Annotated in this window: 53 protein-coding genes and 2 pseudogenes (2 of these 55 running past the window's edge); 45 read left to right on the top strand and 10 right to left on the bottom strand. The window is 59.5% G+C overall.

What is annotated here, in order from left to right:
- The 4 genes from ABNT42_RS05575 to ABNT42_RS05560 form a co-directional block, all read left to right on the top strand.
- On the top strand, positions 1-672 hold the 3' portion of the coding sequence (locus ABNT42_RS05575) for a ribose-phosphate pyrophosphokinase (RefSeq protein WP_155436342.1). Its footprint begins 279 nt before the window's first position; the window shows 672 of its 951 coding nt (coding positions 280-951); its start codon lies beyond the left edge, outside the window; the stop codon is at positions 670-672.
- A gap of 187 nt (positions 673-859) precedes the next feature.
- On the top strand, positions 860-1,459 hold the full coding sequence (locus ABNT42_RS05570) for a 50S ribosomal protein L25/general stress protein Ctc (RefSeq protein WP_348695109.1): 600 nt from the start codon (positions 860-862) through the stop codon (positions 1,457-1,459).
- Between the two features lie 119 nt (positions 1,460-1,578).
- The gene (gene pth / locus ABNT42_RS05565; RefSeq protein ID WP_348695106.1) at positions 1,579-2,163 is read left to right on the top strand and encodes an aminoacyl-tRNA hydrolase; all 585 of its coding nucleotides are present in this window, start codon (positions 1,579-1,581) and stop codon (positions 2,161-2,163) included.
- Between the two features lie 50 nt (positions 2,164-2,213).
- Positions 2,214-3,509: an amidohydrolase gene (locus tag ABNT42_RS05560; RefSeq protein ID WP_348695103.1), complete on the top strand. Its 1,296-nt coding sequence runs from the start codon at positions 2,214-2,216 to the stop codon at positions 3,507-3,509.
- Between the two features lie 43 nt (positions 3,510-3,552).
- Here the strand turns inward: ABNT42_RS05560 and ABNT42_RS05555 are convergent, their stop codons facing one another.
- From ABNT42_RS05555 to ABNT42_RS05545, 3 genes and pseudogenes are all read right to left on the bottom strand, one after another.
- Positions 3,553-5,394, bottom strand: a complete 1,842-nt coding sequence (locus ABNT42_RS05555; RefSeq protein WP_348695101.1) for a DUF885 domain-containing protein — start codon at positions 5,392-5,394, stop codon at positions 3,553-3,555.
- 121 nt (positions 5,395-5,515) lie between these two features.
- A pseudogene (locus ABNT42_RS05550) lies at positions 5,516-5,608 on the bottom strand (PEP-CTERM sorting domain-containing protein); the annotation flags it as partial.
- A gap of 90 nt (positions 5,609-5,698) precedes the next feature.
- Positions 5,699-6,763 (bottom strand): annotated as a pseudogene (locus ABNT42_RS05545) (NF038122 family metalloprotease); the annotation flags it as partial.
- Between the two features lie 535 nt (positions 6,764-7,298).
- On the opposite strand from ABNT42_RS05545, the gene ychF reads away from it, so the two are divergent.
- The 6 genes from ychF to ABNT42_RS05515 all read left to right on the top strand — a co-directional run bounded on the left by ychF (position 7,299) and on the right by ABNT42_RS05515 (position 15,609).
- Positions 7,299-8,390 carry a redox-regulated ATPase YchF gene (ychF, locus tag ABNT42_RS05540; protein ID WP_348695098.1) on the top strand — a complete coding sequence of 364 codons (1,092 nt, stop codon included), beginning with the start codon at positions 7,299-7,301 and terminating at the stop codon, positions 8,388-8,390.
- Positions 8,391-8,757: 367 nt separating this feature from the next.
- The gene (locus tag ABNT42_RS05535; RefSeq protein WP_348695095.1) at positions 8,758-10,761 is read left to right on the top strand and encodes a methyl-accepting chemotaxis protein; all 2,004 of its coding nucleotides are present in this window, start codon (positions 8,758-8,760) and stop codon (positions 10,759-10,761) included.
- A gap of 68 nt (positions 10,762-10,829) precedes the next feature.
- Positions 10,830-11,633 carry a transporter substrate-binding domain-containing protein gene (locus ABNT42_RS05530; protein ID WP_348695092.1) on the top strand — a complete coding sequence of 268 codons (804 nt, stop codon included), beginning with the start codon at positions 10,830-10,832 and terminating at the stop codon, positions 11,631-11,633.
- A 120-nt stretch (positions 11,634-11,753) separates the two neighbouring features.
- Entirely contained in the window at positions 11,754-13,409 is a 1,656-nt protein-coding gene (locus ABNT42_RS05525) for an NYN domain-containing protein (RefSeq protein ID WP_348695089.1), read from the top strand.
- 8 nt (positions 13,410-13,417) lie between these two features.
- Positions 13,418-14,263: an MOSC N-terminal beta barrel domain-containing protein gene (locus tag ABNT42_RS05520; protein ID WP_348695086.1), complete on the top strand. Its 846-nt coding sequence runs from the start codon at positions 13,418-13,420 to the stop codon at positions 14,261-14,263.
- A gap of 143 nt (positions 14,264-14,406) precedes the next feature.
- Positions 14,407-15,609: a DUF484 family protein gene (locus tag ABNT42_RS05515; RefSeq protein WP_348695083.1), complete on the top strand. Its 1,203-nt coding sequence runs from the start codon at positions 14,407-14,409 to the stop codon at positions 15,607-15,609.
- Here ABNT42_RS05515 and ABNT42_RS05510 read toward each other — a convergent pair.
- Entirely contained in the window at positions 15,606-17,588 is a 1,983-nt protein-coding gene (locus tag ABNT42_RS05510) for a cation:proton antiporter (protein ID WP_348695081.1), read from the bottom strand. The genes ABNT42_RS05515 and ABNT42_RS05510 overlap by 4 nt on opposite strands.
- Before the next feature lie 139 nt (positions 17,589-17,727).
- Here ABNT42_RS05510 and ABNT42_RS05505 point away from each other — a divergent pair, with 139 nt between their 5' ends.
- The 9 genes from ABNT42_RS05505 (at position 17,728) to ABNT42_RS05465 (ending at position 24,809) form a co-directional block, all read left to right on the top strand.
- Positions 17,728-18,726 (top strand): KpsF/GutQ family sugar-phosphate isomerase, encoded by a 999-nt coding sequence (locus ABNT42_RS05505; protein WP_348695078.1) that lies wholly within the window; start codon positions 17,728-17,730, stop codon positions 18,724-18,726.
- On the top strand, positions 18,726-19,253 hold the full coding sequence (locus tag ABNT42_RS05500; protein ID WP_348695076.1) for an HAD family hydrolase: 528 nt from the start codon (positions 18,726-18,728) through the stop codon (positions 19,251-19,253). Before ABNT42_RS05505 ends, ABNT42_RS05500 begins: the two co-directional genes overlap by 1 nt.
- A 12-nt stretch (positions 19,254-19,265) precedes the next feature.
- Positions 19,266-19,859, top strand: a complete 594-nt coding sequence (gene lptC / locus ABNT42_RS05495; RefSeq protein ID WP_348695073.1) for an LPS export ABC transporter periplasmic protein LptC — start codon at positions 19,266-19,268, stop codon at positions 19,857-19,859.
- A 29-nt stretch (positions 19,860-19,888) separates the two neighbouring features.
- Positions 19,889-20,482, top strand: a complete 594-nt coding sequence (gene lptA, locus ABNT42_RS05490) for a lipopolysaccharide transport periplasmic protein LptA (protein ID WP_348695258.1) — start codon at positions 19,889-19,891, stop codon at positions 20,480-20,482.
- A 2-nt stretch (positions 20,483-20,484) separates the two neighbouring features.
- A complete protein-coding gene (lptB, locus tag ABNT42_RS05485; protein WP_155436327.1) occupies positions 20,485-21,237 on the top strand; it encodes an LPS export ABC transporter ATP-binding protein in 753 nt (250 codons plus the stop codon).
- A gap of 14 nt (positions 21,238-21,251) precedes the next feature.
- Positions 21,252-22,730: an RNA polymerase factor sigma-54 gene (locus tag ABNT42_RS05480; RefSeq protein WP_348695070.1), complete on the top strand. Its 1,479-nt coding sequence runs from the start codon at positions 21,252-21,254 to the stop codon at positions 22,728-22,730.
- Between the two features lie 74 nt (positions 22,731-22,804).
- Positions 22,805-23,161 carry a ribosome-associated translation inhibitor RaiA gene (raiA, locus tag ABNT42_RS05475; RefSeq protein ID WP_348695068.1) on the top strand — a complete coding sequence of 119 codons (357 nt, stop codon included), beginning with the start codon at positions 22,805-22,807 and terminating at the stop codon, positions 23,159-23,161.
- 117 nt (positions 23,162-23,278) lie between these two features.
- A complete protein-coding gene (locus ABNT42_RS05470; protein WP_348695067.1) occupies positions 23,279-24,364 on the top strand; it encodes an enoyl-CoA hydratase/isomerase family protein in 1,086 nt (361 codons plus the stop codon).
- A gap of 79 nt (positions 24,365-24,443) precedes the next feature.
- Positions 24,444-24,809 (top strand): hypothetical protein, encoded by a 366-nt coding sequence (locus ABNT42_RS05465; RefSeq protein WP_348695064.1) that lies wholly within the window; start codon positions 24,444-24,446, stop codon positions 24,807-24,809.
- A 206-nt stretch (positions 24,810-25,015) separates the two neighbouring features.
- Here the strand turns inward: ABNT42_RS05465 and rapZ are convergent, their stop codons facing one another.
- The 5 genes from rapZ to ilvA form a co-directional block, all read right to left on the bottom strand.
- Entirely contained in the window at positions 25,016-25,879 is an 864-nt protein-coding gene (gene rapZ, locus ABNT42_RS05460) for an RNase adapter RapZ (protein WP_348695062.1), read from the bottom strand.
- Between the two features lie 79 nt (positions 25,880-25,958).
- Positions 25,959-26,894 carry an HPr(Ser) kinase/phosphatase gene (hprK, locus tag ABNT42_RS05455; protein ID WP_155436322.1) on the bottom strand — a complete coding sequence of 312 codons (936 nt, stop codon included), beginning with the start codon at positions 26,892-26,894 and terminating at the stop codon, positions 25,959-25,961.
- A 67-nt stretch (positions 26,895-26,961) separates the two neighbouring features.
- Entirely contained in the window at positions 26,962-27,444 is a 483-nt protein-coding gene (locus tag ABNT42_RS05450) for a PTS sugar transporter subunit IIA (RefSeq protein ID WP_348695059.1), read from the bottom strand.
- A gap of 187 nt (positions 27,445-27,631) precedes the next feature.
- Positions 27,632-28,465 (bottom strand): NADPH-dependent 7-cyano-7-deazaguanine reductase QueF, encoded by an 834-nt coding sequence (gene queF / locus ABNT42_RS05445; protein ID WP_348695057.1) that lies wholly within the window; start codon positions 28,463-28,465, stop codon positions 27,632-27,634.
- A 62-nt stretch (positions 28,466-28,527) separates the two neighbouring features.
- On the bottom strand, positions 28,528-30,063 hold the full coding sequence (ilvA, locus tag ABNT42_RS05440; protein WP_348695055.1) for a threonine ammonia-lyase, biosynthetic: 1,536 nt from the start codon (positions 30,061-30,063) through the stop codon (positions 28,528-28,530).
- Between the two features lie 191 nt (positions 30,064-30,254).
- On the opposite strand from ilvA, the gene ABNT42_RS05435 reads away from it, so the two are divergent.
- The 24 genes from ABNT42_RS05435 to ABNT42_RS05320 all read left to right on the top strand — a co-directional run bounded on the left by ABNT42_RS05435 (position 30,255) and on the right by ABNT42_RS05320 (position 54,917).
- Positions 30,255-30,746 carry a YqaA family protein gene (locus tag ABNT42_RS05435; RefSeq protein ID WP_348695052.1) on the top strand — a complete coding sequence of 164 codons (492 nt, stop codon included), beginning with the start codon at positions 30,255-30,257 and terminating at the stop codon, positions 30,744-30,746.
- Positions 30,747-30,978: 232 nt separating this feature from the next.
- A complete protein-coding gene (locus ABNT42_RS05430) occupies positions 30,979-34,995 on the top strand; it encodes an FAD/FMN-binding oxidoreductase (RefSeq protein ID WP_348695050.1) in 4,017 nt (1,338 codons plus the stop codon).
- Positions 34,995-35,432 carry an HIT family protein gene (locus ABNT42_RS05425; RefSeq protein WP_348695048.1) on the top strand — a complete coding sequence of 146 codons (438 nt, stop codon included), beginning with the start codon at positions 34,995-34,997 and terminating at the stop codon, positions 35,430-35,432. The genes ABNT42_RS05430 and ABNT42_RS05425 overlap by 1 nt, the downstream gene beginning before the upstream one ends.
- Positions 35,429-35,854 (top strand): DUF971 domain-containing protein, encoded by a 426-nt coding sequence (locus ABNT42_RS05420; RefSeq protein ID WP_348695045.1) that lies wholly within the window; start codon positions 35,429-35,431, stop codon positions 35,852-35,854. Before ABNT42_RS05425 ends, ABNT42_RS05420 begins: the two co-directional genes overlap by 4 nt.
- A gap of 91 nt (positions 35,855-35,945) precedes the next feature.
- Positions 35,946-36,680 carry a bifunctional demethylmenaquinone methyltransferase/2-methoxy-6-polyprenyl-1,4-benzoquinol methylase UbiE gene (gene ubiE, locus ABNT42_RS05415; protein ID WP_155436314.1) on the top strand — a complete coding sequence of 245 codons (735 nt, stop codon included), beginning with the start codon at positions 35,946-35,948 and terminating at the stop codon, positions 36,678-36,680.
- A gap of 15 nt (positions 36,681-36,695) precedes the next feature.
- The gene (locus ABNT42_RS05410; protein ID WP_348695041.1) at positions 36,696-37,646 is read left to right on the top strand and encodes a Tim44-like domain-containing protein; all 951 of its coding nucleotides are present in this window, start codon (positions 36,696-36,698) and stop codon (positions 37,644-37,646) included.
- 117 nt (positions 37,647-37,763) lie between these two features.
- Positions 37,764-38,360 carry an SCP2 sterol-binding domain-containing protein gene (locus tag ABNT42_RS05405; protein WP_348695038.1) on the top strand — a complete coding sequence of 199 codons (597 nt, stop codon included), beginning with the start codon at positions 37,764-37,766 and terminating at the stop codon, positions 38,358-38,360.
- The gene (gene ubiB, locus ABNT42_RS05400) at positions 38,357-39,925 is read left to right on the top strand and encodes a ubiquinone biosynthesis regulatory protein kinase UbiB (protein ID WP_348695255.1); all 1,569 of its coding nucleotides are present in this window, start codon (positions 38,357-38,359) and stop codon (positions 39,923-39,925) included. Before ABNT42_RS05405 ends, ubiB begins: the two co-directional genes overlap by 4 nt.
- Before the next feature lie 10 nt (positions 39,926-39,935).
- Positions 39,936-40,535, top strand: coding sequence for a methyltransferase domain-containing protein (locus ABNT42_RS05395; RefSeq protein ID WP_348695252.1), 600 nt, complete (start codon positions 39,936-39,938; stop codon positions 40,533-40,535).
- A 73-nt stretch (positions 40,536-40,608) separates the two neighbouring features.
- Positions 40,609-40,929 (top strand): FmdB family zinc ribbon protein, encoded by a 321-nt coding sequence (locus tag ABNT42_RS05390; RefSeq protein ID WP_348695035.1) that lies wholly within the window; start codon positions 40,609-40,611, stop codon positions 40,927-40,929.
- Positions 40,930-40,970: 41 nt separating this feature from the next.
- Complete coding sequence (locus ABNT42_RS05385; RefSeq protein WP_348695033.1) at positions 40,971-41,591, top strand: DUF502 domain-containing protein; 621 nt, start codon at positions 40,971-40,973, stop codon at positions 41,589-41,591.
- A 94-nt stretch (positions 41,592-41,685) separates the two neighbouring features.
- On the top strand, positions 41,686-43,485 hold the full coding sequence (gene aspS / locus ABNT42_RS05380) for an aspartate--tRNA ligase (protein WP_348695249.1): 1,800 nt from the start codon (positions 41,686-41,688) through the stop codon (positions 43,483-43,485).
- A 54-nt stretch (positions 43,486-43,539) separates the two neighbouring features.
- On the top strand, positions 43,540-44,004 hold the full coding sequence (gene nudB, locus ABNT42_RS05375) for a dihydroneopterin triphosphate diphosphatase (protein WP_348695031.1): 465 nt from the start codon (positions 43,540-43,542) through the stop codon (positions 44,002-44,004).
- Positions 44,005-44,254: 250 nt separating this feature from the next.
- Complete coding sequence (locus tag ABNT42_RS05370) at positions 44,255-44,494, top strand: DUF4160 domain-containing protein (protein WP_348695028.1); 240 nt, start codon at positions 44,255-44,257, stop codon at positions 44,492-44,494.
- Positions 44,472-44,720, top strand: coding sequence for a DUF2442 domain-containing protein (locus ABNT42_RS05365; protein WP_348695025.1), 249 nt, complete (start codon positions 44,472-44,474; stop codon positions 44,718-44,720). The genes ABNT42_RS05370 and ABNT42_RS05365 overlap by 23 nt, the downstream gene beginning before the upstream one ends.
- 82 nt (positions 44,721-44,802) lie before the next feature.
- Positions 44,803-45,618 (top strand): endonuclease/exonuclease/phosphatase family protein, encoded by an 816-nt coding sequence (locus tag ABNT42_RS05360; RefSeq protein WP_348695022.1) that lies wholly within the window; start codon positions 44,803-44,805, stop codon positions 45,616-45,618.
- A gap of 3 nt (positions 45,619-45,621) precedes the next feature.
- Complete coding sequence (gene clsB / locus ABNT42_RS05355) at positions 45,622-46,785, top strand: cardiolipin synthase ClsB (RefSeq protein WP_348695019.1); 1,164 nt, start codon at positions 45,622-45,624, stop codon at positions 46,783-46,785.
- Positions 46,782-47,159 (top strand): RNA-binding S4 domain-containing protein, encoded by a 378-nt coding sequence (locus ABNT42_RS05350; RefSeq protein WP_348695016.1) that lies wholly within the window; start codon positions 46,782-46,784, stop codon positions 47,157-47,159. The genes clsB and ABNT42_RS05350 overlap by 4 nt, the downstream gene beginning before the upstream one ends.
- Positions 47,160-47,363: 204 nt before the next feature.
- Positions 47,364-47,984, top strand: coding sequence for a TetR/AcrR family transcriptional regulator (locus ABNT42_RS05345; protein ID WP_348695013.1), 621 nt, complete (start codon positions 47,364-47,366; stop codon positions 47,982-47,984).
- A 76-nt stretch (positions 47,985-48,060) separates the two neighbouring features.
- Positions 48,061-49,851 (top strand): acyl-CoA dehydrogenase C-terminal domain-containing protein, encoded by a 1,791-nt coding sequence (locus ABNT42_RS05340; protein WP_348695010.1) that lies wholly within the window; start codon positions 48,061-48,063, stop codon positions 49,849-49,851.
- An 18-nt stretch (positions 49,852-49,869) separates the two neighbouring features.
- Positions 49,870-52,269 carry a 3-hydroxyacyl-CoA dehydrogenase/enoyl-CoA hydratase family protein gene (locus ABNT42_RS05335; RefSeq protein ID WP_348695007.1) on the top strand — a complete coding sequence of 800 codons (2,400 nt, stop codon included), beginning with the start codon at positions 49,870-49,872 and terminating at the stop codon, positions 52,267-52,269.
- 77 nt (positions 52,270-52,346) lie between these two features.
- Positions 52,347-52,796, top strand: a complete 450-nt coding sequence (locus ABNT42_RS05330; protein ID WP_161036101.1) for a YiiD C-terminal domain-containing protein — start codon at positions 52,347-52,349, stop codon at positions 52,794-52,796.
- Positions 52,797-52,837: 41 nt separating this feature from the next.
- Positions 52,838-54,034: an acetyl-CoA C-acyltransferase gene (locus ABNT42_RS05325; protein ID WP_348695005.1), complete on the top strand. Its 1,197-nt coding sequence runs from the start codon at positions 52,838-52,840 to the stop codon at positions 54,032-54,034.
- A gap of 103 nt (positions 54,035-54,137) precedes the next feature.
- Positions 54,138-54,917, top strand: a complete 780-nt coding sequence (locus tag ABNT42_RS05320; RefSeq protein ID WP_348695002.1) for an enoyl-CoA hydratase — start codon at positions 54,138-54,140, stop codon at positions 54,915-54,917.
- A gap of 18 nt (positions 54,918-54,935) precedes the next feature.
- Here ABNT42_RS05320 and ABNT42_RS05315 read toward each other — a convergent pair whose 3' ends face one another.
- Positions 54,936-55,706: a transporter substrate-binding domain-containing protein gene (locus tag ABNT42_RS05315; protein WP_348694999.1), complete on the bottom strand. Its 771-nt coding sequence runs from the start codon at positions 55,704-55,706 to the stop codon at positions 54,936-54,938.
- Between the two features lie 160 nt (positions 55,707-55,866).
- Between ABNT42_RS05315 and pnuC the strand changes: the two genes are divergently transcribed.
- Entirely contained in the window at positions 55,867-56,439 is a 573-nt protein-coding gene (pnuC, locus tag ABNT42_RS05310) for a nicotinamide riboside transporter PnuC (protein ID WP_348694996.1), read from the top strand.
- A gap of 70 nt (positions 56,440-56,509) precedes the next feature.
- A protein-coding gene (locus tag ABNT42_RS05305) for a methyl-accepting chemotaxis protein (protein ID WP_348694994.1) crosses the window boundary here: on the top strand, positions 56,510-57,065 show its beginning. It continues 992 nt past the right edge of the window; only the first 556 of its 1,548 coding nucleotides appear in the window; the start codon lies at positions 56,510-56,512; its stop codon lies off the right edge, out of view.

Genomic DNA, 57,065 nt, shown 5'->3' with positions numbered 1-57,065 from the left:
TTCGGCTATGCCCGTCAAGACCGTCGCCCCCGTTCGGCACGTGTGGCGATCTCGGCTAAAGTCGTGGCCAACATGCTGGAAGAAGCCGGCGTCGAGCGCGTCCTGATCATGGATCTGCACGCTGACCAGATTCAGGGCTTCTTCGATATTCCGGTCGATAACATCTATGCATCGCCAGTGCTGCTGGGCGACCTGCAGAAGAAAAACTACCAGGACCTGCTGGTAGTATCGCCGGACGTCGGCGGCGTAGTGCGCGCACGTGCACTGGCCAAGCGTCTGGGTTGCGATCTGGCCATCATCGACAAGCGCCGTCCTAAAGCCAACGTTTCCGAAGTGATGAACATCATCGGTGAAGTGGAAGGCCGTAACTGCGTGATCATGGATGACATGGTCGATACCGCTGGTACGCTGGTCAAAGCGGCAGAAGTGCTGAAAGAGCGCGGCGCCAAGAAAGTCATCGCGTATTGCACCCACCCTGTGCTGTCCGGTCCTGCGATCGAACGTATCACCACCTCCTCGCTGGACGAGCTGGTTGTGACCGACACGATTCCGCTGTCCGAAGCTGCCAAGGCCTGCGACAAGATCCGTCAACTGACCTGCGCACCACTGCTGGCAGAGACCTTCAAACGTATCGTCAAGGGTGATTCCGTGATCTCCCTGTTCATCGACTAAGTTCGACGATACGTGATGCCGCAGCCTGTGCTGCGGTGTTGCTAAAAGATTTACGCGGCGCACCGGCTTTTGCCGTTGCGCCGTTGTTGTTCCGGTTGCATGGGTCGCAAGACCCATATTCTGAAGCACCCTGGTCGCGGGGGCTTCCTAACACGGGGCGCGAGCCCTGTTATTTTTGGAGTATCACATGAAAGTAGTAGCATTCAAACGCGAATTGCAAGGTTCCGGAGCGAGCCGCCGCCTGCGCAATTCGGGCCAGACCCCAGGTATCGTTTACGGCGGTACCGAGCCAGCAATCACCATCTCGCTGGACCACAACGCCCTGTACCACGCTCTGAAAAAAGAAGCGTTCCACTCGTCGATCCTGGATCTGGAAATCGACGGCGTTTCCCAGCAAGTTCTGCTGCGCGACTTCCAAGTTCACGCATTCAAACAACTGGTTCTGCACGCTGACTTCCAGCGCGTAGACCAGAACAAAAAAATGCACACCAAAGTGGCTCTGCACTTCGTGAACGCTGAAGTTTCGCCAGCTGTTAAGCTGCACGGCGCAACCATCAGCCACGTTGCTAACGAAATCGACGTATCGTGCCTGCCAAAAGACCTGCCAGAGTTCATCACCGTTGACCTGGCAAACATCGACGTTGGCCACTCGCTGCACGTAGGCGATCTGGTTCTGCCAGCTGGCGTTACCGCTGTTACCCACGGCGCCAACCTGACCATCGCTACCGCTTCGGTACCTGCTGGTCACGTATCGGCTGAAGCCGCTGCTGCTGACGAGAAGAAGTAATCACTGATGCCGCCCGCGGGCGGTAGCTAGTGCAGCCCCCGCTGGTCTGATCGCACTCTGGTGCGCCTGCCAGCGGGGGTTTTTTTATGCCCGACCCTATTTTTGCCGCGCAAAATTCTATGCCTATCCGTCTCATCGTTGGTCTCGGCAACCCCGGCGCCGAATACGAACAAACCCGCCACAATGCCGGCTTCTGGCTGGTCGATAATCTGGCCAACAGCCTGCCCGGCACCCGATTGCAGCGCGAAACGCGCTACAACGCGCTGATGGCGCGCACCAGCGTGGCCGGTCAGGAAGTGTATCTGCTGGAGCCGCAGACCTATATGAACCGTTCCGGCCAGTCGGTCGGTGCGCTGTGCCGCTTCTTCAAGATCACACCCGATCAGGTGCTGGTGGTACATGATGAACTCGATCTGATGCCCGGCATCGCGCGGCTCAAAAAGGGCGGTTCGGCCGGTGGCCACAATGGTCTGAAAGACATCACGGCGGCACTCGGTACGCAGGACTACTGGCGGCTGCGGCTAGGCATCGGCCATCCGCGCACGCTGGGCCTGCAGCAGCCGGTGGCAGACTTTGTACTGCACCGTCCGCGTCGCGACGAGCAGGATCTGATCGAACAGGCCATCGATAAATCGCTGCTGGTGATGAACCAGATCGTCGAAGGCAAATTCGAAGCGGCCACCATGAAGTTGCATACGGCCTGAGTTGACGGTGGTATGCTGGCATTTTGATCACGCCAGCTAGGAAACCACCAATGAAATATCTGCCGCTCGCTGCTCTGTTGTTGACCGTTGGCGCGCACAGCGCCCCTGCACTCGATGCCGCTGCCGTGGCGGCGCAGGTCAATGCCATGTATCCCAAGCTCGATGTGATCTACAAGGATCTGCATGCGCATCCGGAGATCGCGTTTCAGGAGCAGCGCACGGCTGCCAAGCTGGCGGCGGAAATGCGTAGCCTCGGTTTCGAAGTAACGGAAAAAGTCGGCAAGACGGGCGTGGTGGCCATGTACCGCAATGGCCCCGGCCCGCTGGTGCTGGTGCGTACCGAAATGGACGGCCTGCCGATGGAAGAAAAATCCGGCTTCCCGTTTTCCAGTAAAGCCCATGCGCTGCTTGATGGTAAAGACACCATGGTGGCGCACAGCTGCGGCCATGATGTGCACATGACGGCATGGCTGGGTGCCGCGCGCACGCTGGTAGCGATGAAATCGCAGTGGAAGGGCACGCTGATGTTTATCGGCCAGCCGGCCGAAGAAATCGTCAGCGGTGCCAAAGCCATGCTCGATGATGGCCTGTTCCGCCGCTTCGGCAAACCCGATTACGCGTTTGCCCTGCATAGCTGGCCGCATGCCTATGGCACTATCGGCTATAACAGCGGCCCTGTCTCGTCCAATTCGGACGCGATCGAAATCACTTTCAAAGGCCGTGGCGGCCATGGCTCGGCACCGGACAAGGCGCTCGATCCCGTTACCATTGCGGCCCGTTTCGTGGTCGATGTGCAGACCGTGGTGAGCCGCGAAAAAGATCCCAAGGAATTCGGTGTGGTGACGATCGGCGCGATCAACGGCGGCACGGTGGGGAATATCATTCCCGATTCCGTACGTGTGCGCGGCACTATCCGTTCCTATAGCCCCGAAGTGCGGGCCAAGCTGCTGGCCGGTGTACGCCGCATTGCTAACGCATCGGCAGCCATGGCTGATGCACCGGCACCGGATGTTGAGCTGATTGCTGGTGGCGCTGCCATCGATAATAGTGCGGCACTGGTGGCACGTACCGCGCCCGTGTTCGAGCAGGCTTTCGGTGCAGCCAATGTGGTGCGTCGTCCGGCCATGACGGCTAGTGAAGACTTCTCCGAGTTCGTCAATCAGGGGGTGCCCGGCATGTTCTTCTTCACTGGCGTGTACGATGCGGCGGCCGTGGCGGAAGCCGAAAAGCCGGGCGGCAAACCGCTGGCGTTCAATCATTCGCCTTATTACGCACCGGTGCCGGAACCATCGATCAAAACCGCTGCACAGGCGATGGTGCTGGCGGTCATGAACGTGATGCAGTGAGCTTGAACCTAGCCGCCGGAATCAGCGGCTAGTTCATTAGCGCTTAGCGCGTGGCCGCGATCCAGCGGTTGACGCGCGCTTCCAGTATCGGCAGCGGCAGGGTGCCGTCGCCGATTACCACCGCGTGGAATTGCGGGAAGCTGAACTTGTCGCCCAGCGCATCCTGCGCACGCTTGCGCAGTTCCTGTATCTTCAGCGCGCCGATCTTGTAGCTAAGCGCCTGTGCCGGCCAGACCATATAGCGTTCGATCTGGTTTTTGGCGCGTGCTTCCGGCCAGCCCAGCGTCTCCACCAGATAGGCGATGGCCTGTTCACGGCTCCAGCCTTTGGCGTGCATGCCGGTGTCGACCACGAGCCGCGCTGCGCGCAGCATTTCCGCATTCAGGTGGCCGAAGTAGGCGACGGGATCTTCATACAGACCCATTTCGCGTCCCAGCGTTTCCGAATACAGCGCCCAGCCCTCGGTGTAGGCTGCGCTGTTCTGGTTCTCCGTGCTGAACTTGCGGAAGTCGGGGATATCGAGTTCCTTCAGCAGTGCCGCATGCAAGTGGTGACCGGGCACGCCTTCGTGCAGCAGTAGGCTGACCATGCCGACGCGGCTGTACTGCTTGGCATCGTTCACTACGGGCCAGAACACGCCCGGATGGGAACCGTCGCCAGCTGGCGGGGTGTAGTGGTCGGATGCGGTGGCGCGGGTCAGTTCCGGTTCCAGATGCAGTTCCAGCTGGGCTTTCGGAATCAGGCTGAAATAAGCCGGCAGTTTTGCCTGCACCTGTGCGTAGATGCTGCGATAGCCGTCGAGTACCTGTTCTTCCGTGCTGAAGGTGCGGTACTGATCCTGCGTCGCTACCCATTGCGACAGTAGATTAGCCGGTCCGGTGTAGCCCAGTTTGGGCGCCACTTCGGCCATCTGCTGCTGGATGCGCGCTACTTCTTTCAGACCCAGCGCATGGATGGCCTCCGCCTGCAGGGGCAGGTTGGTGCTGTCTTTGATGCGGGCGGCATACCATGCGGCGCCGTTCGGCAGGGCGCTCCAGCCGGTGCTAGCGCGGCTGGCTGGCAGGTATTCCGATTCGAGGAACTGTACGAGGCGGTTGAGTGCCGGTGCTATGCCTTTCTCCACTGCATTGCGGTAGGCGGCTGCCAGCTGTTTCTGCTCGGCGGCACTGAAGCTGGCAGGCAGGCGTTTGGCGGGGCTGTAGTAGATGCTGGCTTCTGTGCTGCTGGCGCGTAGCGCACGCATTTGCGGCAGCAGTGCCTGGGTGATGGCGGCCGGCTGCACCACGCCGCTACGGATGCCGGCGCGCATATTCGCTATCGCCTGATCTATCCACGCCGGCAACTGGTTCAGACGGCTCAGATAGGCGCGCTGCTGCGCCACGGTATTGAGTGGTTGCGAACCGTTGCCATCGGCGTAGTTAGCCAGTGTGCTAGGAACGTTATCGAAATGGTTGAGCGGCAGCAGGTGTTCGGGGAAGGATTCCAGCTGCATGGCGTTATTCAGTTCGTAGGTCAACAGCTCGAAGGTCAGCTGATCCTGCGGGTTGAGCTGATTGCGCTTGAGTGCCATCAACTGCTTCTGCATGGCGCGGTACAGATTGAACTGCTGAGCGCGCACTTTGGGCGAGATGGCCAGCCCTAGCTGGTCGTCATAGCGGCTGTCGCCGTTGGCGGTAGCGAACAGCAGCGGGTCGAAGCGGCAGCGCGCGCGGTGGAAGTCGGCGGCGATGCGCGCCAGTTGCTGCTGGGCGTTGCTGGCTTTGGCACTTTCGCTATGTTTGGCGCGTGCTGCCGCGCTGGCGGGCAGGCTGGCGCCGGTACTGAATAGCGCGGTCGCGAGCAGGGTGGCGGTGAGGGCAGAGCGGGGACGGCGGACGATGGTCATACAGTTTCCTCGGCAAAATGAGCTAGCCGGGAAAGTCTAGCAGTTCAAGGGCGGATGCAACAGGGGCGGACCCCGTTGCCGGTGGTCCGCCCCTGTGCGGTGCTAGCGAGCTAGCGCCGGATTAGGCTTGTTTAGCTTTGCGACGACGTGCAGCGAAGCCGGTGATGCCCAGACCTGCCAGCAGCATGGCATAGGTTTCTGGCTCAGGTACTGCTTGGGCCAGACCGTCCATGGCGTAGATTTCAGCGGTCGATTTAGCGTAGGTTGGATTGGCCAGAATGTTCTGGTTCAGGTTCCAGCCCATGGCATCGAAGGCTGCCAGGTCGTTCTGGGTGACGCTACCGCCGGCGCAGGCAGCAATGGTCGGGTCCATCACGCCGATCTGACGGGTGCTCAGATAGCAGCCACCGCTCAGGTCCAGTACGGCACGGTTGTCGGCCCAGTGCGAAGCTTGCTGGCCATCGCCGTTGTAGCTGCCGGTCGAGAAGAATGCGGCTTCCTGGTTCACGTCTGGCAGATTGAAGACACTGGCGCCGCCGTCGATCGAGAAGAAGGCAGTCTTGGCAGCGCCCCACTGCAGATAACGGCCACCTGCATCGACGCCTGCGCCGTAGCGGAACAGGTCCAGCGTGCTGCCGATGGCGAAGTTATCGATATTGGTGGTGCCGAAGGCGCCACTATTGAAGGCTGCGGCATACGGACCTTTACCGCCCAGCAGGTCGAAGCTGTCAACGCCGCTGACGAAGCCGAGAGCGTGGCCCAGTTCGTGTACAGCGACTGCGGTGAAGTCATATTTGCCAGCCGAGATGCCGTCGGTAGGGTTGAAGTCAAAGCCGAAGTTGGAGCTGAAGGTGATGCTGGCATCGGTCTGGCGTGCAGCGTAGCTAGGGCTCGAGTAGTCCGTGGCCATGCCCATGGCTTTCAGCACGGCGGTGTTGACGTCCAGATACTGGTTAATGCCATTGCTGCCGTTCGAAATACGGCTGCCTGCGGTGATATTAATACCGCTTTGCGTTGCAGCGTTGGCGTAAGCATTGACGCGCATGGCGAGATCGGTGCCATTGGCCAGCGTAGGCAGGTGCGCTAAAGCGATCTGATCCAGTGCGCTATTGCCAGTGGCGTGCAGGCCGGCGTAAACATCGGCTACCGAGGCGACATTCGAGTTGCTGCCGGTGCTGCCCAGAATGCCAGCGCCCAGTGCTGCAAATTTAATGTCGATACGGATATCTACATTGTTGGTCAGCGTCTTGTTCCAGTAGTTAGCGGCTTTCTGGAAGGCGAACAGTGCTTCGGCGCCATGTGGTGCGGTGGCGAAGCTATTGGTGCTGTCGATCAGAATGATATTTGCTGCGGATGCAGGCACAGCCATAGCAGCTGCAACGGCAGCAGCGGCGACGCTTTTAACCAGGTTTTTCTTCATTTTCACATCTCTCCATGTAAGCGGTATATATGTTCTAGAGCTCTTGTGGCCCATTACTGGTGCGGGATCGGTCACCGGCCGGCATCGCTGAGGACGCCTAAAAATCGTAACATAAGCCTAATTTTGCTTGTTTTAAGATCACGCAATTAGCATAAATAAATTTTGGAAAAACAACAGTTTGAGTTGCCTCAAAGAATTATTTAACAATTGGCGATTCCGCTTCTGACAATTGCCGAGGCCGCATGCCTGTTTGCGTGATGGGCACGCTTCAGTTCGGGCAGGATGATTTTGGAGAAGGCCTGTCCGGAGAGGTACAATAGAGCTCTTTTTTCGGCAAAATGCACTGAAACCAGCCTGATTGCACGGCCGGTCGGTGGCTTTTGTCCTCATTGCGTAGTGATGGTGGTGGTTAATCGCAACCCGGTATGGTGCCGGCCTAGCGCCGCACGTATCCGCCTAACTCGTTGAACTTTAAGGATTATTCATGAGTCTCAAATGCGGCATCGTGGGTCTGCCCAACGTCGGTAAGTCCACTCTCTTCAATGCACTGACCAAGGCTGGCATTCCGGCTGAAAACTATCCCTTCTGCACCATCGAACCTAACGTGGGCGTGGTGGAAGTGCCGGATCCCCGTATGGCGGCGCTGGCCGAGATCGTCAAGCCGGAGCGCATGGTCAATGCCATCGTGGAATTCGTCGACATCGCCGGTCTGGTAGCCGGTGCATCGCAGGGCGAAGGTCTGGGTAACCAGTTCCTGTCGCACATCCGCGAAACCGACGCCATCGTCAACGTGGTGCGCTGCTTCGAAGACGACAACGTGATTCACGTGGCCGGTAAAGTCAGCCCGCTGGACGATATCGAAGTGATCCAGACGGAACTGGCGCTGGCCGATCTGGGGACGGTAGAAAAAGCTCTGCACCGCGAGAACAAGAAAGCGCGCTCTGGCGACAAGGATGCAGCCAAGCTGGTCGCTCTGCTGGAACGCCTGATGCCGCATCTGAACGACGCCAAGCCAGTGCGCGCGCTGGGTCTGGATGCCGACGAAATGCTGCTGATTAAGCCGCTGTGCCTGATTACCGCCAAGCCGGCCATGTATGTGGCCAACGTGTCGGAAAGCGGCTTTAGCAACAACCCGCTGCTGGACCAGCTGAGCGCCTACGCCGCTAGCCAGAACGCGCCTATCGTGGCCATCTGCGCTGCCATCGAAGCGGAAATTGCCGATCTGGAAGATGCCGACAAAGCTGCCTTCCTGGCCGATCTAGGTATGGAAGAACCGGGTCTGGACCGTCTGATCCGTGCTGCCTACAAACTGCTGGGCCTGCAGACTTATTTCACCGCCGGTGTGAAAGAAGTGCGTGCCTGGACCATCCATATCGGTGATACCGCACCTCAAGCTGCAGGTGTGATCCACACCGACTTCGAGCGGGGCTTCATTCGTGCCCAGACTATCGCTTTTGACGATTTCATCCAGTTCAAGGGTGAGGGCGGCGCCAAGGAAGCCGGCAAGATGCGTGCTGAAGGCAAGGAATACGTGGTAAAAGACGGCGATGTGCTGAATTTCCTGTTCAACGTGTAAGTCAAATTCCGACTTTTGCATCGTTCTGAAACCCCGCTGTAGCGGGGTTTTTTATTGCCCGTACAGCAATCTTAAAAGCTGATTTATATCAAAAAACGACAGAATAATTTGTTTTAAGAAGATATTCCGCTATTTTTTTAATTGCACCAATCGATTGTATATATTTCCCGAAAGCACTTAGGTATTATTTGAAGAGCGACTGTTCCAGGGCCCTGTAACGCGTATCGATGCAGGGCTGACCTTCCCCGCCCCGAACTGGTGGTTGCATTCCGCCTCATTGCGGTTTTCCGGTTGTACAGCCAAAAGCTTGTGCAATTGTCCATGGTGCCCCATCCTGCACCTTTACCTGTTCGTAGAATGTCTCGCAATGCTGGCTACTTTTTTTGCTCCCGGTAAGCGCCTGATGCGTCAGTTGCGCATGCCTACCAAATTTTCCCTGATCGTTGTTGCGTTGCTGGTGCCGCTGCTGATGCTGCTGTTCCTATATGTGAGCAATGCTAATCAGGATATCGATTTCGCTCTCAAGGAAAAGACAGGCGTACGTTATCACCGTCAGGTGAATGTGCTGATGAATACCAGCTTGCAGCACCGCGGGCAGGCACTGCTGAAACTGCTGGACACGGAAAATCCTGCCGAAATGCAGGCGGCCGCCGAGCAGGTACGGGCTCAGTTTGCCAGCATGCAGAAAGATCTGGAGGGTGATGACCCCTTCCAGTTGCTGCCGCTGCTGAAGGAAGCCGAGGGCTTGTGGGGGCAGGCACTGGCAGGCACCTATACGGAAACCGCGCAGATCACGGCCAAGTACGCGCCGCTCAACCGCGCCCTGACCGCCATGCGTCGACGGATTTCCGACGGCTCGCAACTGGCACTCGATCCGGATGAGGACTCGTATTACCTGATGCTGTCTGGCACGGACAGAATGCCTTTGATTACCGAACAACTTGCCCCATTGCGCGGACTGGTGACCTATGTGGCGGCCAAGCCTGACCAGGCGCAGGCGACGCTGGTAAGGATAGCCGGCTACCTGGCGCTGCTGCGTAGCGAAATCGACGATGTACGAGACGAACTGGTGCGTGCTGGTAAGGCTAATCCGGCTGCACTGGTCAAGGTTGATCAGGCGCCGCTGGCTGCTGCGGATGCCTATCTGAAACAGATCAGCGATACGATAGTGACTTCCGTTAGCGCAGTCCCTTTCAAGATCTACGGTGACGGCACCAAGGCCATCAATGCGAATATCCAGTTGACCAATCAAGTACTGGAAGGGCTGGATGCGGCGCTGGACGGGCGTGTCATGCGTCTGCGCATGATGCGTAACACCATGCTGGCCGGTGTGATTCTGGCGCTGTCGGTAGCGGCCTATGCGCTGGTGAGCTTCTATCTGGCCAGCCTGAGTGGCCTGAACGCCATCACCCGCCGCGTCGAGCGCATGGGTAATGGTGATCTGAGCGATAGCACAGCCGCCAGTGGCAAAGATGAAGTGACGGCCGCCATCAATATGGTGCGTGGTAGTGTCGGCAAGCTGCACCAGATCGTGGCCGGGGTGCGGGTGTCGGCCGAGTCCATCAGTCTGGCCGCATCGGAAATTGCGGCCGGCAATAACGATCTGGCCCAGCGCGGTGCCCGTATCGCCGGTACGGTGCAGGAAGCGTCGTCGAATATGGATGCACTGGATCAGGCTGTGGCGCACAATCTGACCAACGCCAAGATGGCCGATGAGCTGGCGCTATCGGCCTTCAAGGTGGCCAGCAGCGGCGAGCAGACCGTGTCGAATGCCGTGGCCATGATGGAAAAAATCACCCAGTCCTCGCGCAAGATCGGCGAGATCACGCAGGTGATCGAAGGCATTGCTTTCCAGACCAATATTCTGGCGCTGAATGCTGCCGTAGAAGCGGCCCGTGCCGGTGAGCAGGGCCGTGGTTTTGCCGTGGTGGCATCGGAAGTCCGTAATCTGGCCCAGCGTAGTAGCAGTGCTGCCAAAGAAATCGGCGATCTGATCCGCACGTCCATCGGCGACGTCGATGAAGGTGCGCGCTTCGTGAATGCGGCCGGCAGCACCATGAGCGACATCGTGCAGTCGGTGCAGCGGGTGAATGTCATCATGGACCAGATTACCCAGGACTCCAATAAGCAGGCGCAGCAGATTAATGAAATGGCCGCTTCGGTACGCGAGGTCGATGCTAGCACGCAGGAAAATGCTGCCATGGTGGAAGAAATTGCCGCCGCTGTGATGTCGCTGGAGGAGCGTGCGACGTTCCTGTCGGATTCCGTGCAGGTGTTCCAGCTGGGTACGAAAGTGCCGGTGCATGGCACCGCCCAGCCCCGGCTGAAACTGGCCCGCCGTTCCGGCCGCGCACTGGACGCGGCCGCCTAAACGGGCACAGTGTTGCAGCGGCGCACGCCCGTGCGCCGCTGGCGAAAGAGCGTGGTAGTATTGCCAGCATGACAAAGGTATCCATCCGGAGCTGGCTGGTCGGTCTGGCGCTATGCCTGCCATGGCAGCTGGCACTGGCTGTCCAGACCATTCCTCTGTACGTCTACTATCCGGGGCCGACCTTCGCAGTTGGCATGCCCGGTAATCTCAGTGAAAAAATGGCCGAATGGCTGACCCAGCGTTCGGCCGGACGTTACCAGTTCATCGCTACCCAGTTACCCCGCCGCCGTCTGCAGCTGATGCTGAGCCAGCCCCAGTGGCAGGGCGTGGTGGCATGGGCCAATCCGCGCTGGTTTGGTAGCGAAGGGCGGCGCCAGAGCTGGAGCCGCTACTATATGGTCGATGCGAATATGGTGGCATCGCTGCGTAGCGCACCGTTCGAATATCAGGACGATGCCTCGTTACATGGTCAGCGCATCGGCACGGTGGAAGGATTCTCCTACAAGGATTTCGATGCGTTGCTGGCCGCGGGACTAGTCAGCAAGGACGAAGCCGATAGCGAGGCGCGCAATCTGCTCAAGCTGCAGCAGCGGCGCGTCGCGGTGGCGTTTCTGCAGGCGAGTTCGATGCCGCGCATGCGCCAGCAGTATCCCGATCTGGATAGCTGGCTGTATCTGTCCGAGCGTCCCCGTACGGTGTTCGAACGGGCTTTTTTCATGGCACCTAACCAGCCGCAGTTGCTGGCCTTTCTCAATCAGCAGAGTGCGGCCTTGCTCAATGACCGTCAGTGGCAGCAGGAATTTGACACCTGCAAGCACATCCTGCCGCGCCTGTCGGGCGCCAGCGAGGCCCAGCGCAAGCTGTGCCGTTAAGCCTTGCGGCAGCTTTGTTGGGTATAATCGCCGGATAAGCGGAGCCTTGCTCCGATCAAGCGCCGGTCCGCAGGGGCTGTCCTCGTCATCTGCTTCACCCATCACTAGAAAAAAATCTTCATGGCTTCTTCCAACGAAAACGTCAGCATGGCGCTGTTTTGCGACTTCGAAAACGTCGCACTCGGTGTGCGTGACGCCAACTACGACAAATTCGATATCAAGCCCGTGCTGGAGCGTCTGCTGCTCAAAGGTAGCATCGTGGTCAAGAAAGCCTATTGCGACTGGGACCGCTACAAGGGTTTCAAAGCGCCTATGCACGAAGCCAATTTCGAGCTGATCGAAATTCCCCATGTGCGCCTGTCCGGCAAGAACTCGGCCGACATCCGCATGGTGGTCGATGCGCTCGACCTGTGCTACACCAAATCGCATGTGGATACCTTCGTCATCATTTCGGGCGACTCGGACTTCTCGCCGCTGGTTTCCAAGCTGCGCGAAAATGCCAAGAAAGTGATCGGCGTGGGCGTCAAGCAATCGACTTCCGATCTGCTGGTGGCGAACTGCGACGAGTTCATTTTCTACGATGATCTGGTGCGCGAGAGCCGCCGCGCCAAACGCGATGCCAGCGAGAACCGTCAGGCCGTCAAACGTACGCCGGAAGAAGAACGCGCACGCCGGGAGGAAATGGATAAGCGCCGCAATCAGGCGGTGGAGATTGCCATCGACACGTTTGAAGCACTGGTGCTGGAACGTGGCGATAGCGGCAAGATCTGGGCGTCTGTGCTGAAGGAAGCTATCAAGCGACGCAAGCCCGATTTCAGCGAGTCCTATTATGGCTTCCGCACCTTCGGCAATCTGATCGAGGAATGCAAGGCGCGTGGCCTGCTGGAATTCGGCCGCGATGAAAAATCCGGCGCCTATGTCTATCGCGGTAGTGGCGTGCCTATGCCGGCAGCCGCGGTGGGCGAGGCAGTAGCGGCCGATGCAGCGCCGCCAGCCGAAGCCGATGGCAGCAAGCCCGAATCGCGCCGTAGCCGCAACCGTGGCCGTACCGCCGCCGAGCGCTTCGCGATCCGTCAGGCGGAACGTCTGGCCCGTGCAGGTCAGACTGCCGCCAGTGGTGACTCCGCCGGTGTCGAGCAAGGCACTGCGGGGGATGCTGCCGACCAGCCTGCAGTGACGCAGGCGGCGGTTGAGGTGGCGGCTGCACCAGTCGTGGCCGCGCCTGTCACTGAGGCGGCGCAGGGCGTGGTGGCCGAGGTTAATGGAGTAGCTCAGCTGGCGGCACAGGCGAAGAAGAAAAATGGTACCAAGCCACCTGCACGCAAGGTCAAAGCGGCTAACAAGCAGAAGTCAGGGCAGCAAGGGGAGGCCAAGCCGGAAGCGGTGCAGGAATCCCGCGCCGAGGCAGTGGTTGTCGCGCAGCCGCAAGCGGTAGTTGCGCAGGCGGAGGCTGCGCCTGCAGTGAAGCCGGAAGGCGCGAGTGCAGGCGCGGCATCCAATGCCGCCGCATCGCAGCCTGCTGCCGCAGCCAAGAAAGGGCCGCGTCACAAGGCTAAGCCGGCCGCCAAGGCCGCTGCAGCAGAAAAGCAGGCAGTGGCTCCGGCGACAGCTTCAGCTCCGGCCAGCGTGACCACTGCGCCGGCGCCAGCCGCCAAGTCTGCCGCTGCGGCGCCGGTGGGCGAGGGGAGCGAGGCCAAGGCGGCAGCTGCCAAGCCTGCCCGCAAGCCGGCACCACGCAAACCGCGCCCACCTAAAGCTGCCGCTAGCGCAGAGTAAGGACGCGCATGGCCACCCTGTCGTCCTTGATCCTGTATCCGGTGAAGTCTTGCGGTGGCCTGTCCTTGCAGCAGGCCACGCTGACGGTGCAGGGTTTGCAGCATGCCGGTATCGGCGATCGTGAATGGGCGGTGGTCGATCCGTCCGGGGTGTGCCTGACCCAGCGCGAATATCCGCGCATGGCGCTGATCCGGCCGCAACTGGCCGGCGACTCTCTGCTGCTCGGCGCGCCGGATATGCCGCCCTTGCAGTTGCCGCTGGCCCGTAGCGCGGATGGTGCGACGCTGACCGTGCAGGTCTGGGACGATCAGGTACTGGCGAGTGATGCCGGCTCACAGGCGGCCAACTGGTTCAGCAGCGTACTGGGTGTGCCGTGCCGGCTGGCGCGATTCCACCCGCAGGCCGAACGCGCCGTGAGCCAGACGTGGAGCGGCGGCATTGCTGCCACCACGCTATTCTCCGACGGGTATCCGGTGCTGTTGACCAGTACTGCCTCGCTGGATGACCTCAATCAGCGCCTGCAGCGTGCGGGGCGCGCCGTCCTGCCCATGAACCGCTTCCGTCCTAATGTCGTGGTCGATGGCATCGAAGCCTTTGATGAAGACTATACCGACAGCTTTGCGCTAGGCGAGGTGGTGCTCAAACCCGTCAAGCCCTGTCCGCGCTGCCCCATGCCATCGGTGGATCAGGACACTGGTGTGGTCGGTCCGGATCCGCTCGACATCATGCAGAGTTACCGCGCCAAGCCGGAGCTCGATGGCGCACTGTGCTTCGGCATGAATTGTCTGGTCGTGGAAGGGGCAGGGCAGGTGCTCAGCGTGGGGCAGGAGATCGAAGTCACGCTGGCGTTCTAGAGCGATCGCCGTGACCGCATGCAGAGGTAAATCAAACGAGCATCACGCATGTCCGAATGACAGATCTGACCCCTTGAATTTACAAGCGGCAAAACTTGGCGTAATGTGGCAGTTGGCAAGAAATCAGGTGAGTAAGGGCAACTATGACGCATACGGCATCCGGCAAGTTACGGCCTAACAGTACGTCTGCCGCGACGGCGGCCGAGCTGGTGGCCGAGAACCAGGCGCTGCGCGCGCGTATGGCCTATCTGCTTGAACAGGCCGAGCGTAACCACTCGATCATGACGCGCCATCAGGCGTTCGATCTGGAAATCGTCGGCGCTGCTAATTTCCCTGAATTGATAGGCATTATCTTCCGCGTCTTACCGGTGATATCGGAACTCGATTGCGTAACTTTAACGCTGGTCGATGAAGATGCCGATATTCGCGAAGTCATGCTCAAGCTCGATGTGGTGTTCGAGGATTTCCCCGGTCTGATCTTCGTCGAGGCGGTCGATGCCATGGGGCTGGAACTGGCGCCGCGCAATGCGCAGGCCGCCGCGCCACGGCCGCAGCTGGGCATGTACGACCCGCGCCGCCACGCTATTTCTTTCCCCAAGCCACCCGCCGGTCTGCAAAGTGTTGCGCTGGTGCCACTGTTACGTAACAAACGGATTATCGGCTCGCTCAATCTGGGCAGTTGCGATCCCACCCGCTTTACCCCTAGTCTGGGCACGGATTTCATCGAGCACATGGCATCCATCATCGCCATCTGTCTGGAAAACGTGATCAGTAACGAGATGCTCAAGTACATCGGCCTGACGGATTCACTGACCGGTGTCTACAACCGCCGTTACATCGATCGCCGCCTGCTGGAAGAAATTGCCCGTGCCCGCCGCCAGCAGTATCCGATTTCCTTCATGTACATCGATATCGACCACTTCAAGCGGGTCAACGATACGGTGGGCCATGGCGGCGGCGACGATGTGCTGCGCGAAGTGTCGCGCCGTATCAAGAATGAATTGCGCAGCTCGGATGCGCTGGCCCGTTTCGGTGGCGAAGAATTCGTTGTGCTGCTGATCGATGCCGATCTCGATAGCGCCGCTTTTGTGGCCGAACGTATCCGCGCCAGCGTGGCCGGCAGCATGATCGTGCTGTCGCAGGAATTGCAGCTGTCCGTCACGGTGTCGATCGGTGTGGCCTGTCTGGCACCGGGCGAAGCGGAAGGCGATCCCGCCGTCGTCGCCCGCACCTGGGTGGCGCAGGCCGACGCGCGCCTGTATGTGGCCAAGGAAAACGGCCGCAACCGCGTTGTCAGCCGCGATGCCGATGCTGATAGCGCCGCCGAACTGCGCAGCGTAGGCTAGCGCAGCAGTTTCTGTTCTGCCTTGTGCACGGCGCTGGCCGTGCCGCGCAGGATCACTACGTCTCCCGCTTCCAGCGCCAGTTCGGTCGCCACTTCCAGCTGGGCTTTGCCGCGTCGCACGCTGCTGACGGCGGCGCCGCTGTGTTCCAGATTGATACTGCCCAGTGTCTGGCCGACGCTGCTGGCGCTGCTGCTCAGCGTGACAGAGTGCAGCCGTTCCAGTTCCGCTTCGTCGCTGCTGTCGCTGGCGCCGTGGAAATAGCCGCGCAGCGAAGCGTAGCGCGCATCACGCGCCATCTGTACGCGGTGCACCACGCGGCGCAGGGGCACGCCCAGCATTACCAGCGCGTGCGAGGCCAGCATCAGGCTGCCTTCCATCAGTTCCGGTACCACTTCGGCCGCACCGGCCTGCTTCAGCCGGTCCAGATCCGTGTCGTCATGCGAGCGCACGATGACGGGCAGGGTCGGCGCCAGTTCATGCACCAGATGCAGGACCTTGAGGGCAGACGGCGTGCTGGCATAGGTAATCACTACGGCGCTGGCACGGTAGATACCGGCCGCCACCAGACTTTCGCGCCGCGCCGCGTCGCCGTAGGACACGTGGCGGCCCGCCGTCTGGGCTTCCTGTACCCGCTCCGGATCAAGATCGAGCGCATGGTAGTCGATGTTTTCTTCTGCCAGCAGAGTGGCCAGACTCTGGCCGCTACGGCCGAAACCGCACACGAGTACGTGCTTGTTGGTGGACATGGTGCGGCTAGCGATCTTGGTCAGCGCCAGCGATTGCATCATCCATTCGTTGTTGGAGAACTTCAGGACGATCTGGTCGGATTTGGCGATGATGAAGGGCGCCAGCAGCATCGACAGCACCATCGAGGCCAGTACTACTTGAATGATGAACGGATCGATCAGCTTGCTGCCACCGGCCAGATTCAGCAGTACGAAACCGAATTCGCCGGCCTGTGCCAGCCCCAGACCGATGCGCATGGAGATGCCGTCGGACGAGCCGAACAGCTTGGCCAGTCCGGCGATCAGGGCGAACTTGAGCAGCACGGGGCCGCACAGCAGCACCAGTACCAGCCACCAGTGCTGCAGCACCATCTGTACGTTGAGCAGCATGCCGATGGTGATGAAGAACAGTCCCAGCAGCACGTCGCGGAACGGTTTGATGTCCTCTTCCACCTGATGCTTGTATTCGGTTTCCGAGATCAGCATGCCGGCCACGAAAGCCCCCAGCGCCATCGACAGGCCGGCTTTCTCGGTGATCCATGCGGCGCCTAGCGTAATCAGCAGCAGGTTCAGCATGAACAGTTCCTGCGAGCGGCGTTTGACCACGATGGTGAACCAGGTGCGCACAATCTTCTGGCCGACAAACAGCAGCAGCGCCAGTACCAGCACGGCTTTGAGTCCGGCCCAGCCCAGCGTTTCCACCAGCGCGTCGGGACGCTGGCCCAGCGAGGGAATCAGAATCAGCAGCGGCACCACGGCCAGATCCTGAAACAGCAGAATGCCGATGATGCGGCGGCCATGTTCGCTTTCCAGTTCCAGCCGCTCGGTCAGCATTTTCGAGACGATGGCGGTGGACGACATGGCCAGTGCGCCACCGAGTGCAAACGCGGTCTGCCAGCCGATGTGGATGTCGGGCGGTAGCTGGGTGCTAATGGTCCAGCCGAACAGCATGGTGGCGATGATGGTCAGGCCCACCTGCGCCATGCCCAGACCGAACACGATGCTGCGCATGGCCATCAGTTTGGGCAGGGAGAATTCCAGCCCGATGGAGAACATCAGGAACACCACGCCGAATTCGGCCAGTGCATGGGTGACTTCGCTTTCTTCTGCCAGCCCCAGCGCGTGGGGGCCGATCAGGATGCCCACGGCCAGATAGCCGAGCATGGGCGGTAGCTGTAACATACGGAAGGCGACTACGCCGAGGACTGCGCTTCCAAGCAATAACAGGGTGATTTCCAGCGGCGTAAACGTCATGTCAGCTCATTTCTACTCGATTTGGTACCGGTCAGGGTTGCTCGTAACCCTTAATGTTTCACCTTATGTTTAATCTGGCAAGTTTTTTGCTTTCCTAATTCGGCTATACTTGGGTGTGAGTGTAACCCATGAAAAAACAATGCTGAAAGCTTTTGACGCAAATCAGGCCGCGCACGCCCTGCGCCTTGCCCGTGCCACCCTGCAGAACGAGGCGGATGCCATCGCTGCTTTGAATGACCGTCTGGCTGCCGACGATAGCGTCGTGCAGGCCATCGCCCTGTTGTTGAATTGCAAAGGGCGGGTGGTGGTGTCGGGCATAGGCAAATCCGGCCACATCGGCCGCAAGATCGCTGCCACGCTGGCTTCCACCGGCACGCCGGCGCTGTTCGTGCATCCGGCCGAAGCGGCCCACGGCGACCTCGGCATGGTCACTGCCGGCGATGTGCTGATCGCCATTTCCTATTCCGGCGAAAGCTCGGAACTGATGACCATCCTGCCTGTCGTAAAACGTATGGGCACCAAGATTATTGCCATGACGGGCAAGCCGGGCTCCAGTCTGGCCGAGATCGCCGACGTACACCTGAACGTGGCCGTGGCCAAGGAAGCCTGCCCGATGAATCTGGCGCCGACCACCTCCACCACTGTCACGCTGGCGCTGGGCGACGCAATCGCTGTGGCCCTGCTGGATCTGCGCGGCTTCAAGGAAGAAGACTTTGCCCGCTCCCACCCCGGTGGCGCGCTGGGCCGCCGTCTGCTGACCCACGTGCGCGATGTGATGCGCAGTGGCGACGCCGTGCCGAAAGTGCTGGCCGATGTGAAACTCACGGACGCGCTGCTGGAAATCACCCAGAAGGGCATGGGTATGACGGCTATCGTCGATGCCGATAACCGTCCGGTGGGCGTATTCACCGACGGCGACCTGCGCCGCATGATCGAAAAAGTGCAGGACTTCAGCAAAGTGGTGATCGGCGACGTGATGCACGCCAACCCGCGCACGATCGCGCCGGAAAAAATGGCAGTCGATGCCGTGGCCGTGATGGAAGAATTCCGCATCAACCAGATGCTGGTGACGGACGCCGACGGCAAGCTGGTCGGTGCGCTGCACATCCATGACCTGACCCGCGCCAAGGTGATCTGATGACGGCTAGCGTAATCGAACGGGCCGCCCGCATCAAACTGATGATCTTTGACGTCGATGGCGTGCTGACCGATGGCAGCCTGCATTACGGCGCCGATGGCGAAGCCCTGAAAACCTTTAATGTGCAGGATGGTCTGGGCATCAAGCTGCTGCAGGAAGCGGGCGTACAGACCGCCATCATCAGCGCGCGTACTTCGCAGCAGGTGATCCGCCGCGCGGCCGATCTGGGTATCAGCCATCTGCATCAGGGCGGCCATGACAAGCTCACGCCCTTCCATGCGCTGCTGGACAAGACGGGACTGACGGCCGAGCAGGTAGGCTTCATCGGTGACGATGTGGTCGATCTGCCGATTCTGAGTCGCGTCGGGCTGGCCGTGGCTGTGCCGAATGGCCGTGCCGAAGTGATCAGCCGCGCGCACCATGTGACGCAGGCCCATGGCGGGCGTGGTGCCGTGCGCGAAGTGTGCGAACTGCTGATGCAGGCACAAGGCAGCTACGAGCGCGTGATGGCGCAGTTTCTGGTCTAATGGAGCGCCAGCATGCATAAACGGACCGCCCACCGCTGGCAACTGACGCTGATCATGTTGGTCGGCGTGTTTGTCGCTGTCGGCAGCTTCTGGCTGGTGCAGGTGGTGAATCAGGCGGGGCAGGACGAGCAGGGCGACCCGTATCGTAACGAACCCGACTACATCATCGACCGCTTCAGTCTGGTGCGGATGAATCAGGCGGGCAAACCGGCTTATATCATTTCCGGTGACAAGCTCACCCACCGTCCCGTGGATGATGCCTCGGATATCGAAAAGCCGTTTGTGCACAGCCTGTCCGGCGAACAGCCGCCCATGCAGATGCATGCGCAATCCGCTTTGATCGATCAGGGCAATACGCGGGTGCAGCTGTCCGGTAAGGTGGACGTACTGCGTCCCGCTACCGCGCAGGCTCCCGTGCTGCACCTGACGACGCCGACGTTGACCGTGTATCCGGACGAGGAAAGAATGGAAACCGCCGCTGCAGTGGCATTGCAGCTGGGACAGTCCAGTGCGACCGGCCTGGGCATGAAAGCAAACAATGCCACGCGTGAAGTGCAGCTGGGTGGTCGTGGGCAACTGCTGTTGCCACCGCGTGCAGCGCAGTGAACGCGTGCGCCAACGAAAGGAATGAGATGATGAAAAAACTGATGCTGGCAGTGGCCTTGTGCTGTCTCGGGCTGGGTATGGCACAGGCGGAAAAAGCCGATGCGTCCAAGCCGACCAAGATCGATTACGACGATCTGCAGATCGATGATGTGAAACAGATCAAGACCCTGCTGGGCAATGTGGTACTGACCCGTGGCACGCTGCAGATGAAGTCGCCCAAGGCGGTGGTGACCACCGATCCTGAAGGCTACAATCTGGTGGTGCTGACCAGCACCCCGGGTACGCCGGCCACCTTCCGCCAGAAGCGCGACGGTGCCGGTGACCAGTGGGTGGAAGGCGAAGCCGAGCGCATCGAATACAGTGACAAGACCGATCTGGTGAAACTGTTCGCCAAGGCAAAAATCCGCCGTCTGGAAGCGGGTCGCCTGAGCGATGAAGTCGATGGCGAGTTCATTTCCTACGATAGCCGCAAAGAACAGTTTGCCGTGAAGAATAGCGTGACGGGCGAGAGCAAGCCGGGTGCCGGTCGCGGCACCATGGTGATCCAGCCGGTGCAGCGCGGTCCGGCTGCCGCTACGACAGCGGCACCGGCCGCCTCCGTTCCACCTGTACCGGGAAAATAAGCATGACGACTTCCTGCGGTAGCACCCTGATCGTCAAGGGTTTGCAAAAGACGTATGGCAAGCGCCAGGTAGTGCACGATGTATCGCTGCAGGTGGCCTGCGGTGAAGTGGTGGGGCTGCTGGGGCCTAACGGCGCCGGCAAGACCACCTCGTTCTATATGATCGTGGGACTGGTGCCTTCGGATGCGGGCACCATCGATATCAGCGGCACCGATATTTCCAGCCTGCCCATCCACCGCCGTGCGGCGCTGGGCCTGTCCTATCTGCCGCAGGAAGCCTCCGTATTCCGCAAACTCACGGTGGAGGAGAACATCCGCGCCGTGCTGGAAATTCAGAAAGTAGACGGCAAGTCTTTATCCAAGGCTGCCATTGATGAACGGCTCAATACCCTGCTGGCCGATTTGCAAATCGAAAAGCTGCGCGAAAATCCCGCCCTGTCGCTCTCGGGCGGCGAACGGCGCCGGGTGGAAATCGCGCGTGCACTGGCGACCAACCCCCGCTTCGTGCTGCTGGACGAACCATTCGCCGGGGTCGACCCGATAGCCGTGATCGAGATTCAGCGCATTGTGCGCTTCCTCAAGGAACGTGGCATCGGCGTCCTCATTACCGATCACAATGTGCGCGAAACGTTGGGCATCTGCGACCGCGCGTATATCATCAACCAGGGCACGGTACTGGCTTCAGGCCGTCCAGACGACATCATTGCCAATGAGTCCGTTCGTCGCGTGTATCTGGGTGAACATTTCCGAATGTAAGCACCATAAGCCTCATGAAACAGTCTTTGCAACTGCGCACTTCGCAACATCTGGCGCTGACACCCCAGCTACAGCAGTCGATCCGGCTGCTGCAGTTGTCCACGCTGGAATTGCATCAGGAACTGGAACAACTACTGTCCGATAATCCATTGCTGGAACGGCTAGACGATCCGCTCGACCGTTCGCTGCGTCTGTTATCCGATGGCGCGATCAGCCAGCCGGCGCCGGCCAGCGAGGCCGGTGGCGATGTCCCGTCCGGCCCGAGCGAGGCCGCACCGGCCGAAGCCGATAGCTATGACGGCCCGGCCGCCGATACGGAAAGCAGCAGCAGCGATGCCGATATGGACTGGAGCGACGCGGGCCGCAGCAAGGCGCCCGACGATGAAGATGCCCGTCCACAGTTAGAAGCCAGCCACTGCACCCTGCGCGACCACCTGCTCGAGCAGATGCGCGTGCTGGTGCTCGAGCAGCGCGACCGTGCGCTGGTGGAACTGATCATCGATGCGCTGGACGAGAACGGCTATCTGGAAGAGTCGCTGGAAGAAATTCATGCGCGCATCCCGGAAGAACTGGAAGTGGAACTCGATGAATTGCAGACGGCGTTAACTTTGCTGCAAAGTTTCGATCCGATGGGCGTGGGCGCGCGCAATGCGTCCGAATGTCTGGCGCTGCAAATCAAGCGTTTACCGGCGATTCCGTTGGTTACGCGCCGCATGGCGTTGGCAATTGTTGAAAATCATTTGAACTGGTTTGCCCAGCGTGATTTCAACAAATTAAAGAAAGCTTTGCTGTGCGACGAGGAGGATTTGCGCGAAGCACAAACCGTGATCCGCCAGTGCAACCCCCATCCGGGTGCAGCGTTTGCGGCTGATACCTCGGACTACGTGGTGCCCGACGTGATCGTGAAAAAATCGCGCAACGGCTGGCAAGTGAGCCTGAACAACGACGTGATGCCGCGATTGCGCGTCAACGCCATGTACGCCAACCTGCTCAAGCAGGGCAAGGGCGAAACGGCCATGGGCGCGCAGCTGCAGGAAGCTAAGTGGCTGATCAAAAATATGCGGCAGCGTTTCGAGACAATTTTGCGCGTTGCACAAGCGATAGTAGAACGACAAAAGAACTTTTTCTCGCACGGCGCGGTCGCCATGCGCCCCCTTGTGCTGCGCGAAATAGCTGATACACTAGGTCTACACGAGAGCACTATTTCTCGCGTAACAACTCAAAAATATATGCTGACCCCGCACGGCATGTTTGAGCTGAAATATTTCTTTGGTAGCCATGTCGCCACCGAAGCGGGAGGGGAAGCAAGTTCGACGGCGATACGCGCACTCATCGTGCAATTGACAGGAGCAGAAGACCCGAAAAATCCTTTATCTGACAGTAAGATTGCGGACATGCTTGGCGAACAAGGCATGGTCATTGCGCGACGCACTGTTGCCAAATACCGGGAAGCATTGAAAATCCCGCCAGTCAGTCTCCGCAAGTCTTTGTAGTTATCTGGTTCCTGTGCGCCCGGCAGTAATGGGCAGCGCACTAACCGCCAGTAACATCATCTTTAGGAGTGTGTATGAATCTCACCATCAGTGGACATCATCTGGAAGTGACTGCAGCGATCCGTGAATATGTGCAGAACAAACTGGAGCGCGTCACCCGCCACTTTGATCAAGTGATTGATATTGCTGTCATCCTGACTGTAGATAACCTTAAAGAGAAAGAGAAACGCCAGAAGGCCGAGATCAACCTGCGCATGTCGGGCAAGACCGTGTACGTGGAAAGCCTGTCGCAAGATCTGTACGCCGCCATCGACACCCTGATCGACAAGCTCGATCGGCAGGTGATGAAATACAAAGACAAAGTGCAGAATCACGGCCACGATGCGATCAAGCATCTGCCAGATAGTTACGAACCTGCCGCCGCGCTATAAGCCGGTGACTGCATGATCCGATCAAGGGCGCCATCAGCGCCCTTTTTTGCGTCTGGCGGGGCGTCTTTTTGCCATGGCGGCGCAGTAGAATAGCGATTTCACTTACCTGAAGATTCCATGAGCGCACACGTCCACACCAGTATCAGCAACGGAACCGGCCTGATTTTGCTGGATCGTCCCAAGGCTCTCAATTCCCTATCGCTAGAGATGGTGCGCGACATCACGGCAGCACTGCTGGCGTGGCGCGACAACGCCGAAGTGGCTGCCGTGGTGATCCGCAGCACTAGCGAAAAAGCCCTGTGTGCCGGTGGTGACATCCGCTTCTTTTACGATGTGGGGCGCGACACCCCGCAGGCCGGTAGTGCACTGCTGGAAGACTTCTTCACGGAAGAATATGCACTAAATCATTTAATCCATTTCTACCCCAAGCCGTATATTGCACTGATGGATGGGGTGGTGATGGGCGGCGGCATGGGCGTGGCGCAGGGCGGGCCGGAATGCCGTATCCGCATCGTCACCGAGCGTACCAAGATGGCCATGCCGGAAGTGAATATCGGCTTGTTCCCCGATGTGGGCGGTAGCTATTTTCTGTCGCATGCACCGGGCCAGCTGGGCAATTATCTGGGCGTGACGGGCGTCACCATCAATGCGGCCGACGCGCTGTATGCGGGGCTGGCCGATTACTTCGTGCCGAGCGCCGAACTGCCCGCCTTGCTGGCGTTGCTGGAAGCGACGGCCGGCAAGCAGCTGCGCGCAGCCATTGCCAGCTTTGCCGCGCCGTTCCAGAGCAGCGCAGGCGAGAGCCAGCTGGCGGTGCAGCGCACGGCTATCGACCGTCATTTCGCAGCGGGTTCCGTGACCGCCATCACGGCCTCCCTGCAGCAGGACGACAGCGCGTTTGCCCAGAAGACCTTGCAGGTCATGGCGACGCGTTCACCGCTGATGATGTGCGTGACGCACGAACTGATCAAGCGTGGCGCGGCGCTCGATGTGGCCGACTGCCTGCGCATGGAGCGTGCGCTGGTGCGGCGCAATTTCGAGCATGGCGAAGTGATCGAAGGCGTGCGCGCCCTCGTGATCGACAAAGACAATGCGCCGCAATGGCGTCCCGCCACGTTAGCGGAAGTGAGCGAGGAACAGGTACAGCAGATGTTCGCCCCCGTCTGGCCCGCCTACGCCCATCCCTTGCGTCACCTTTCGTAAGCGGGCGATATGATGCGACGCAATACCTGAAGTCTGGTGCGAGGGCATCGTAAGACGATGTCCCTGTCTGGAGTTGGAGATGGCGTCGAGTCCTTTTGATACGCAGAAAATCGTTGAGCGGCTAGAAGACGCCGGAGTACCGGCTGTACAGGCCCGAGCGCATGTCGCGGTTTTATCTGATGTGCTGACTCAAGCGCTTTCAGCCGAGAGCGAAAATACTGCAGAGCATTTTGTGCCGAGGCAGGAATACTCTGTGGAATTCAATCTGCTCAGGATTGCGCTGGAAAGGCTAGACGCAAAAATCGACAAGCTGGATGCGAAGGTGGACGCTCGTATGGCTGAACTCAGAAGTGAGTTAATCAGATGGGTGGTCACGGTCGTGGTATCGCTGGGCATATTGCAAACGGCCCTGATCTCGGGGCTGCTGCTGAAGTTTCTACATTAGCGTAATTCGTAATTCGGGGTCAGATCTGTCATTTGGACATCGACGATGCACCATTGAGATCGCTCAAGATGGCCCCCGAAATTTGGCAAATTAAGGACAGGGAATAGTCGGCGCCGCAGGCACTTACGTTGAACCTGTTCCGTGCCTGTATTGATACGCCTCAATCGAAAGACGCGAGTGTCCGAATGACAGATCTGACCCCGAATTTAGGACTGTTCGCGATGGCGCAGGACGACTTTTTCGCTGGTCTGGAAATACGCGGCCAGTTGTTCGGCCATGTAGACGGAGCGGTGCTGGCCGCCTGTGCAGCCTACCGCCACGGTCAGATAGCTACGGTTGTCCGTCTTAAAGGAGGGCAGCCATTTTTCGATGAAGTCGCGGATATCCTTGAACAGTTCTAGTGCACTCGGCTGGGCGTTGAGGAAATCGATCACGGGCTGGTCGCGTCCATTCAGCGGACGCAGCGTCAGGTCGTAATAGGGATTCGGCAGCGCGCGCACGTCGAACACGAAGTCCGCATCGAGCGGCACGCCTAGCTTGAACGCGAACGATTCGAAGAACAGGATGATCGGTGCGCGTTCGATAGCAACCAGATCCTTGACCCACGCGCGCAATTTGTTGGCGCTCAGTTCTGACGTGTCGACCACGTGGCCCAGCTTTTCGATTGGCGCCAGCCGTTCGCGCTCTTCCAATATGCATTCGATCAGCGTGCGGCGCGAAGCGGGATTCTGGCCCGGACGTAGTTCGTGCGATAACGGGTGGCTGCGGCGCGTTTCCGAAAAGCGCGCCACCAGCGAATGGGTGTTTGCAGTCAGGAACATTACTTTGACGTCGTGCCCCTGCGCGCGCAGGCGTGTTACATCGTCCGGTAGGCTGGCCAGTGAGGCAGAGCTGCGCGCATCGACGGCCACGGCCAGCGCTTCCATGCCTTCTTGGACCAGGGTGTCGACTAGGCTGGCCAGCAGTGCTGGCGGCAGGTTGTCGACGCAATAGAAGCCTGTGTCCTCAAGCACGTTGAGGGCGACGGATTTGCCGGAGCCGGAGATGCCGGTTAAGAGTACGATGCGCATAGGACAGGATGATACCGCAGGCAGCGAAGCTGTGTTGTTATCGGCATCATTTGGCGCTAATAACAACAGCAGAATGTCGTTAATCGCCGCTCATGGCCTGCCGCTGGCGTTCCATGAATTCCTGCAGGGTGTCGATGCCGCGCAGTTGCAGGATGGTGTTGCGCACCGCCGCTTCCAGCAGCACCGCGATGTTGCGGCCGGCTGCCACGGGGATCACTACTTTGCGCACAGGCAGACCCAGCACATCTTCGGTGGGGAACTGGAACGGCAGCCGCTCAACTTCTTCGTCGGCCGCGCCACGGCGTACCAGATGCACGATCAGCTTCAGCCGCATTTTGCGCCGCACGGCCGTTTCGCCAAAGATGGCCTTGATGTCCAGCAGCCCCAGCCCACGCACTTCGAGCAGATTCTGCAGCAGCGGCGGGCAGCGCCCTTCGATCATGTTCGGGGCGATGCGCGAGAATTCGACCGCATCATCGGCTACCAGTCCGTGCGAACGCGAAATCAGTTCCAGCCCCAGCTCGCTCTTGCCCAGCCCGGAATCGCCCGTAATCAGTACGCCTACACCCAGCACGTCCATGAACACGCCGTGCATGATGATGCGCTGCGCCAGCTTCTTCGACAGATACACGCGCAGGAAGTCGATCACCTGTGCGGCAGGGAGCGGGGTGGAGAACAGCGGGATATTTTTCTCGTCGCAGATGGCGAGGATGTCGGGCGGGGTTTCCAGCCCTTGCGCAATGATCAGCGCCGGCGGGCCGCCCGCAATCAGCTCGCCGATCACATGGGCACGGGTGAGCGATTTGAGGCGCTGGTAGTAATTGATTTCCTGATGGCCGAAAACCTGAATCCGGCCCGGGTGGATGGTGTTCAGGTGACCCACCTGATCGGCGGCCGAAGCCACGTCGCCGGAGATCAGCCGTTCGCCGCCGGGGAAGCCGGCAAACCAGCCTAGCTGCAAACTTTCGCGATTATCGTCGTACAGTCTTTGTATCGTCAGCGGAGTTTGCAGCATGGGGCGTCTTCGTGATGGGTTGAACTAGCTTGTAGTGTAACCCATAGTCAGCCGCCCCAAAACTAACTTAGCCGGCGGCTTGCAGCGTCGGCACCCAGCTGATGATGCGCTGGTACACCGAGGCCGGATCCGGATCGGTGCTGAGCGCCGTGCGGAAGGCGTCGTCGGAGAACATCTCGGCGATCTCGGACAGGATTTCCAGATGCTGCTGGGTGACGTGGTCAGGGATCAGCAGGAAAAACAACAGATTGACGGGTTTGCCATCAGGCGACTCGAACGGAATCGGCTCGGCCAGTCGCACAAACGCCGCCAGCGGCGACTTCAGGCTTTTCATGCCTTTCACGCGGCCATGCGGTACGGCTACGCCATGGCCCAGCCCCGTGGAGCCCAGACGCTCGCGCGCGAACAGATTGTCCGACACGGTGGAGCGGGCGATGCCGCAGTTGTTTTCGAAGATCAGGCCGGCTTGCTCGAAAGCGCGCTTCTTGCTCGACACTTCCAGGTCGAGCTGCACGTTTTCCAGTGAGAGTATTTTGCTAAGGTTATTCATATTGCGAATAGAATGTTGCGGCGCACAAATGCGGCCTGCGAGCGCATTATAGGCCTTTTTCTGTCCGGCACCTGAAAACCCGAAGGCGGAGTGCGGTCGCTGTTGCCTATGCGCTTATGATACGCCTGAATTACCTGTGCCGATCAGAAATGTATCGTGCCAGCGGCAATCATGCCACTGGCTGGTTTTACTGGCGTGCGCCGCGCAGATTGTCGGGCTTCTGGGCGCTGCTGAAGTTGCTGCGCCACGGATTGATATCGAGCCCGCCACGGCGCGTATAGCGCGCGTACACGGCCAGCTGCTGCGGGTGGCACTGGCGCAGGATATCGATGAAGATGCGTTCCACACATTGTTCGTGGAATTCGTTGTGTTCGCGGAAGCCGATCAGGTAGCGCAGCAGGCTTTCCTGATCGATCTGCGGACCCGCGTAGTGGATCTGCACGCTGGCCCAGTCGGGCTGGCCCGTGACTAGACAGTTGGATTTGAGCAGATGCGATACCAGCTTTTCTTCCACCGGTTCTTCATCCAGCGCCGCTTTCAGTAGCGACGGATCAGGGCTGTAGTGATCGACTTCGATGTCGAGTCGGTCAAGCAGCAGGCCATCGAGTTCGCCCATGGCGATCATGCCGAATTCTTCCGGCTGGGTCAGCGAGATGTGTACGTTGGCCCCCACCGCTTTGGATAGATCCTGCTGCAGCAAGGTCTTCAGCGCTACCACGCTATCAAGGCGGGTCTGGTTGAACGAGTTCAGGTAGAGCTTGAAGGACTTCGATTCGACGATGTTGGGCGAATCGGCCGGCACGGTAATGCGGGCAATGGCCACCTGCGGTTTGCCGCGCTGGTTGAGCCACGAAATTTCGTAGGCGTTCCAGATATCCACGCCGAAAAACGGCAGCGTGCCCGTCAGGCCCAGTTCATCGCGCTTGCCCTGCCGTGGAATCGGGAACAGCAATTCCGGTGCGTAATCGGTGCGGTAGGCAGAGTTTTTTCCCAGCGGGGATAGATCGGCGGTGTTGGTCATGACGGTACTCGTTTGGGTGAAGGACGGCATGGTAGCGCAAACCATGCCGTCTTGCTCGGCGCTTAGCCGAGGAAGAGTTTGTACACGGGGTTGGCGCTTTCATCCCAGTAGCGGTAACCGAGCGTGGTGAGGAACTGGGCAAACTGATCCATTTCCTCAGGCGGCACTTGCAGGCCGATCAGAATCCGGCCCACGTCGCCACCCTGACTGCGGTAGTGGCACAGCGAGATATTCCAGTTCGGCGCCATCGAGTTGAGGAAGCGCATCAGCGCACCCGGACGCTCGGGGAATTCGAAGCGGTACAGCAGTTCGTCCTGCGCCAGCGCGCTCTTGCCGCCCACCAGATGGCGGATGTGGGCTTTGGCCAGTTCATCGTGGGTCAGGTCCAGCGTGCGGAAATCCTGTTCCTCGAAGTTGCGCGCCAGTTTGCCCGATTCGCCACGGTCGGCAATCTGCACGCCGACGAACACGTGGGCTTCATCCTTGTCGCTGATACGATAGTTGAACTCGGTCACATTGCGCGGGCCCACCAGCGCGCAGAAGCGCTTGAAGCTGCCGCGCTGTTCGGGCAGGGTGACGGCAAATACGGCTTCGCGCGATTCGCCCAGTTCGGCACGCTCGGCGACGAAGCGCAGGCGGTCGAAATTCATGTTGGCGCCGCAGGCGATGGTGATCAGGGTCTGGTTCTCGACCGGTTCCTTGGTCAGCGCAGCGCGTTCGATATAGGCTTTGGCGCCGGCCACAGCCAGCGCACCGGCCGGTTCCAGAATGCTGCGGGTATCGGTGAACACATCCTTGATGGCGGCGCAGATGGCGTCCGTATCCACCAGAATGATGTCGTCCACATACTGTTGGGTCAGGCGGAAGGTTTCTTCGCCCACCAGACGCACGGCCGTGCCGTCCGAGAACAGGCCGACGTCGGACAGCGTGACGCGCTCGCCGGCCTTGATGCTGCGCGCCATGGCGTCGGAATCGAGCGTCTGCACGCCGATGATCTTGATGTCGGGACGGATGGCCTTGACGTAGGCGGCCACGCCCGAGATCAGGCCACCGCCACCGATGGCGACGAAAATCGCATGGATCGGGCCGGAATGCTGGCGCAGAATTTCCATACCGATGGTGCCCTGACCGGCGATCACATCCGGATCATCGAACGGGTGCACAAAGGTCAGCTTCTGTTCCTGTTCCAGCAGCAGCGCGTGGTTGTAGGCGTCCGTGTAGGATTCTCCATGCAGCACCACTTCCACCGAAGGGCCGCCGCGTGACTTGACGGCATCGATCTTGACCTGAGGCGTGGTGGTCGGCATCACGATCAGGGCGCGGCAGCCCAGTTTGGCAGCGGACAGGGCCACGCCTTGCGCATGGTTGCCGGCCGAAGCGCAGATGACGCCGCGCTTGCGCTGGGCATCGCTCAGATGCGCCATCTTGTTGTAGGCACCACGAATCTTGAAGCTGAACACGCTCTGCATGTCCTCGCGCTTGTAGTAAATTCGGTTGCCGCAGCGCTGCGACAGGGCAGGTGCGTGCTCGAGCGGGGTTTCAGTGGCGACGTCGTAGACGCGGGCGGTCAGGATTTTCTTCAGATAATCGATGGTCATGGTCTGCAAACATAATGATTCCGGGCCAGATAATTCTGGTGCGTACGGTACTTCAAGCTATGCTAACTAACCGGCGGGTGACCGGGGTGGAGCAGGGCGCTGGCAGAGCGCGGGTGGGCGCAAGCCGGACGGTGCATTCATGCGGATGCAATTTATTATAATGGACACCCTCCCTACATCTGAAGAAAGCGATGATCGAATCCGCAATTGCATGGCTGCTCAGTGTGCTGGCCGCGCCGCAGGTAGGGCTGACTTCCGTATTTCTGGTGAGCCTGATCTCGGCTACGCTAGTGCCGCTCGGTTCCGAACCGGCCGTGTTTGCCGTGGTTAAAGCCAATCCGGCCCTGTTCTGGGCCGCCATCGGCGTGGCCACCATCGGCAATACGCTCGGTGGTGCGATCGATTACTGGATGGGCTATCAGGCCAAGCGTTCCTTCGCGCGCGAGCGCCAGAGCCGCTGGTTCCACTGGCTGGAACGCTACGGCGCCAAGACCATGCTGCTGTCGTGGCTGCCCGGCATCGGCGACCCGCTGTGCACGCTGGGCGGCTGGTTGCACCTGCCGTTCTGGCCCAGCATCGCCTATATGGCCATCGGCAAACTGCTGCGTTACCTGACCATGACCACGCTATTGTTGTATGTGCCGGACGGGTTCTGGCGTAGCATCGCCCATCTGCTGGGCTAATTTGGTGCAATTAAACATATTGTCAACATGCTGACTTAATGAATTTAATTCAGTTTAATGCCAAGTTTCGGCATTAATTGCTAACGAAACCGTCGATTTTCAAATTATTTGCGGATTAATGGCGCGCTGATTAGCCCTAGAGCATGGAAGGCTGTTCCGGCGTGGTGCGCCGCAATACGCTAGAATGACCCTCCCGGCTAATGTCACTAGTCGTCTCCAGTCAAATCGCAATATGAACGCCCCTGCACAAATTCAAGCTTTGCTGGCGGAAACGCCTCACGGTCCGGAGGCCACGCGCCTGCGCGAAATTCCTTATAACTACACGTCGTTTTCCGATCGCGAGATTGTGATCCGGCTGCTGGGCGAGGAGTCGTGGAGCTTGCTCGATGCATTGCGCGGCGCCCGTCAGACGGGCCGTTCGGCCCGTATGCTGTACGAAGTGCTGGGCGATATCTGGGCCGTGCGCCGCAATCCCTACCTGCAGGATGACTTGCTGGACAATCCCAAGCGCCGGCAGGAATTGATCGAAGCACTGCACCACCGGCTGGCCGAAGTGGACAAGCGCCGCCTCAGCATCGATGACGGTGGCGCCAGCAATGATGCTGAATCGCGTCAGCGCAGCGAGAACGTGGCCCAGTTGCTGCGCGCAGCAGGCAAGGCCGTGGCTGATTTCGGCGAAGAATTCAAGCAGACCTATGATCTGCGCAAGCGCACCTACAAAGTGCTGGGCCGCTACACGGACAAGCACAACATCTGCTTCGACGGCATGAAGCGGATTTCCCACGTGACCGATGCGACTGACTGGCGCGTGGAATACCCGTTCGTGGTACTGACGCCGGACAGCGAAGAAGAAATGGCCGGTCTGGTCAAAGGCTGTATCGAACTGGGGCTGACCATTATCCCGCGCGGCGGCGGTACCGGTTACACGGGCGGCGCGATTCCGCTGACGCCGATGTCGGCCGTGATCAACACGGAAAAGCTGCTCAACATGGGCGCCGTGGAAATGAAAGTGCTGCCCGGCCTGAGCCGCGAGTACGCCACCATCTACACGGGCGCCGGTGTGATCACCAACAAGGTATCGGAAGCGGCCGAGAAGGCCGGTTTCGTGTTCGCCGTCGATCCCACTTCGGCCCACGCCTCCTGCATCGGCGGCAATATCGCCATGAATGCGGGCGGCAAGAAGGCCGTGCTGTGGGGCACGGCGCTCGACAATCTGGCTTCGTGGCGCATGGTTGATCCGAACGGCGACTGGCTGGAAGTCACGCGTCTCGACCACAACCTGTCCAAGATACACGATGCCCCGCTGGCCCGCTTCAAACTGGAGTGGACCCATCCGAGCGCACGCGGTGAAGCCAAAGGCGAACCGTTCAAGACGGAAGTGCTGGAAATCGAAGGCCGCAAATTCCGCAAGGAAGGGCTGGGCAAAGACGTTACCGATAAATTCCTCGCCGGTCTGCCCGGCATCCAGAAAGAAGGCTGCGATGGTCTGATTACGTCGGCACGCTGGATTCTGCACAAGATGCCTAAGCATACGCGCACGGTCTGCCTCGAATTCTTCGGTCAGGCGCGCGATGCGATTCCATCGATCGTGGAGATCAAGGATTATCTGGACAGCCTGCCGGCCAAGGGCGAACAGTTCGCTACCCTGCGTCTGGCTGGTCTGGAACACCTGGATGAGCGCTATCTGCGTGCGGTCGGCTATGCCACCAAATCCAAGCGCGGCGTGCTGCCGAAAATGGCGCTGTTCGGCGACATCGTCGGTGACGATGAAAACGCGGTAGCACTCGCTGCGTCGGAAGTAATCCGTCTGGCCAATACCCGCGTGGGTGAAGGCTTTGTCGCTGTCAGCCCGGAAGCGCGCAAGAAGTTCTGGCTTGATCGTGCCCGCACGGCGGCGATTGCCAAGCACACCAACGCGTTCAAGATTAACGAAGACGTGGTGATTCCGCTCAACCGCATGGGGGAGTACACCGACGGCATCGAACGCATCAACATCGAACTGTCGATCCGCAATAAGCTGCAGCTGGCCGATGAACTGCAGCAGTTCTTCGCTGCCGGTAATCTGCCGATCGGCAAGAGCGACGACGCCGACGACGGCGTGGGCGATGAAGAAATGCTGGGCGACCGCGTGCAGCAGGCGACTGCGCTGCTGGCGCAGGTGCAGGCACGCTGGGCCTATCTGCTGGCCGAACTCGATCAGCCGCTGCAAACGGCGCTGCCGCAACTGGAAGCACTGGGCCTCGAGCGTCTGGTGCCGACGCTGCTCGAACGTCTGGCGGCGCAGCCACAGGCACGCCTGTTCGACGTAGTGCAGGACCGCACCGTGCGCATTTCGTGGAAACAGGAAATCCGTGCGAGCCTGCGCCAGATCTTCAACGGCGCCGCTTACAAGCTGATCCTCGACGAAGCGACGGCCATCCACAAGCGCGTGCTGCGTGGCCGCGTGTTCGTGGCGCTGCACATGCACGCCGGTGACGGCAATGTGCACACCAACTTGCCGGTCAACTCGGACCACTATGAAATGCTGCAACTGGCGCATCAGGCCGTGGCACGCATCATGACGCTGGCTCGTTCGCTCAATGGCGTGATCTCGGGCGAACACGGTATCGGCATCACCAAGCTGGAATTCCTGACGGAAGAAGAAATCGGCCCGTTCCGCGACTACAAGCAGAAGGTCGATCCGGAAGGCCGCTTCAACAAGGGCAAGCTGCTCAATCTGAGCGGCATGGAAGCCGACCTGCGCAACGCCTATACGCCATCGTTCGGCCTGATGGGCCATGAATCGCTGATCATGCAGCAAAGCGATATCGGCAACATCGCCAACAGCGTCAAGGACTGCCTGCGCTGCGGCAAGTGCAAACCTGTGTGCTCGACCCACGTGCCGCGCGCCAATCTGCTGTACTCGCCACGCGACAAGATCCTCGCGACTTCGTCGCTGATCGAAGCTTTCCTGTACGAAGAGCAGACCCGTCGCGGTATCTCCATCAAGCACTGGGAAGAATTCGAAGACGTGGCGGATCACTGCACCGTCTGCCATAAGTGCGTTACGCCATGTCCGGTGAACATCGACTTCGGTGATGTGTCCATGAACATGCGCAATCTGCTGCGCAAGATGGACAAGAAGAGTTTCAATCCCGGTAAATCGGCGGCGATGTTCTTCCTCAATGCCACCGATCCGGCCACCATCAACGCCACCCGTGCGGCCATGGTGGGCATAGGTTACAAGGCTCAGCGTTTCGGTAACGATCTGCTCAAGAAGTTCGCCCGCACCCAGACCAAGGCACCGCCACCAACCGTGGGCAAGCCGAAAGTGCGCGAGCAGGTGATTCACTTCATCAACAAGAAAATGCCGGGCGGCCTGCCGAAGAAGACCGCGCGTGCGCTGCTCGATATCGAAGATGACAAGGTCATCCCGATTATCCGTAATCCGCAGAAAACCAATGCGGATACGGAAGCCGTGTTCTACTTCCCGGGCTGTGGTTCCGAGCGTCTGTTCTCGCAAGTGGGGCTGGCCACCCAGGCCATGCTGTGGGAAGTGGGCGTGCAGACCGTGCTGCCGCCGGGCTATCTGTGCTGCGGCTATCCGCAACGGGGCGCGGGCGAGTACGACAAGGCCGAGAAGATGATGACGGATAACCGCGTGCTGTTCCACCGCATGGCGAATACGCTCAACTATCTGGACATCAAGACCGTGCTGGTGTCGTGCGGCACCTGCTACGACCAGCTGGCCACCTACGAGTTCGACAAGATCTTCCCCGGCTGCCGCATCATGGATATCCACGAATATCTGATGGAGAAGCAGGTCAAGCTGGAAGGCGTGACGGGTACCCGCTATATGTACCACGAGCCTTGCCACACGCCGATGAAGATGCAGGAAGCCACCAAGACGGTGAACGCCCTGATCCAGACGCATGACAATGTGAAGATCGAGAAGAACGACCGCTGCTGCGGCGATTCCGGCACCTTGATGATTGCCCGTCCCGACATTTCCACGCAGGTACGCTTCCGCAAGGAGCAGGAAGTGGTGAGCGGCGCCAACAAGCTGCGCGCCGACGGTTTCGATGGCGACGTGAAAATCCTGACCAGCTGCCCGGCCTGTCTGGGTGGCGTGTCGCGCTACAGCGAAGATGCCGGCACCACGGCGGACTACATCGTGGTGGAAATCGCCAAGCACCTGCTGGGCGAGAACTGGCTGCCGGAATACGTGCAGCGCGCCAATGCGGGCGGCATCGAGCGGGTGCTGGTGTAATGGCCTGCGATCTATGTAATCTGCTGGAAGCCCCGGCCGAAGGCGTGATCATCTGGAGCGACGAGTTGCTGGTGGTGATCAATGTCGACGAGCCGGAATATCCGGGCTACACCCGCGTGGTGTGGCGCGAGCACGTGCGCGAAATGACGGACCTCACGCTCGCTCAGCGGCAGCATGTGATGGCAGTGGTCTGGGCGGTGGAAGAAGCCCAGCGCACCGTGATGGCGCCGCACAAGATCAATCTGGCCAGCTTTGGTAACATGACGCCCCATGTGCACTGGCACGTGATCCCGCGCTATACCGACGATGCCCATTTCCCTCAGCCGACCTGGGCGCCGGTACAGCGTGCTGCCGATCCGGCCGTGCTGGCGGTTCGCCGCGCGCTGCTGCCAGCGCTGCACGAAGCCATGATCGAACGTCTGCAGGGGATAGTATGAGCAAACAGGCAACGGGCCTGACGGTCCACAACCAGTCGCGCCGTCTCGAAGTCGAATTCGACGACGGAGCGAATTTTTCCATTCCGTTCGAATTGCTGCGCGTGTATTCGCCGTCGGCCGAAGTCAAAGGCCACGGACCGGGACAGGAAACCCTGCAAGTGGGCAAGCGCGAAGTGGGCATCGCCGGTATCGAGCCGGTAGGCAATTACGCGATCCAGCCTACTTTCAGCGATGGCCATAACACCGGCCTGTACACGTGGGACTACCTGTATCGTCTAGGTCAAGAGCAGGATAGCCTGTGGGCCGACTACATGGCGCGCCTGCACGCCGCCGGTTTTGCCGGTGATAGCGGGCGCGAAACGGGCACCGTGCTGCCCGGCACGGGCGTCAAGGCGTCGCACGGCTGCGACCACAAGCACTGATCCGCACCGGCAGCCCCGCTGGCATCGTTCAGGGGCGCTGCCGCCCGTTGTCGTCTTGTATAATGCCGCCAAACTAACAGGCCTGCCCACCATGACCAATACCACTCATTTCGGTTACAAAACTGTCGCGGAAGACGAAAAAGTCCGCGAAGTTGCCAAGGTTTTCCATTCTGTCGCCGCCAAATACGACATCATGAACGACGTCATGTCGGCTGGCCTGCACCGTCTGTGGAAGACGTTCACGATCGCCCATGCCGGCGTGCGTCCCGGCTTCAAATGCCTCGATATCGCTGGCGGTACGGGCGATCTGGCCAAAGTGTTCGCTAAACAGGCAGGCCCGAGCGGCGAAGTCTGGCTGACCGATATTAATGAATCGATGTTGCGGGTAGGGCGTGATCGCCTCTTGAATCGCGGCCTGCTGACCCCCACATTGCTGTGTGACGCAGAAAAACTGCCTTTCCCGGACAATTATTTCGACCGCGTCAGCGTGGCCTTCGGCCTGCGTAATATGACCCACAAGGATGTGGCGCTGAAGGAAATGCGCCGAGTGCTGAAGCCGGGCGGCAAGCTGCTGGTGCTGGAATTCTCGAAAGTGGCCGAGCCGCTGCAGAAACCCTACGATATTTATTCGTTCAAGGTGCTGCCGTGGATGGGCCAGAAGATTGCCGGCGATGCGGAGAGCTACCGCTATCTGGCGGAATCAATCCGCATGCATCCGGATCAGGAAACCCTGAAGTCCATGATGGAAGAAGCAGGGCTGGAGCGGGTCCAGTATTACAACCTGACGGCAGGTGTGGCCGCTTTGCACACTGGTATCAAACTGTAAACTTTGAGGATGTCCATGAAACTGAAGCAACTCCTGATCGGCGCCGTTCTAGCCGTTTCTGCCATGTCGCTGCTGGCCGAGGCCACGGCGCGTCCTATGGGCGGTGGTCGCTCCATCGGCCGTCAGTCGCAGAACGTCAACCGCATGCCACCAGCCGCTGCACCTCAGCAAGCGCCACGTCAGGCGGCTCCGGCCGCTGCACCAGCGCCGGCACCGGCTATGCCGCCTAAACCGGCTAGCCCATGGAAAGGCATACTCGGCGGCGCGCTGCTGGGTCTGGGTCTGGGCGCACTGTTCTCCCATCTGGGCTTTGGTAGTGCCATGAGCGGTATTCTGGGCACCGTGATCATGCTGGCCCTGCTGGCTGGCGTGGTGGTACTGCTGTTCCGTCTGTTCCGCCGCAAGTCGGCACCGGCTCTGGCACCTGCTGGCATGCCGGCCGGTTACAGCGGCAATGGTGGCTATGCGAATAACAACGGCTACGCTGCCCAGCCAGCTTCGACTGGTGGTACGCCGGAAATCGGTTCGCGTCTGGCCGATGCACCTGCTGCCGCGCCGGTCGCAGCGCACACCCCATGGGGCGTGCCGGCTGACTTCGACGCTGCGACCTTCCTGCGCGTAGCCAAAGGTAATTTCATCCGTCTGCAAGCAGCATGGGACAAGGGCGATGTGGCCGATATCCGCGAATTCACCACGCCGGAAGTGTTTGCCGAACTGAAGCTGCAGATCACCGAACGTGGCGCGCAGAAGGATTACACCGACGTGGTCAGCATCGAAGCCGAATTGCTGGGCATCGAAACGAGCAACGACGAGTACCTGTCCAGCGTCAAGTTCAGCGGCATGATCAAACCTGCGCCGGATGCGCTCGCCGAGCCATTCAACGAAGTATGGAATCTGGTCAAACCTGTGTCGGGTAACGGTGGCTGGCTGCTGGCCGGTATCCAGCAGTTGCAGCAACAGGCATAATCGCCGCACTCAGCGGCAAACTGGTAAGATCAAGACCGCCCGTAATCCGGGCGGTTTTTTATTGGCAGTTTTTGTTTCCACGGTATTCCCATGATTGCACCGAATCTTGCATTGCTTTTGCACCGACTGACTGCGGCGGCACCTGCCAGCGCCGCCATCAACCACTTGCTGGCACAGGAGCCATGGGCCCGCACGGCTCTGCAGCGCCATGGCGGCAAAGTGGCGGCCATCGACAGCGGCGCCGTGGTGCTGCGCCTGCAGGTGACGCCGGATGGCTATCTGCAGCCGGCGCCCGACGGTGAGGAAGCGCGCGTGACCATCAGCCTGAAGCTGGCCGACGTGCCGCTGATGTTGCAGAACCGCGAGCGGGCGTTTTCCTATGTGCAGATTGCCGGCGATGCGGAGTTCGCCAACACGATTTCCTCGCTGAGCAATTCGCTGCGCTGGGAAGCCGAGCACGATCTGGAAAAAGTCGTGGGGCCCGTCGCCGCCGTGCGCATGGTGCAGGGCGCCAAAGCGGCGCTGGAAACCGTCAAGACGGGGCAGCGCAAGCTAGCCGAGAATGTGGCCGAATTCCTGCTCGATGAAAAACCGGTGCTGGTGCGTCCCCATGTGGTGGAAGATTTTTCCGCCGAGGTGGTGCGCCTGCGCGATGACGTGGAACGGGCTGCCAAACGGCTGGCCAAACTGGAACAGAAACTGGGATCGCGCTGATGTTGAAATTTTTACGCTTACTGAAAATCCTGCGCATTGCGATTCAGTATGGTCTGGACGAGATTGCAATTGCAGGCCTGAAGAAGCCGCGCGTTGCCAAGTTTATCGATACGGTATTTTTCTGGCGCGACCTGTCGGCGCCCCGTGGCGTGCGGCTGCGCATGGCGCTGGAAGAACTGGGTCCTATCTTCGTTAAATTCGGTCAGGTGCTGTCGACCCGGCGCGACCTGATTCCCGGCGATCTGGTGGAAGAACTGTCGCGCCTGCAGGATCGCGTGCCGCCGTTCGATACGGAACTGGCCATCGCCCAGATCCGCAAATCGCTGGGTGCCCATCCGGACGAGCTGTTTGCCACCTTTGAACGCACGCCGGTCGCTTCCGCTTCGATCGCGCAGGTGCACTTCGCTACGCTCAAAGATGGCAAGCAGGTAGCCGTCAAAGTGCTGCGCCCCGGCATGAAGAAAACCATCGACGAGGACGTGGCGCTGATGCAGACCGCGGCCGAGATGGTGGAACGGCTGTGGGCTGACAGCAAGCGTCTGAAGCCGAAAGAGGTGGTGGCCGAGTTCGACAAATATCTGCACGATGAACTGGACCTGATGCGCGAAGCGGCCAATGCCAGCCAGCTGCGCCGCAACTTCGCCAATTCGGAACTGCTGCTGGTGCCGGAAATGTTCTGGGATTACTGTTCGAGCAGCGTGATCGTGATGGAGCGCATGCACGGCATACCCGTGTCCCAGATCGACCGCCTGATCGAAGCCGGTGTGGATTTGAAAAAGCTGTCCAGCGACGGCGTAGAAATTTTCTTCACGCAAGTATTCCGCGACGGCTTCTTCCACGCCGATATGCATCCGGGGAATATTCTGGTGTCGGTCGATCCGGCCAGCTTTGGCCGCTATATCGCGCTGGACTTCGGCATCGTCGGCACGCTGAACGATTTCGACAAGGATTACCTGTCGCAGAACTTCCTCGCCTTCTTCCGCCGTGACTACAAGCGCGTGGCCGAAGCCCACATCGAATCGGGCTGGGCGCCAAAAGACACCCGTGTGGACGAACTGGAATCGGCCGTGCGCGCCTGCTGCGAACCGATTTTCGACCGTCCGCTGAAAGACATTTCCTTTGGCCAGATTCTGCTGCGCCTGTTCCAGACCTCGCGCCGCTTCAATGTGGAAGTGCAGCCGCAACTGGTGCTGCTGCAGAAGACCCTGCTGAATATCGAAGGACTGGGACGCCAGCTTGATCCTGATCTCGACTTGTGGAAGACCGCCAAGCCGTATCTGGAAAACTGGATGGCCGAGCAGGTGGGCCTGAAAGGCATGTGGCAGCGCATGAAGGCGGAAGCGCCGCATTACGCCCACGTGATACCGCAGCTGCCGCGCATGCTGCACAAGGCGTTGGCCCAGCAGGCTGAACCGGCACCCGACAATAGCGAACTGCTCAAAGTACTAATCGGCGAGCAGCGGCGCACCAACCGTTTGCTGTCGCTGGTAATTTATGGCGCGCTGGCATTCGGTGGCGGCGTGGTGGCTGTGCAACTGTATCTGCGCTGGCGTTATCTGGGCTGACGCGGCGATCATGGCCGATTTCCAGCAACGTGATCCCCGTTCGCCCGCTTTCTGGGACGAGCGTTTCGAGCGTGCTTTTACCCCGTGGGATAAAGGCGCAGCACCGCAAGCCTTGCGCGACTTCGTTGCCGCGCACGTGCCGCAACGCTGCCTGATCCCCGGTTGCGGCGCCGCCCACGAACTGGTGCTGCTGGCCGAGGCGGGCTGGGATGCCACGGCCATCGACTTTGCACCGGCCGCCGTACAGAAAGGCAAAGCTGTGGCCGGCCACCATGCGGCGCGCGTGGTGGAGGCGGATTTCTTTGCATGGCAGCCGCTAGGCGAGCCGTTGCAGCTGATCTACGAGCGGGCGTTTCTGTGCGCTTTGCCACCGGCCATGCGGCCGCAGGTGGCGGCACGCTGGGCCGAGCTGCTGCCGGCCGGTGGTCTGTTGGTTGGCTATTTCTTCTTTGATAATGTTCCCAAGGGGCCGCCATTCGGCATCGCCCGTAGCGAGCTGGAAGAACTGCTCACTCGCCATTTCGACTGCATGGTAGACCAGCCGGTGAGCGATTCGATCGCCGTTTTCGAGGGCAAAGAACGCTGGATGATCTGGCGGCGCCGGCCCTGAGCGCAGGAAACCGGCAAGTGCCTGCTAAAAAGCTTTATAATTCAGGGTTTTGATGATTTTTGCGGAGTAATAGATGCCAATCTACGCTTACCGCTGCGAGGCTTGTGGTTTTGCCAAGGATGTCTTGCAGAAGATTTCCGACCCGCAGCTGACGGTGTGCTTGTCTTGCGGCAAGGAAACGTTTAAGAAACAAGTCACGGCTGCCGGATTCCAGTTGAAGGGTACGGGCTGGTATCAGACCGACTTCCGTGGTGGTACGCCACCGGCCACCGGTATGTCCACCGGCCCGATGGAAGGCCAGAAGCCAGCTGCCAAGCCGGAAGCGAGCGAATCTGCTGCTGCCGCTGCCCCTGCAGCCGCCGCACCTGCCGCCAGTTCCAGCGAAAGCGTCTGAGCGCCCGCGTAGTCTGACCCACACTCCGACGAGATTAACCGATGCGTAAATACTTCATTACCGGCCTGCTGATTCTGGTGCCTCTGGCGATTACTGCCTGGGTGCTCAATCTGGTGATCAGCACCATGGACCAGTCGTTGCTGTTCGTACCGGCACGCTGGCAGCCACGCACCCTGATCGGCTTCGACATTCCCGGTCTGGGCACGGTGCTGACGGTACTGATCGTGTTCCTCACGGGTTTGCTGACCAATAATCTGGTCGGTAACTACGTGGTGCGCGTGTGGGAAAAGCTGCTGACCCGCATCCCTGTGGTGAGCTCGCTGTATTCGAGCGTCAAACAGGTTTCCGATACGCTGTTCTCGTCATCGGGCAATGCCTTCCGCAAGGCCGTGCTGATTCCGTATCCGCATGCCCAGTCGTGGACCATCGGCTTCCTGACTGGCACGCCGGGCGGCGACGTGAAGAACCATCTGGTGGGCGATTACATCAGCGTGTATGTGCCTACTACGCCTAATCCCACTTCGGGCTTCTTCCTGATGATGGCACGCAAGGATGTGGTGGAACTCGACATGTCGGTCGATGCGGCACTGAAGTACATCGTCTCGATGGGTGTGGTAGCGCCGGAAGAAGCGCCCAAGACCCTCGATGCAGTCAGCAAATAAGCAAGCATAAGCAAAAGTAGCAGTACCAGAAAAATAAGCAAATACTAGATTAACTGAGTAACTTAACCTGAACCGAGAAATAAACATGTCCTCAATGCGTACTCACTACTGCGGCCTCACTACCGAAGCGCTGCTTGGCCAAACTGTCAGCCTGTGCGGCTGGGTACACCGTCGTCGTGACCACGGTGGCGTGATCTTTATCGACCTGCGCGACCGCGAAGGTCTGGTGCAGGTGGTGTGCAATCCGGAACAGGCCGAAGTATTCAAGGCAGCCGAAGCTGTGCGTAGCGAGTTCTGCCTGCGCGTGACCGGCGTGGTCAAAGACCGTCTGGCCGGCACCGTCAACAACAACCTGAAATCGGGCAAGATCGAAGTGATCTGCTCGCAACTGGAAGTGCTGAACGCCTCCGTGCCAGTACCGTTCCAGCTGGACGACGACAACTTGTCGGAAACCACCCGTCTGACCCACCGCGTGCTGGACCTGCGTCGTCCACAGATGCAGAACAACCTGCGCCTGCGCTACAAAGTGTCGATGGAAGTGCGTAAGTATCTGGACGAACTGGGCTTCATCGATATCGAAACCCCGATGCTGACCAAATCGACGCCAGAAGGCGCGCGTGACTATCTGGTGCCATCGCGTGTGAACGCTGGTAACTTCTTCGCGCTGCCACAGTCGCCACAGCTGTTCAAACAGCTGCTGATGGTGGCTAACTTCGACCGCTACTACCAGATCACCAAGTGCTTCCGCGACGAAGACCTGCGCGCTGACCGTCAGCCGGAATTCACCCAGATCGACTGCGAAACTTCGTTCCTGACCGAACAGGAAATCCGTGATCTGTTCGAAGACATGATCCGTAAAGTGTTCAAGAACACCATGGACGTCGAGCTGCCTAACCCGTTCCCGGTGATGGACTTCGCCGAAGCCATGGGCAGCTACGGTTCGGACAAGCCGGACATGCGCGTAAAACTGAAGTTCACCGACCTGACCGACGTGATGAAAGACGTCGACTTCAAAGTGTTCTCCGGTGCTGCCAACATGCCTAACGGCCGTGTGGTGGGTCTGCGCGTACCGAAGGGTGGCGACATGCCACGTTCGGAAATCGACGCCTACACCCAGTTCGTCGCCATCTACGGCGCCAAAGGTCTGGCCTACATCAAGGTCAACGAGAAAGCCAAAGGCCGTGATGGTCTGCAATCGCCTATCGTGAAAAACCTGCACGACGCCGCACTGGCCAAAGTGCTGGAACTGACCGGTGCAGAAGACGGCGACCTGATCTTCTTCGGTGCCGACAAAGCCAAGATCGTCAACGACGCCATCGGCGCGCTGCGCGTGAAGATCGGTCACTCGGACTTCGGCAAGAAAGCCGGCCTGTTCGACGACGTCTGGTCGCCACTGTGGGTGATCGACTTCCCGATGTTCGAATACGACGAAGAGTCGGATCGCTGGACCGCGACCCACCACCCGTTCACGGCACCGAAAGACGGCCACGAAGACATGCTGGAAACCAATCCGGGCGCCTGCATCGCCAAGGCCTACGACATGGTCCTGAACGGCTGGGAACTGGGCGGCGGTTCGATCCGTATCCACCGCGAAGAAGTACAGTCGAAAGTGTTCCGTGCACTGAAGATTGATGCCGACGAAGCCCGCCTGAAGTTCGGCTTCCTTCTGGACGCCCTGCAGTACGGCGCGCCTCCGCACGGTGGTCTGGCCTTCGGTCTGGACCGTATCGTGACGCTGATGACCAAGTCCGATTCCATCCGTGACGTGATCGCCTTCCCGAAAACCCAGCGTGCCCAGTGTCTGCTGACCCAGGCACCGTCGGAAGTGGACGAGAAGCAGCTGCGCGAACTGCACATTCGTCTGCGCGCAACCGAGCCAAAAGTCGCTGGCTAAGTCTGTCGTATCAGGAAAAGGCGCCGCGGCGCCTTTTCTTTTATGATGTCGAGCATGCCTTACAAAATACCCGAATCTGTACTGGTGGTGATCCACACCGCCGACCTGCAAGTGCTGCTGATCGAACGGGCCGACAAGCCCGGCTTCTGGCAATCCGTCACCGGCTCGCTCGACGCCGCGGACGAGCCTTTACTGTCTGCCGCCACCCGCGAACTGTTCGAAGAAACGGGCATCGTTGCCGATGGCCAGCAGATTGTGCTGCGCGACTGGCAGCTATCGAATGTCTACACCATCTATCCCGTCTGGCGCCACCGCTACGCCCCCGGCGTCACGGAAAACACCGAGCACGTCTTCAGCGTGCAAGTGCCGCGCGAGATCGAGGTCAAACTAGCGCCGCGCGAACACACCAACTACATCTGGCTACCGTATCTGGAAGCGGCGGACCGCTGCTTCTCCGCCTCCAACGCCGAAGCCATCCTGCAACTTCGGGGTCAGATCTGTCATTCGGACATTGCATAGCTTAGTTTCCGCGTGTGGCTAGAGCATAATGTTTTCGCCATGCGCGACGAACAACTCAGCGACAAACGCAATAAGTTGTTCAAATCGGCCTCCACGGAAATCGGGCGTCAAGTCTAGCGGTAGAACATGTCGCAGAACTTCGCACAATGTAACGCTCGATACTGGCCGGCTTCACTTGCTGATCCGTCGCAAATGAACGGCGCACTAGCGTCCGTACAGTTGGGCTTTGGACGCTTAGCCGGAGTGTGTCATGCCACAGGTGTTGCGGTATAAGGGCTATCGGTTTTTCTTCTATAGCAATGATGCTGCCGAACCGCCTCACGTTCATGTCAGTCTGAACCGAAGTACCGCCAAGTTTTGGCTGGAAAGCGTGACGTTGGTCCGACACGCACACTTTACCCCTCAGGAATTGCGTGAAATTGAGCGTATCATTTTGAGGCATAAGCTGGAATTTCTGAGGAGGTGGAATGAACACTTTTACGCTAGGTGAACGCATACAGCACGTCGCGATCAGTGCTACCCACCTGATAGTTAGACTGGCCGATGGTCGGCAAATTAGTACGCCGCTAGAGTGGTATCCGCGTCTGGCAGGCGCGAGCCGCGCGCAGCTAGATCAATGGGAAATCATCGGCGATGGGGAAGGGCTGCACTGGCCCTTGTGTGACGAAGACCTGAGTCTGTCTGGGATGTTGCGCGGCGTGCGGGCTCCCGCTTAGGCTGAATTGTTTGGATTGTTCACTCCCGCAATATGTGCGGCGACATACGCCGTAGCTCCGGACTCAGGGTTAGAATAGTCCTATGAGAATCCGCGTTGCTACTTACAATATCCACAAGGGTGTGTCGGCCATACGCAGTGAACCGCGCGTGCTGGCACTCAAGCAGGCTATCGGCCTGTTCGATGCCGATGTCGTTTTTTTGCAAGAGGTGCAGGGCCAGCATGATCGCAAGGCGGCCAAATATGGCGCCGAACATCTGGGTCACAAGCATTGGCCTGCTGCGGCGCAGCACGAGTATTTTGCCGGTGAATCGCGCCACGCCCATGCGGCCTACGGCATGAACGCCGTGTACGACCATGGCCATCACGGCAACGCGCTACTCAGTGCCTTCCCGATTGCCAACAGTATAAACCACGATGTGTCCGATCACGCTTACGAGCAGCGCGGCATCCTGCACTGTGTGCTGGACACGGCACGCGGCCCTGTACATTGCTATGTGGTGCACTTCGGCCTGTTCGAAGCGGGACGGCGGCGCCAGACGCAGGCGCTGATTGAAGCTGTGCGCGCTTCGGCGCCCGATGGCGAACCGGTCATCATCGCGGGCGATTTCAATGACTGGCGTAACAGCCTCAGTGCCGAACTGCGCAACGCACTGGGCGTGCGCGAAGCGTTCGATGAAATCGGCAGCAATTCCACCCTCGATGAACTGGTACGCACGCTGCGTCGCAAGCAGGGCGTGCATCCGGCCCGTACCTTCCCTGCGGCATTACCGTTTTTCCGCCTCGACCGCATTTACGTGCGCGGCTTTCATGTGGAGACGGCACAAGTGCTGCACGGCAGCCTGTGGGCCAAGCTGTCCGACCACGCGCCCATTGTCGCCAACCTGACGCTGACCTAGCCTATGCCGACCGTCAACTTCGTTGCGGATAACGATGTGCGGCTGCTGCACACGGGCGCCGAGTTCTTCCCTGCGCTGGTGGGGGCGATCGACACGGCCCAGTACGAAATCTATTTCGAGACCTATATCTTTGCCGACGATGTGACGGGGCGTGCCGTGCTGGCGGCGCTGGCCGCTGCCTCGCGCCGTGGCGTGCAAGTGCGCATGATTACCGACTGGTGGGGCACGGGGCGCAGCCGTATCGCCCAGATGCACGCCCAGCTGATCGAGGCGGGTGTCGAGCACCGGATTTTCAATCCGTGGTTCAAGCGGGGTGTGACGCGCACCCACCGCAAGCTGTGCGTGGTCGATCAGTCGCAGGCCTTCGTGGGCGGCATCAACGTGGTGGATGACCTGCATTGCGACCATGACGGCACGCTCAGTCTGGCCGCGCCACGCTGGGATTTTGCCGTGCAGGTAATCGGCCCACTGGTGCGTACCATCCACATGGAAATGCAGAGCCAGTGGCTGCGGCTGGGCAAAATGGGCCTGATCAAGCGTTTCGAGCTGTACCGCGATCTGCGCAAAGTGCAGAAGCAGGCCGTGCAGAACATGGTGCAGGCGGGTTTCGTGGTACGCGACAATCTGCGCAACCGCCGCACCATACAGCGCGCCTACCTGCAGGCACTGGGACAGGCGCGCCACAACGTGCTGCTGGCCAATCCGTATTTTGCACCGGGCGCCAAATTCCGCCGTGCGCTGGCCGCCGCCGCCGAACGGGGCGTGCAGGTAACGCTGCTGATCGGGGTGGGCGAGTTCTGGCTGCAGGATGCCGTAGCCCATTCCTTCTATCCCAAACTGCTCGCGGCCGGCGTCACCGTGGTGGAGTACCGCAAGACCCAGCTGCATGCCAAAGTGGCCGTGATCGACGATGACTGGGCCACGGTGGGATCCAGCAATGTGGATGGACTGAGCCTGTTCCTGAATCAGGAAGCCAATGTGGTGATCAAGGATGCGGCCTTTGCCAGCAGCCTGCGCCAGCACATCGAGGCGGCCGTGGGCGAGGGCGTGGTGATCCACAGCAGCGATTTCGAGCATGTGGGGCGCTGGCGCCGGTTGGGCTACGAGCTGGCCTATTTTGCATACAAGATGATTATGCGCATAGTCGCAGTAGGGAAATACGCGTGAACGAAAATGGCAGTGTAAGACTGGATAAATGGCTGTGGGCCGCCCGTTTCTTCAAAACCCGCTCGCTGGCCACTGATGCCGTCGATAGCGGCAAGGTGAAGCTGGGTGGCGAGAAAGTGAAGCCGGCCCGTTCCGTGCGCATCGGCGATGTGCTGGACATCGATAATGGCTCCGACCGCTGGGAAGTGGATGTGATGAATCTGTCCGAAGTGCGGGCAGCAGCACCTATCGCCCGCAATCTGTACGAAGAAACCGATGAAAGCGTGGCCCGTCGGGCCATGCTGGCCGAACACCGCCGCCTGTACCGCGAGCCCGGCGCCGATATCAAAGGCCGTCCCACCAAGCGCGACCGCCGCCAGCTGGGCAAGCTATAGCACGTTCGTGCTGATTTTGCTGCGCCGCATCAATAGAACCACACCTCTAACGGTACTGTTTGACATTTACCCCTCGGTAGATAATAGTACGAGCGTTCGCAATTCTTTCACACGGAGTAAATTTAACTAGCGCAGAATGCTATTTCTTCTCCTAGATTAATTTTTACCTTGGGACGTAATCTTATTAATACCTCAACTAAATTTATGCGCAAAGGTGAGCTGACACGGGCCGCAATTCTGGACGTGGCACTGGATCTGGCCAGCCGCGATGGCCTCGAAGGCCTGACCATCGGGTTGCTCGCGGATAAGATGAACATGAGCAAGTCCGGAGTGTTTGCCCACTTCGGTTCGCGTGAAGATTTGCAGTTGGAAGTGCTGAAGCTGTATCACCACCGCTTCGAACAGGAAGTGTTCTTCCCCAGTGTGAAGGAGCCACGCGGTATCCAGCGTCTGCAGTCGATGTTCGCCCGCTGGGTGAAACGTGTGAGTGTGGAAGTGGCTTCCGGTTGTATCTATATCAGTGGCGCTGTCGAATACGACGACCGTCCGGGCCCGATCCGCGAAGAGCTGATGGCCATGGTCGGCGCGTGGCAGGGCGCTCTGCTGCGCTGCGTGAAGCAGGCGGTCGAATGCGGTGATCTGAAAGCCGATACCGACCCGCAGCAGCTGGTATATGAAATGTATGGCCTGATCCTAGCCCTGCACCATGATGCGCGTTTCCTGCGCATACCGGGCAGTCTGGCACGGGCCGGCATCGGTTTTGAACGCCTGTTAAGTACGTATCGCAATCCGCAATCACCGGCAGCGGTGGTCGCACAGCACTAAACGCAGCACGCATCTCAGCATTAATACGCTCACCATTTAATTTCGTAGTCACTACAAAAGTCATCAGGAGAAAATCATGGGTCAATACGTCGCACCAATCCGGGATATGCAATTCGTTCTGCACGAGTTCCTGAAGGTGGAAGAGGAGCTGAAAGCACTGCCGGATTACGCTGAAGTTGATGCCGACATCATCAATCAGGTGCTGGAAGAAGGCGGCAAGTTCACCTCGGAAGTGCTGTTCCCGCTGAACCACTCGGGCGACCGCGAAGGCTGCAAGCACGATGCTGCCACCAAGACCGTGACCACCCCTAAAGGTTTCAAGGAAGCCTACCAGCAGTACGTGGAAGGCGGCTGGGCTGCACTGGCCTGCGATCCTGAATACGGCGGCCAGGGCCTGCCAGTAGTGCTGAACAACTCGTTCTACGAAATGCTGAACTCGGCCAACCAGGCATGGACCATGTACCCTGGTCTGTCGCACGGCGCCTACGAGTGCCTGAAAGAACACGGCACCGACGAACAGAAAAAAATCTACCTGCCTAAACTGGTTTCGGGCGAATGGACCGGCACCATGTGCCTGACCGAGCCACACTGCGGTACCGATCTGGGCCTGCTGCGCACCAAGGCGATTCCACAGGCTGACGGTTCGTGGGACATCACCGGCGCCAAGATCTTCATCTCGGCCGGCGAACACGACATGTCGGAAAACATCCTGCACCTGGTGCTGGCCCGCGTACCGGACGCACCGGAAGGCTCGAAAGGTATCTCGCTGTTCCTGGTACCTAAGTACCTGCCGAAAGCTGACGGTTCGGTGGGCGAGCGCAACCCGATCACCTGCGGCGCGATCGAAGAAAAAATGGGCATCCACGGTAACTCGACCTGCCAGATGAATCTGGACGGCGCCAAAGGCTGGATCATCGGCCAGCCGAACAAAGGCCTGAACGCCATGTTCGTGTTCATGAACGCAGCCCGTCTGGGCGTGGGCATGCAGTCGCTGGGTCTGACCGAAGTGGCTTACCAGAACGCGCTGGTGTACGCCAAAGACCGTATCCAGATGCGTTCCCTGTCGGGCGTTAAAGCACCTGATAAGGCTGCTGACCCTATCATCGTGCACCCGGACGTACGCCGCATGCTGCTGACCGGCAAAGCCTACGCTGAAGGCGCCCGTGCTTTCACTTCCTACGTGGCACTGCAGATCGACCGCGAACTGCACCACCCAGACGAAGAAGTGCGTAAAGAAGCCGCTGACGAAGTCGCGCTGCTGACCCCTATCGTTAAAGCCTTCATCACCGACAACGCCTGGATCGCTACCTCGGAAGCCATGCAGGTGTACGGCGGCCACGGCTACATCTCGGAATGGGGCATGGAGCAGTATGTACGTGACGCCCGTATCAACCTGATTTACGAAGGCACCAACACCATCCAGTCGCTCGACCTGCTGGGTCGTAAGATCCTCGGCGACAACGGCGCCAAGCTGCGTAAATTCGGCGAGAAAATCAAAGCCTTCGTAGAAGACAACGGTACCGATGAAGCCATGAGCGAATTCATCACCCCGCTGGGCGATCTGGGCGACAAGGTCACCAAGCTGACCATGGAAATCGGCATGAAAGCCTTCCAGAACCCGGACGAAGTCGGTGCTGCCTGCGTGCCTTACCTGCGCGTAGTCGGTCACATGGTGTACAGCTACTTCTTCGCTCAAATGGCGAAGATCGCGCTGGCCAAGGAAGACAGCGGCGACAACTTCTACAAAGCCAAACTGGCGACCGCACGCTTCTACTTCGCCCGTCTGCAACCAGAAACTGCAACCTTGATCCGTCAGGCACGTTCGGGTTCGGCCAACCTGATGGCCCTCGACGCAGACCTGTTCTAAGCAACTTAAGGATACGACATGACCAATTTCATCGTTAAAAAAGTAGCCGTGCTGGGCGCCGGCGTTATGGGCGCGCAGATCGCCGCTCATTGCGTCAACGCCAAAGTGCCTGTGGTGCTGTTCGACCTGCCTGCTAAAGAAGGTCCGAAAAACGGCATCGTGCTGCGCGCTATCGAGAACCTGAAAAAGCTCTCGCCTGCACCGCTGGGTAACAAGGAACACGCTGCCCTGATCGAAGTCGCTAACTACGAAGACGACCTGGCCAAGCTGGCCGAGTGCGATCTGATCATTGAAGCGATCGCCGAGCGTCTGGACTGGAAACACGACCTGTACGCCAAAGTGGCACCGCACATTGCACCGAACGCGATCTTCGCTTCGAACACTTCGGGCCTGTCGATCACCAAGCTGTCGGAAGGCTTCGACGCGGATCTGAAATCGCGCTACTGCGGCGTGCACTTCTTCAACCCACCGCGCTATATGCACCTGGTCGAAATCATCCCGACCGAGTTCACCAAGCCGGAAATCAGCGACCAGCTGGAAGGCTTCCTCACCACCACGCTGGGCAAAGGCGTGGTACGTGCCAAGGACACCCCTAACTTCATCGCTAACCGCGTAGGCGTGTTCGGCATTCTGGCCATCGTGCACGAAGCCGAGAAATTCGGTCTGTCGGTTGACGTAGTCGACGATCTGACCGGCGCCAAACTGGGCCGCGCCAAGTCGGGTACCTTCCGTACCGCCGACGTGGTCGGTCTGGACACCATGGGTCACGTGATCAAAACCATGCAGGACTACCTGCCGAACGATCCGTTCGCTGCCGTCTACAAAACCCCGGCCGTGCTGGCAGGTCTGGTAGAAAAAGGCGCGCTGGGTCAGAAGACCGGCGCCGGCTTCTACAAAAAAGTAGGCAAAGAGATCCAGCGTCTGGACTTCGCTACCGGTGAATACGTGACCGGCGGCGGCAAGGCTGCCGACATCATCGCCCGCATCCTGAAAGAAAAGGATCCGGTCAAGAAGATGAAAGCACTGCGCGAATCGACCAATCCACAAGGCCAGTTCCTGTGGGCGATCTTCCGTGACGCTTTCCACTACATCGCGATCCACCTCGACAGCATCGCCGACAACGCACGCGAAATCGACTTCGCCATGCGCTGGGGCTTCGGCTGGAACGTGGGCCCGTTCGAAACCTGGCAAGCCGCTGGCTGGACTCAGGTGGCTAACTGGGTCAAAGAAGACATCGACGCAGGCCACGCACTGTGCAATGCACCGCTGCCAGCCTGGGTATTCGAAGGCCCTGTGGCTGAAAAAGGCGGCGTCCACACCCCTGAAGGTTCGTGGTCGGCCGTATCGAAATCGTTCGTGCCACGTTCGGATCTGGCCGTGTACCAGCGTCAGCAGTTCCGCGCGCCAGTATTTGGTTCGGGCGCGATCGACGGCCGCACTGCCGGCACCACCGTGTTCGAGGACGACTCGGTACGCCTGTGGCACAGCGGCGACGAGGTACTGGTCATCTCGCTGAAGACCAAGATGCACGTGATCGGCCAGGGCGTGATTGAAGGCTTCAAGATGGCGCTGGCGGAAGCCGCCAAGAACTACAAAGGTCTGGTGATCTGGAGTGCCGACGCTGCTGAAGGCGGCGCCTTCTCGGCTGGTGCTGACCTGCAATCGGCGCTGCCAGCGTTCATGCAGGGCGGTGCGAAAGCGGTGGATCCTATCATCCGCGAACTGCAAGACACCTTCATGGCCATGAAATACTCCAACGTTCCAGTGGTGGCCGCAGTAGCCGGTCTGGCACTGGGCGGCGGCTGCGAAATGGCTCTGCACGCATCCAAGCGTGTGGCGCTGATCGAGTCCTACATCGGTCTGGTGGAAGTAGGCGTAGGCCTGATTCCAGCCGGCGGCGGTCTGAAAGAAGCGGCTGCACGCGCTTACAAAGAAGCCAAGGGCACCGACATCCTGCAATTCCTGAAAACCGGCTTCACCAACGCGGCGACCGCCAACGTGTCGAAATCGGCTCTGGAAGCACAGGCCATGGGTTACCTGAAAGAAGACGACGTGATCGTGTTCAACCCTTACGAACTGCTGCACGTAGCGAAAGTAGAAGCACGCGCCATGTTCGACAAGGGCTACCGTCCACCACTGAAGGCACCGATTCAAGTGACCGGCCGTTACGGCTACGGCACCATCAAGGCCCAGCTGGTGAATATGCGCGACGGCGGCTTCATCTCCGCACACGACTTCAAACTGGGCGAAATGATTGCCGAGATCGTGTCCGGTGGCGATATCGATCAGGGCTCCTTCGTGAGCGAACAGTGGATTCTGGATATGGAGCGTAAAGCTTTCCTGGAACTGCTGAACCATCCGAAGACCCAGGAACGCATCATGGGCATGATGCAGACCGGTAAGCCAGTGCGCAACTAAGCAGTACGCCAAGAGCTTCTGAACGCATGTCTGCCCTGAGCCTGATTTTTAAAGTATTACTGCGAGTGAGACCGAGCATGGTGTATGACCGTATCAAGCAACAGATGATGGATACCCTGCCGCTGGTACGCACGCTGGGCATCAGGATAGACGAAATCGGCAACGGCACCGCGCAGGTGTCGATGCCGGACGACCAGAAGCTGCACAACCACTTGGGCACGCCGCACGCCGGCGCGCTGTTCACGCTGGCCGAAACGGCCTCCGGGGCAGCCATGGCGGGCGGTTTTGCGGAGCTGATTCCTACTCTGCGCCCTGTGGCCAAGGAATCGCGCATCCAGTATCAGAAGGTCGCCAAAGGCGCCACCCGTGCGGTGGGCCGGGTGCCCGGTGATCTGGCCGCGCTGAAGGCCGAGTTGAAAGCGCAAGGCAAGGTAGCGTTTCCCGTGGAAGTCGACATTTTCGACGCCGCCGGCACGCTGGCCGCACAGGTTCAAGTGGAATGGTATTTATCCGAGAAGCGTAGCTAACATCGCAACCGACTTCGATCAAAAATTTTTGAAAGAATAAAATGAGCAAACAAATTCAAGACGCCTACATCGTCGCCGCGACCCGTACCCCGATCGGCAAAGCGCCACGCGGTATGTTCAACAAGACCCGTCCAGACGATCTGCTGGTGCGCGTCATGCAATCGGCACTGGCACAGGCTCCTGGCCTGGACCCAGCCCTGATCACCGATGCCATCATCGGCTGCTCCTTCCCTGAAGCCGAGCAGGGCTTCAACATCGCCCGTCAAGCCGTGCTGCTGGCTGGCCTGCCACGCACCATCGGCGGCGTGACCGTCAACCGTTACTGCGCTTCCGGTATCACCGCGCTGGCCATGGCCGCTGACCGTATCCGCGTTGGCGAAGCTGACGCCATGATCGCCGGCGGCGTGGAATCCATGTCGATGGTACCGATGATGGGTCACCACCCATCGATGAACCTGAACATGTTCACCGACGAAAACGTGGGCATGGCCTACGGCATGGGCCTGACCGCGGAAAAAGTGGCGACCCAGTGGAAAGTTTCGCGTGAAGCGCAGGATGCCTTCTCGGTCGAATCGCACCGCCGTGCTATCGCCGCCCAGCAGGCTGGCTTCTTCAAGGATGAAACCACGCCAGTGGAAATCATCACCCGTACGCCGGATCTGGCGACCGGTGAAATCAAGATCAAGACCCGCACCGTGGATACCGACGAAGGCGCACGTGCTGATTCGACCATCGAATCGCTGGGCAAGCTGAAGCCAGTGTTCGCTGCCAAAGGTTCCGTCACTGCCGGTAACAGCTCGCAGATGTCGGACGGTGCAGGCGCGCTGCTGGTGGTATCGGAGAAGTTCCTGCGCGAGCACAACCTGACCCCGCTGGCCAAGTTCTCCTCGTTCGCTGTCAAAGGCGTACCACCGGAAATCATGGGTATCGGTCCTAAGTTCGCCATTCCAGAGGCTTGCAAAGCAGCCGGCATCACCCAGGATCAGCTGGACTGGATCGAACTGAACGAAGCGTTTGCTGCACAGGCACTGGCCGTGATCGGCGATCTGGGTCTGGACCCAGCCAAGGTTAACCCGATGGGCGGCGCGATTGCGCTGGGCCACCCGCTGGGCGCTACCGGTGCAATCCGTGCTGCTACCGTGGTACACGCTCTGCGCCGCAACAACCTGAAATACGGCATGGTCACCATGTGCGTAGGCGCCGGTATGGGTGCCGCTGGTATCATCGAGCGCGTATAAATTAACGCGCACGGCGGCTGCATAGACCGCATAGGCGCTTGAGCGCAACCGTCCAAAGGGCGCTGGGATTTTTCCGGCGCCCTTTCACTATTTTGGAGACAGCATGGATATTTTGAGCAGCATTAGCAATGGCGTACTGACGCTGGAATTCAACCGCCCCGAACGCAAGAATGCGATCACTTCGGCGATGTACCAGAGCATGGCCGACGCCATCAACGCTGCCGAGCAGGACACCAGCGTGCGTGCGCTGCTGATCTGCGGCAAGCCGGAAATTTTCACCGCCGGTAACGATCTGGAAGATTTCATGAAATCGGCCCGTCCCGACGATGGCGCTGGCATCGAGTCGCGCTCGGTCTATCAGTTCATGATGGCGCTGGCCAACTGCAGCAAGCCGGTCGTGGCGGCGGTAGCAGGGGCAGCCGTAGGCATCGGCACCACGCTGCTGCTGCATTGCGATCTGGTCTACGCAGCCGACAACGCCAAGTTCTCCGTGCCGTTCGTGCAACTGGGGCTGTGCCCTGAATACGGCTCCAGCCTGCTGCTGACGCAAGTGGCCGGTTATCCCCGCGCAGCGGAAAAGCTGATGCTGGGCGAAGCTTTCCTCGCGCAGGAAGCGCTGGAAATGGGGCTGATTTCGAAAATCCTGCCGGCGGCCGAACTGCGCGCCTTTGCCGAAGCACAGGCCGCCAAGCTGGTGGCACTGCCGGCCAGTTCGCTGCGCGTGACCAAGCAGCTGATGAAGGCGGCCCGCAAAGGCCCGGTCGCCGATGCGATTGCTGCGGAAAACGTCCACTTTGGCGCCATGCTGGTGGCACCGGAAGCGCGCGAAGCCTTCATGGCCTTCTTCCAGAAGCGCAAGCCGGACTTCAGCCAGTTTGCCTGATGGCGGCAGGGCGGCGCGTCAGAATTCGCCGTAGCGGTTGCGGATTTCGGCCAGCACGCCCTGTTTCTCCAGCCGTGTAATGGCGGCATTGATCAGTTCCAGATCTTCTAGCGTGGTGGTGTTCTTATTGAGCATCAGGTGCACGGGGGCGCGCAGCACCGTCAGGGGCAGGGCGCTGATGGCTAGTCCCAGTTCGCGCGCTTCATAGCGCAGTGCGGCGCTGTCGCCGAGTATCACATCGGCGCGGCCCGCTTCCAGCATGCGCAAGCCTTGCTGAAAATTCAGAAAAGTACTCAGGTGTCCGCTAGCCAGCAACTGCGGTTGCAGCTTGGCATAGGCGGCACCATACCAGCCTATCTTGGGTGCCAGCAGCGACACCTGCATGCCCAGCAAACCTTCGATCCCCCGCAACTGCTGATAGCGCGGCAATTGTTCGGTGCGCACAAACAGGCTGACCGACTCGGTGCGGTAGGGAATGCTGAAGCGGGCAATCTTGCGCCGTTCGGCCGTATCGGAGGCCGCCAGCAGCACATCCAGCCCGCCCTGTTCGAACTGGCGCTGGCGCCGTGCGGTGGGTAGTTCCGGCAACAGTTGCAGCGCGCAGCCGGCTTCGCGGAAAATGGCTTGCGTCAGTTCCAGATCCAGCCCCGTGGGGGCACTATTGGGTTTGCTGTAGACATACGGTGGCCATTGCTCTAACGCCATTTTTAGCTGGCAGGGAGCCGCTTGCGCCGGCAGGGCGGTCGCATACAGCAGGGCCACAGTAGTGCCGACAGTACGGGCTTGCATGAGGAACCATTCTTTGAACTTTGACTACAATTTGCCAGAAGTGGGGAGAATGTCAAGCGTTCGGCCTTTCCTGCATGCAGGCTAGCAAGCCGCGCGCTGCCGGCTTACCATAGCGCTGGCGCGCCTGTAGCAGCGTCATAACTCTTAGCGGGGACGTGCTTTGGTATCTACTCTGGAACTGGCGGCGAATGCCGTGATGACGCTGTCTATCGTACTGGCTGGACGCAACAATGTGCATTCGTGGTGGCTGGGCGTCGTGGGCTGCAGCATGTTTGCTGTGTTGTTTTATGGCGTCAATCTGTATGCGGACGTGGCGCTGCAAGTGTTCTTTATCATTACCTGCCTGCTGGGCTGGTGGCGCTGGCGTCGTGGCGATAGCGGCCAGCAATTGCCGATACGCCGTGTGCGGGTGCGCGTACTGCTGTGGCTGAGCGCGATTGCCCTGCTGGCGACGGCCGGCTATGGTCTGTTGCTGCAGGCCTACACCAATGCCTACGCGCCTTTCATCGATTCGGCCGTGCTGGCCTTCAGCATTGTGGCGCAATTGCTGCTGATGGGGCGGCGCATCGAAAGCTGGCCGTTCTGGCTGCTGGTCAACAGTATTTCCGTGCCTTTGTACCTGAGCCGCGGGCTACAGCTGACGGCTTTGCTATATGCCGCTTACTGGTTCAATGCACTGGCCTCGTGGTGGTTCTGGCACCGCCAGATGCAATCTCAGCAGCAACTTGCATAGATTCATCGACTTTGATTTTTCCTCGCTCTATCATGGTGTTACTACGTAGAAAAAAACTAAAGGAGACGTCATGCAGTGGTTTTCTGACTTGAAAATAGGGCGCAAACTGATCGTGGCGTTTGCCGCCGTGATTGCACTGGCCACCTTGCTGGGTTTGTTTGCCATACGCCAGTTGAATGTGGTGAATCAGGCGTCCACCGATATCGCCGATAACTGGTTGCCGTCGATCCGCACGCTGGGCGAGATCGAGGTGTCGCTGGCACGCTACCGGATTTCCGAATCTAATCACATCATCATGCACGATGCGGCTGAATTTGCCACGGTGGAAAAAGCTATGGCGACCCGGCTGGAAACGCTGCGTAAGCAACAGGCTGCCTATGAGGCGCTGATTTCGGAAGCGGAAGAAAAGCGCGTGTACGGCGAGTTCCGCAAGACGCTGGACGAGTATCTGGCCGCGAGCCGCAAGCTGGTGGCGCTGTCGCGTGAGGACAAGAATGCAGAAGCGGCGGCCCTGCTGCGGGGCGAGTCGAACAAACTGTTCCGTTCCGCCTTCGAACAGCTCGATGCGCTGGTGAAGATCAATGACGAAGGCAGTACTGCATCGGATAAAGCTGCCGATGCCACTT

The organism is Duganella fentianensis (assembly GCF_964031615.1).
GTDB lineage: Bacteria > Pseudomonadota > Gammaproteobacteria > Burkholderiales > Burkholderiaceae_D > Rugamonas > Rugamonas fentianensis_A.
This window is presented reverse-complemented; position numbering and strand designations above follow the sequence as displayed.

Bases quoted from the DNA above. Each gene is read 5' to 3' on its own strand.
- ABNT42_RS05320 (WP_348695002.1), top strand. From the start codon at position 54,138: ATGGATATTTTGAGCAGCATTAGCAATGGCGTACTGACGCTGGAATTC.
- rapZ (WP_348695062.1), bottom strand. From the start codon at position 25,879: ATGCGCATCGTACTCTTAACCGGCATCTCCGGCTCCGGCAAATCCGTC.
- ABNT42_RS05425 (WP_348695048.1), top strand. From the start codon at position 34,995: ATGGCCTGCGATCTATGTAATCTGCTGGAAGCCCCGGCCGAAGGCGTG.
- lptA (WP_348695258.1), top strand. From the start codon at position 19,889: ATGAAAAAACTGATGCTGGCAGTGGCCTTGTGCTGTCTCGGGCTGGGT.
- ABNT42_RS05520 (WP_348695086.1), top strand. From the start codon at position 13,418: ATGGCCACCCTGTCGTCCTTGATCCTGTATCCGGTGAAGTCTTGCGGT.
- ABNT42_RS05525 (WP_348695089.1), top strand. From the start codon at position 11,754: ATGGCTTCTTCCAACGAAAACGTCAGCATGGCGCTGTTTTGCGACTTC.
- ABNT42_RS05420 (WP_348695045.1), top strand. From the start codon at position 35,429: ATGAGCAAACAGGCAACGGGCCTGACGGTCCACAACCAGTCGCGCCGT.
- ABNT42_RS05450 (WP_348695059.1), bottom strand. From the start codon at position 27,444: ATGAATAACCTTAGCAAAATACTCTCACTGGAAAACGTGCAGCTCGAC.
- ABNT42_RS05480 (WP_348695070.1), top strand. From the start codon at position 21,252: ATGAAACAGTCTTTGCAACTGCGCACTTCGCAACATCTGGCGCTGACA.
- ABNT42_RS05465 (WP_348695064.1), top strand. From the start codon at position 24,444: ATGGCGTCGAGTCCTTTTGATACGCAGAAAATCGTTGAGCGGCTAGAA.
- ABNT42_RS05365 (WP_348695025.1), top strand. From the start codon at position 44,472: ATGAACACTTTTACGCTAGGTGAACGCATACAGCACGTCGCGATCAGT.
- ychF (WP_348695098.1), top strand. From the start codon at position 7,299: ATGAGTCTCAAATGCGGCATCGTGGGTCTGCCCAACGTCGGTAAGTCC.
- ABNT42_RS05510 (WP_348695081.1), bottom strand. From the start codon at position 17,588: ATGACGTTTACGCCGCTGGAAATCACCCTGTTATTGCTTGGAAGCGCA.
- ABNT42_RS05395 (WP_348695252.1), top strand. From the start codon at position 39,936: ATGGCCGATTTCCAGCAACGTGATCCCCGTTCGCCCGCTTTCTGGGAC.
- ABNT42_RS05340 (WP_348695010.1), top strand. From the start codon at position 48,061: ATGGGTCAATACGTCGCACCAATCCGGGATATGCAATTCGTTCTGCAC.
- ABNT42_RS05530 (WP_348695092.1), top strand. From the start codon at position 10,830: ATGACAAAGGTATCCATCCGGAGCTGGCTGGTCGGTCTGGCGCTATGC.
- ABNT42_RS05560 (WP_348695103.1), top strand. From the start codon at position 2,214: ATGAAATATCTGCCGCTCGCTGCTCTGTTGTTGACCGTTGGCGCGCAC.
- ABNT42_RS05330 (WP_161036101.1), top strand. From the start codon at position 52,347: ATGGTGTATGACCGTATCAAGCAACAGATGATGGATACCCTGCCGCTG.
- ABNT42_RS05410 (WP_348695041.1), top strand. From the start codon at position 36,696: ATGAAACTGAAGCAACTCCTGATCGGCGCCGTTCTAGCCGTTTCTGCC.
- clsB (WP_348695019.1), top strand. From the start codon at position 45,622: ATGCCGACCGTCAACTTCGTTGCGGATAACGATGTGCGGCTGCTGCAC.
- lptC (WP_348695073.1), top strand. From the start codon at position 19,266: ATGCATAAACGGACCGCCCACCGCTGGCAACTGACGCTGATCATGTTG.
- ilvA (WP_348695055.1), bottom strand. From the start codon at position 30,063: ATGACCATCGATTATCTGAAGAAAATCCTGACCGCCCGCGTCTACGAC.
- ABNT42_RS05555 (WP_348695101.1), bottom strand. From the start codon at position 5,394: ATGACCATCGTCCGCCGTCCCCGCTCTGCCCTCACCGCCACCCTGCTC.
- ABNT42_RS05315 (WP_348694999.1), bottom strand. From the start codon at position 55,706: ATGCAAGCCCGTACTGTCGGCACTACTGTGGCCCTGCTGTATGCGACC.
- queF (WP_348695057.1), bottom strand. From the start codon at position 28,465: ATGACCAACACCGCCGATCTATCCCCGCTGGGAAAAAACTCTGCCTAC.
- ubiE (WP_155436314.1), top strand. From the start codon at position 35,946: ATGACCAATACCACTCATTTCGGTTACAAAACTGTCGCGGAAGACGAA.
- ABNT42_RS05325 (WP_348695005.1), top strand. From the start codon at position 52,838: ATGAGCAAACAAATTCAAGACGCCTACATCGTCGCCGCGACCCGTACC.
- ABNT42_RS05535 (WP_348695095.1), top strand. From the start codon at position 8,758: ATGCTGGCTACTTTTTTTGCTCCCGGTAAGCGCCTGATGCGTCAGTTG.
- ABNT42_RS05430 (WP_348695050.1), top strand. From the start codon at position 30,979: ATGAACGCCCCTGCACAAATTCAAGCTTTGCTGGCGGAAACGCCTCAC.
- pth (WP_348695106.1), top strand. From the start codon at position 1,579: ATGCCTATCCGTCTCATCGTTGGTCTCGGCAACCCCGGCGCCGAATAC.
- raiA (WP_348695068.1), top strand. From the start codon at position 22,805: ATGAATCTCACCATCAGTGGACATCATCTGGAAGTGACTGCAGCGATC.
- ABNT42_RS05335 (WP_348695007.1), top strand. From the start codon at position 49,870: ATGACCAATTTCATCGTTAAAAAAGTAGCCGTGCTGGGCGCCGGCGTT.
- ABNT42_RS05345 (WP_348695013.1), top strand. From the start codon at position 47,364: ATGCGCAAAGGTGAGCTGACACGGGCCGCAATTCTGGACGTGGCACTG.
- nudB (WP_348695031.1), top strand. From the start codon at position 43,540: ATGCCTTACAAAATACCCGAATCTGTACTGGTGGTGATCCACACCGCC.
- ABNT42_RS05435 (WP_348695052.1), top strand. From the start codon at position 30,255: ATGATCGAATCCGCAATTGCATGGCTGCTCAGTGTGCTGGCCGCGCCG.
- ABNT42_RS05360 (WP_348695022.1), top strand. From the start codon at position 44,803: ATGAGAATCCGCGTTGCTACTTACAATATCCACAAGGGTGTGTCGGCC.
- aspS (WP_348695249.1), top strand. From the start codon at position 41,686: ATGCGTACTCACTACTGCGGCCTCACTACCGAAGCGCTGCTTGGCCAA.
- ABNT42_RS05505 (WP_348695078.1), top strand. From the start codon at position 17,728: ATGCTGAAAGCTTTTGACGCAAATCAGGCCGCGCACGCCCTGCGCCTT.
- lptB (WP_155436327.1), top strand. From the start codon at position 20,485: ATGACGACTTCCTGCGGTAGCACCCTGATCGTCAAGGGTTTGCAAAAG.
- ABNT42_RS05385 (WP_348695033.1), top strand. From the start codon at position 40,971: ATGCGTAAATACTTCATTACCGGCCTGCTGATTCTGGTGCCTCTGGCG.
- ABNT42_RS05390 (WP_348695035.1), top strand. From the start codon at position 40,609: ATGCCAATCTACGCTTACCGCTGCGAGGCTTGTGGTTTTGCCAAGGAT.
- ABNT42_RS05500 (WP_348695076.1), top strand. From the start codon at position 18,726: ATGACGGCTAGCGTAATCGAACGGGCCGCCCGCATCAAACTGATGATC.
- hprK (WP_155436322.1), bottom strand. From the start codon at position 26,894: ATGCTGCAAACTCCGCTGACGATACAAAGACTGTACGACGATAATCGC.
- ABNT42_RS05370 (WP_348695028.1), top strand. From the start codon at position 44,255: ATGCCACAGGTGTTGCGGTATAAGGGCTATCGGTTTTTCTTCTATAGC.
- ABNT42_RS05515 (WP_348695083.1), top strand. From the start codon at position 14,407: ATGACGCATACGGCATCCGGCAAGTTACGGCCTAACAGTACGTCTGCC.
- ABNT42_RS05470 (WP_348695067.1), top strand. From the start codon at position 23,279: ATGAGCGCACACGTCCACACCAGTATCAGCAACGGAACCGGCCTGATT.
- ABNT42_RS05570 (WP_348695109.1), top strand. From the start codon at position 860: ATGAAAGTAGTAGCATTCAAACGCGAATTGCAAGGTTCCGGAGCGAGC.